This window comes from Phocaeicola sp. HCN-6420 (assembly GCF_037890145.1).
GTDB lineage: Bacteria > Bacteroidota > Bacteroidia > Bacteroidales > Bacteroidaceae > Phocaeicola.
Genome location: NZ_JBBKBJ010000004.1, coordinates 57672 through 115342, shown reverse-complemented (window position 1 = coordinate 115342; position 57671 = coordinate 57672). Strand labels below are relative to the sequence as shown.

The window sequence follows — 57671 nt, the reverse complement described above, 5'->3', positions numbered from 1 at the left end:
GGTGTCATTGCCTTCGGACTGAAAGGTACCCGTGAAGATGCTATCAAGTTCATGGATCAGCTGAAACTGGCTTGTATTGTTACACACGTTGCCGACGCACGTACATGTGTGCTTCATCCGGCAAGTCATACACACCGCCAGTTGACCGACGAGCAGTTGATAGAGGCTGGTGTAGCTCCCGATTTGATACGTCTGTCGGTAGGTATCGAAAATGTAGATGACATCATCGCAGATTTGAATCAAGCTATGCAATACATTTAATGTACATCAAGGTATACGTATAACCGATCAAAAGGTCGTTTCTGTATTTTTCAGACAATACGGAAACGGCCTTTTTTGATTATTGCTATCGCCTGAAGATTTATATGATGATTATAACTTCTTCTTGTTCTTCAACCCTCTGCATATTGCCTGCAAAAGAAGCTGACAGTTTGCCAAAAACGTCAGGACGTTTTTAGAAAATTTGTACAAATTCCAAAATGTTTTGTACAAAAACCGAGAACAACTCTATTACCTTACAGAAAAAATCAGAATGCATCTCCTCGGCTTTCCTGAGAAAGTTTATCCTGTGTCAAACCATTCATAATTACAGCATACACGAAACATCATGAAAGTTTGTTGCTTCTTGCTTCCAATTTGATAAGGTTTAATGACTGAGGATTGTAAGATATACTTCCTTTCATTACATTTGCCAGTGAATAATCAATTTTTATTTCATATGATAACTCCCAATGACTGGTACACTTCTCGAATAGCCGAAACGGCAAAAGAACTGACTAATATAAAGAAACGCATTCTCCATATCAGTTTACTACGCATCGTATTTTTTCTTGCCGGAATAACGGCCGTCATCGCATTATTTCATGCCGGAACAGGGGTACTGATTGGTGCGGTATGTTGTACATTTCTTCCTTTCCTGGCTCTTATAAAACTACACAACCGTTTCTTCGCACGAAAGGAATGGCTGGAAACTCAAGAGCAAATCAACCGCAATGAACTGAAAGGACTGGAAGGTGATTTTTCCGGCTTCGATGAGGGAAAAGAATTTGTCAACCCAGAACATCCATACTCATTCGACCTCGATTTGTTTGGACGAAATTCGTTGTTTCAGGCCATAAACCGTACATGTACGCACATCGGAAAACAAACTCTTGCCCGATGGATGCAGGAGCACTTGACTCAAAAAGAGTTGATAGAACTTCGCCAGCAGGGTGTAAGGGATATGAGCGAAAGAAACGAGTTTCGCGAAGAATTCCGTATCACGGGATTGGTTAATCACGGAAAGACATCCGACGTAGAGGAAATACGCCGATGGAGTGAAAGCCCCTCCAATTTGTTGCATGCCACATGGGTAAAGCTAACCTTATGGGGAGTTCCCCTCATCAACATCGCATTGCTTGCAGGAGGACTGACGGGTATTTGCTCTATAAGCTGGTTCGGATTAATGTTTATGCTATTTGTGATTATCAGCTTTGCCGTCATCAAAAAGGCGACTCTTGTACAGCAAACATATGGCGAGAAATTGAAAACTCTGAACAGTTATGCCAAACTGATTGCACTTGCCCGCCAACAAGTATGGAAATCTGCCGAAGTACAACAACTAATAGAGCGACTGAACATTGACGGACATTCGCCGGCCGAGGCTTTGATGCAACTATCCAAAGAACTCGACAGACTGGATCTGCGTAACAACCAGTTACTTTATGTCATACTGGAAGGTAGTATTTTCTTTCAGCTACGACAGGTAGTACGTATCGAGCGATGGAAAGAGCGATACGGTCATCATCTGATGCAATGGCTGGAAACCGTTGGAGAGCTTGATGCTCTTTGCTCGTTAGGGACTTTTGCCTATAATCATCCGGACTATAGCTATCCTTCTATTTCAGACAAGCCCTTCCAGTTTATAGCGACCGCTATGGGGCATCCGCTGATGCCTGCCGAACAATGTGTAAAGAACGATGCCCTGATACCGTCACGACCGTTTTTCCTAATTATAACCGGAGCTAATATGGCAGGAAAAAGTACATATCTGCGTACGATTGGGGTTAATTATTTACTTGCATGTATCGGCTGTCCGGTATGTTGCAAACAATTGACTCTATATCCTGCACAGTTAATTACCAGTCTGCGTACATCCGACTCGCTTACGGATAATGAATCGTATTTCTTCGCCGAGCTCAAGCGACTGAAACGTATCATCGATTTACTAAATGAAGGGCATGAGCTATTCATCATCCTGGATGAAATATTGAAAGGAACCAATTCGGCCGACAAGCAGAAAGGCTCGCTCGACTTGATACGCCAATTTATGCATCTGCAAACTAATGGTATTATTGCCACACACGATTTATTGTTGGGTACCCTTGCTGAACAGTTCCCTGACAAGATACGTAATTACTGCTTCGAGGCTGACATAAAGGAAAACGAACTTAGCTTTTCTTATAAATTACGGGAAGGCGTAGCACAAAATATGAATGCTTGCTTCCTTATGAGAAAAATGGGAATCATAATACAAGATGAATGAAACATGTGAAGGGCGTGAAGGGTAAAAACGAGTAATATTTTCAATGAAAAAGCCCAATAAAGTCTACAATCCCCCCCTTCGTATGGAAATAGTTTATAAATATATCCGTTTAAGACACAGAAAAGCCTCCTGCAAAACGATAAGGAGTGAAGACAATAAATGAAGCCATTACACATAAAAGCCCCTCAGAGAGCTAAAAAACAGTGAAATTTTATCATTCTTCAGGAAGTTATAGATATCCCGTATCATAAAAAAAGCCGAAGTCCAAATGAACTCCGGCTTTTAATATATATAGCGTTTACAGAATTATTCAGCTTTAGGGGCTTCCTCTGTAGTAGCTTCTGCAGTTGCTTCAGCAGCAGGTGCCTCAGTTGCAGCAGATTTTTTAGAACGACGAGTACGAGTAGCTTTCTTAGCAGCTGTCTTAGCCATATTCTCATTGTAGTCAACCAATTCGATGAAACACATTTCTGCGTTATCACCCAAACGGTTACCAGTCTTGATAATACGAGTGTAACCACCCGGACGATCTGCAACCTTTACAGAGATTTCTTTGAACAGTTCAGTTACAGCGAACTTATCTTGCAAGTTGCTAAATACAACACGACGAGAATTTGTAGTGTCTTCTTTAGACTTTGTAATCAGAGGCTCAACGAACTTTTTCAAAGCTTTAGCCTTCGCAACAGTCGTAGTGATTCTTTTGTGCTTGATCAAAGAAGATGCCATGTTTGACAACATTGCATTTCTGTGAGAAGCAGTACGACCTAAATGGTTGAATTTCTTATTATGTCTCATTTTTTATTCTTTATCTAATTTATACTTAGAAATATCTGTTCCAAACGACAGATTCAGACTCTCGAGCAAATCATCAAGCTCAGTGAGCGATTTCTTACCGAAGTTACGGAACTTCAACAGGTCTGTCTTGTTGAACTGAACCAAGTCGCCCAATGTTTCAACATCGGCAGCCTTCAAACAATTCAATGCACGAACTGACAAGTCCATATCAACCAATTTGGTCTTCAACAACTGACGCATGTGCAATACTTCTTCATCGAATTCTTCATTGCCATCTGAATCTGAAGTCTCAAGAGTAATCTTTTCATCAGAGAATAACATGAAGTGATAAATCAATATCTTAGCAGCCTCTTTCAGCGCTTCCTTCGGGTGAATGGAACCATCCGTTGTAATCTCCAGAACCAACTTTTCGTAGTCGGTCTTCTGTTCTACACGATAGTTTTCTACCGCATATTTGACATTACGAATCGGAGTGTAAATAGAGTCGATAGGAATTACATTCACATCGGTGCAGAATTCACGGTTTTCGTCAGCCGGAACATAACCACGACCTTTGTTGATTGTAAGATCTATCTGCATAGTTGCTTTTGAATCTAAATGGCAAATAACTAATTCAGGATTTAACACTTCAAATCCGGTCAAATACTTACCAATATCACCTGCCTTAAATTCAGTAGAATTCTCAACGGTAATGCTTACCTTTTCATTTTCGAATTCCTCAACTATTTGCTTGAATCGAACTTGCTTCAGATTCAAGATAATGTTAGTGACATCTTCTTTTACTCCAGGAACAGTTGCGAACTCGTGTTCAACACCTTCAATGTGAATAGTGTTGATAGCGTAACCTTCCAATGAAGAGAGAAGAATACGGCGTAAAGCATTACCTACGGTAATACCGAAACCGGGTTCAAGCGGACGGAATTCGAATTTTCCGAATTTGGAATCCGCTTCCAACATTAATACTTTATCAGGTTTTTGAAATGCTAATATCGCCATGAAATTAATTATTATTTAGAGTACAATTCAACGATTAAGTGTTCTTTTATGTTTTCAGGAATGTCTGCTCTTTCAGGCTTGTGCAACAACTTACCAGTCTTAGAGTTTTCATCCCATTCCAACCAAGGATATTTGCTGTGATTGAATCCAGCCAATGAGTTAGCAATAACTTCCAAAGACTTAGATTTTTCACGAACACCTACAAGCTGTCCAGGTTTTACAGAGAATGAAGGAATATTAACTACCTTACCATCTACTGTAATGTGCTTGTGACCAACCAACTGACGAGCAGCTGCACGAGTAGGAGCAATACCCAAACGGAACACAACGTTATCAAGACGACATTCAAGGTTCTGCAACAAGATTTCACCGGTAATACCGTTCATACTTGCAGCCTTTTCAAACATGTTACGGAACTGTTTTTCCAAAACTCCGTAAGTATATTTTGCTTTCTGCTTTTCAGCCAGCATGACACCGTATTCTGATGTTTTTCTACGGCGAGTGTTACCATGCTGTCCAGGAGGATAGTTTTTCTTAGACAAAACTTTATCTGCTCCAAAGATTGCTTCACCGAATTTACGTGCAATTCTAGTTTTTGGTCCAGTATATCTAGCCATTTTCTTATTTTAAATTTAATTGTTATTAATGAACTTAATTTGTTGCAGCCGCGATTACAGAAAGGAATTGCAATCCATTATTTAACAAAATCAAGTTACATCTAAATAGGTTATCTTTATTATACTCTTCTTCTCTTAGGAGGACGACAACCGTTGTGAGGCAATGGAGTTACATCGATAATTTCAGTAACTTCAATTCCAGCTCCGTGCACTGTTCTGATAGCAGACTCACGTCCGTTTCCAGGACCTTTAACGTAAGCTTTTACCTTTCTCAGGCCAAGATCGTACGCTACTTTAGCGCAATCTTGAGCAGCCATCTGTGCTGCATAAGGAGTGTTCTTCTTAGAACCTCTAAATCCCATCTTACCTGCTGAAGACCATGAAATAATCTGGCCTTCGCTGTTTGCCAAAGAAACGATAATGTTGTTGAATGATGAATGTACATGCAACTGTCCATTAGCATCAACTTTCACATTTCTTTTTTTAGCTGCGACTGTTTTTTTTGCCATATTAACAATTATTATTTAGTAGCTTTTTTCTTATTTGCAACAGTTTTCTTTCTTCCCTTACGTGTACGAGCATTGTTCTTTGTGCTCTGACCTCTTACGGGCAGACCTAAACGGTGACGAACACCACGATAGCAACCAATATCCATTAATCGCTTAATGTTCAACTGGATTTCTGAACGAAGATCACCTTCTACTTTATATTCAGCAGCGATAATTTCACGAATCTTAGCAGCCTGATCATCAGTCCAATCCTTAACCTTCAGGTCACGATCAACACCTGCCTTATCCAAAATCTTTGCTGAACTACTGCGTCCAATACCATATACGTATGTCAACGCAATCTCACCTCTCTTATTCTGAGGCAAATCTACACCAACTATTCTTATAGCCATATACTAAATTATTTTTTTTGCAAAAATAATAAATTATCCTTGACGTTGTTTATACTTAGGATTTTTCTTGTTAATAACATACAAACGGCCATTACGTCTAACGATCTTACATTCCGGCGTACGTTTCTTTAATGATGCTCTTACTTTCATATCTTATTTTCTTTTATTTATATCTAAAAACGATTCTTCCTTTAGATAAATCATAGGGTGACATCTCTACCCTCACTTTATCTCCCGGTAATATTTTAATGTAATGCATTCTCATCTTGCCGGAAATATGAGCGGTAATCTCATGTCCGTTTTCCAGCTCAACACGAAACATTGCATTTGACAATGCTTCTACGATTACTCCATCTTGTTCAATTGCGGATTGCTTTGCCATATTAAATTGCTTTATCTCCCAAAACTTGTTCTATAAATTCAAACGATGATAAAATATCTGCCTTATCTAAACCGATCGCAACTGTATGTTCAAAATGTGCGGCACATTTACGATCCCTGGTTCTTATCGTCCAACGATCACTTTCCATCACAATCTGACGATCACCTTGAGTTATCATAGGTTCAATGGCAATACACATACCTTTCTTTAGTAAGGCACCAGTACCTCTTTTCCCATAATTAGGAACTTGAGGCTGTTCGTGCATTTCCTTACCTATTCCATGACCTACAAACTCTCGGACAACTCCGTATGATCGGGCTTCACAATATTGCTGAATAGCATAACCAATATCACCCAAACGTTTTCCATGAACAGCATTTTCGATTCCCTTATACAATGCTTCTTTTGTAGTTTTTAAAAGCGCCCGAATTTCCGGATCGACTTCACCCACACAAAATGTATATGCTGAATCACCACAATAACCATTCATATAAGTTCCGCAGTCAACGGAAACGATATCTCCTTCTTTCAAAGGTGTATCATTAGGAATACCGTGCACGACTTGATCATTTACCGAAGTACATAAAGTTCCAGGGAATGGAGGTCCATATGGATTAGGGAATCCTTTAAATGTTGGAATTGCCCCATGATCTCTAATAAATTCCTCCGCAACTTTATCAAGTTGTTTTGTTGTTACTCCTGGCTTTATCAGTTTAGCCACTTCAGCCAGAGTCTTCCCCACAAGGAGATTACTCTGACGAAGCAACTCTATTTCATCATCTGTCTTAAGAAATATCATTCTGACTTCTTTTAATATGCAGCAACATTTCCAGAACGACCTTTAATTCTTCCTGAGCTGAGTAAGCCATCGTAATGACGCATTAACAAATGGCTTTCAACCTGCTGGAGGGTGTCAAGAACAACACCTACAAGAATCAACAAAGATGTTCCACCAAAGAACTGCGCAAATTCAGCCTGAACTCCAAATATGCCCGCAAATGCCGGTAAAATAGCAACGATAGCCAAGAAAAGAGAGCCAGGGAAAGTGATACGTGTCATAATCGTATCAATGTAATCGGCCGTACTCTTACCCGGTTTAATACCTGGAATGAAACCGTTATTACGTTTCATATCTTCAGCCATCTGAGTTGGATTAATCGTAATTGCCGTATAGAACCAGGTAAACACAATAATCAGAATTGCAAATACCAAATTATACCAAAAACTGGTATGGTCTACAAACGCACGAGCAATACCACTTGCCGAGGCAACATTTGAGAATCCGACAATTGTAATAGGAATGAACATAATTGCCTGAGCAAAAATGATCGGCATTACATTTGCAGCATTTACCTTCAAAGGAATATACTGTCTAGCACCACCATATTGTTTATTACCTACAATGCGTTTTGCATACTGTACAGGTATCTTACGAACTCCTTGTACCAAAAGGATAGCTGCAGCGATTACCAAAATCAACACTACAATTTCTAACAAGAACATAATGATACCACCAGCACCTGGAGACGCAAGACGAGAAACAAATTCACCACCGAAAGCTTGAGGAAGACGGGCAATAATACCAATCATAATAATCAGTGAAATACCATTACCGATACCTTTATCAGTAATTCTTTCTCCAAGCCAAAGGATAAACATACTTCCCGCAGCCAAAATGATGGTAGAAGTAATAATAAAGAAAGTCCAATCTAATGAAGCATTAAGAGCCGGACCTGCCTGCATTTTCAAGTTGATCAAATAAGAAGGAGCCTGGAATATCAAAATAAAGATAGTCAGAATACGAGTATACTGATTAATTTTTCGACGTCCACTCTCACCTTCACGCTGTAGTTTCTGGAAATAAGGAACTGCAATCGCCAACAACTGGATCACGATGGATGCAGAGATGTACGGCATGATTCCCAATGCAAAAATAGACGCATTAGAGAAAGCTCCACCAGAGAACATGTTCAACAAAGCAAGAAGACCTTCACTCGTTTGTTCATGCAACTTTGACAGCATATCAGGGTTGATACCTGGAAGAACCACATACGAACCAAATCTGTAGATTGCAATAAACAATATAGTAATGAGGATCCGCTGTCTCAGATCCTCAATATTCCATATGTTCTTTAATGTTTCAATAGATTTTCTCATTGAATCAGAGTTTTACTGCATTACCACCAACGGCTTCGATTGCAGCTACTGCACTCTTAGAAAAAGCATTTGCTTCTACATCGAGCTTAGTAGTTAAACTACCGTTACCAAGAACTTTCACTAACTGGCTAGAAGAAATAAAACCAGCTTCAATCAAGTCATTAACACCTACCTTAGACAGATTCTTAGCTTCAGCCAACTTCTGAATAGTGTCAAGGTTAATAGCCTTATATTCTACACGGTTGATATTCTTAAAACCAAATTTCGGAACACGACGCTGAAGAGGCATCTGACCACCTTCAAAACCGATCTTCTTAGAATAACCAGATCTTGACTTTGCTCCTTTATGTCCTCTTGTAGAAGTACCGCCTAAACCAGAACCAGCACCACGACCAATTCTCTTTCTAGTTTTGACTGAACCTTCTGCAGGACGTAAATTATTTAAATTCATATTGTAAAATCCTTTATTATTAACAATATATTACTTAACGATTGCAACCAGGTGTTTTACCTTTTCAATCATACCCAGAATTGAAGGAGTTTCTTCGTGTTCAACCACACGATTCATCTTACGAAGTCCCAGTGCATCCAATGTTCTCTTCTGATCTGCAGGAGCACCAATTCTACTTTTTACTTGTTTGATCTTAATAGTTGACATGTCTATCCTCCTTATCCTCTAAATACTTTTTCCATACTTACACCTCTGTTTTGAGCTACCATGCGAGCATCTCTCATTTCACCCAAAGCCAAGATTGTAGCTTTTACCAAGTTGTGCGGGTTAGAAGAACCTTTTGACTTAGCCAAAACGTCAGTAACACCAACACTTTCCAAAACGGCACGCATCGCACCTCCAGCTACTACTCCTGTACCGGTTGAAGCAGGTTTAATGAAAACTTCTGCACCACCGAATTTAGCAGACTGTTCGTGAGGAACAGTACCTTTCAATACAGGAACACGAGTCAGGTTCTTCTTTGCAGCTTCTACACCTTTAGCAATAGCAGCTGTAACTTCACCAGCTTTACCAAGTCCCCAACCGATGATACCATCTTCATTACCAACTACAACAATAGCAGAGAAACTGAAAGTTCTACCACCTTTTGTAACTTTAGTAACGCGGTTGATTGCAACCAGTCTATCTTTTAATTCTATATCGTTAGTGATCTTAACTCTATTATTAACTGCCATAATTCATTAAAATTTAAGTCCACCGTTACGAGCAGCATCAGCTACTTCTTTTACTCTCCCATGATACAAGTAACCATTACGGTCGAATACGACAGTCGTAATACCAGCTTCCTGAGCCTTCTTAGCGATCAATTCACCAACTTTAGCAGCCTGTTCTTTCTTAGGCATAGTTTCCATACCCAAAGAAGAAGCAGCAACCAATGTTTTACCGCTCAAATCGTCGATAACTTGGACATAGATCTGCTTGTTACTTCTAAACACACTCATACGCGGACGTTCAGCGGTACCTGAAATCTTGTTGCGTACTCTATATTTGATCTTGATTCGTCTTTCTATTTTTGTTGTCATAATTGTACGATTTTATGTGAATTACTTAGCGCCAGCTGACTTACCAGACTTTCTACGAATTTCTTCACCAACAAACTTAATACCTTTTCCTTTATAAGGTTCAGGCTTACGGAAAGAACGTATTTTTGAACAAACCTGACCGAGCAGCTGTTTGTCACAAGATTCCAATATGATAAGAGGGTTCTTATTTCTTTCAGATTTAGTTTCAACCTTGATTTCAGGAGGCAACTGCATAAAGATATTATGAGTATAACCTAAAGCGAAATCAATGATGTTACCATTATTAGATGCACGGTAACCAACACCGACAAGTTCCAACTCTTTCTTGTAACCTTCAGAAACACCCACAACCATATTATGTATCAAAGCGCGATACAAGCCATGGAAAGCGTGACGCTGTTTCAGGTTATCAAGCATAGCGTCTTCTTTTTCTTTCAACACCACATGTCCGTCTGCAATTTCTACTTCAATAGCAGGATCTACAAACTGACTCAACTCACCTTTCGGACCTTTAACGTTTACTACGTTATCCTTCAGAGTAACTGTTACTCCGGCAGGAATACTAACGGGCAATTTACCTATTCTTGACATAGCTTATCCTCCTACATTAATATACATAACAAAGAACTTCACCACCGATTTTCAAAGCAGCAGCTTCCTTGTCTGTCATCACACCTTTGGAAGTAGATATAATAGCAATACCTAATCCATTAATAACTCTCGGCATGTCTTTGTAGCCAGTATACTTACGCATACCCGGAGTAGATACTCTTTCAAGTTTCTTGATTGCGTTAACCTTGTTAACAGCATCATACTTCAAAGCAACTTTGATAGTACCTTGAGGACCATCTTCTACAAATTTGTAGTTCAGAATGTAACCTTTGTCAAACAGGATCTTAGTGATTTCCTTTTTCAAGTTTGAAGCAGGCACTTCTACAACTCTGTGCTTAGCACTAATTGCATTTCTCAATCTTGTGAGATAATCTGCGATTGGATCTGTCATAAAAAATAATTGTTAAATTAATCAGGACTACCCTGACAATATTTAATAATAAAAATATTTACCAGCTTGCTTTTTTAACGCCCGGGATTAAACCATTTGAAGCCATTTCACGGAACTGAATACGTGAAATACCAAACTGACGCATATATCCTTTAGGACGACCAGTCAGTTTGCAACGGTTGTGCAAGCGAATCGGATTGGCATTCTTAGGAAGAGCCTGCAATTTCTGAGCAGCTTCAAAAGCTTCAGCAGGATCACCTGTATTTACAATCTTCTTCAACGCAGCACGTTTCTCAGCATATTTGGCTACCAGTTTGGCTCTTCTGACTTCACGAGCCTTCATTGATTCTTTTGCCATATCTTATCAATCTTTTTTAGCGTTTTTAAACGGTAAACCGAATTCCTTCAACAAAGCATAACCTTCTTCATCTGTTTGAGCAGAGGTTACAAAGGTAATATTCATTCCGAGAATTTTAGTAATACTATCGATATTAATTTCAGGGAAAATAATTTGCTCCTGAATACCAAGAGTATAGTTACCTCTTCCGTCCAACTTGCTTTCGATACCTTTGAAGTCACGGATACGTGGCAAAGCTACGCGAACAAGTTTTTCAAGGAATTCATACATTCTTTCACGACGTAAAGTTACCATCACACCAATAGGCATTTTCTTACGCAACTTAAAGTTTGCGATATCTTTACGAGAAACAGTTGCAACAGCTTTCTGACCAGTAATTGCAGTCAATTCATTGATAGCAACATCGATGATCTTTTTATCAGCTACAGCCATACCTAAACCTTGATTGATAACAATCTTCTTAAGTTTAGGAATCTGCATAGATGAAGTATACTGGAACTGATTCTTCAATGCAGGAGCAATACGCTCTGCATATTCTTTCTTAAGGCTAGCAGTACTACTCATTATTTAATCTCCTCTCCTGATTTTTTAGCATAACGGACAAATGTTCTTCCATCAGAACTTTCTCTTCTACCAATACGTGTCGGTTTACCAGTCTTAGGGTCAACCGGATTCAGGTTAGAGATGTGAATAGGAGCTTCCTGCTTCACAATACCACCCTGAGGATTCTTAGCATTAGGCTTAGTGCTCTTTGATACCATATTGATACCTTCTACCAATGCACGTCCTTCTTTTACAAGAACTTTCAACACGCGGCCAGTTTTACCCTTGTCTTCACCAGAGTTTACGTAAACTGTATCGCCTTTTTTAATATGTAATTTACTCATTACTTAAATCTTTTACAAAATTAAAGTACTTCAGGTGCAAGTGACACAACCTTCATGTTTGCATTACGCAACTCTCTCGCTACCGGGCCAAAAATACGACTTCCTCTAATTTCACCTGCGTTATTCAACAGAACGCAAGCATTATCATCAAAACGAATATAAGAACCGTCAGCACGACGAATTTCTTTCTTTGTACGTACGATCAGGGCCTTAGATACTGCACCTTTTTTAATATCACTTGAGGGGATAACACTCTTTATTGAAACTACAATAACATCCCCAACAGAGGCATAACGTCTCTTTGTACCGCCTAAAACGCGGATACAAAGAGCTTCTTTAGCACCACTGTTGTCACATACTGTAAGTCTGGATTCTGCTTGTATCATAATTACTTAGCTCTTTCGATAATTTCAATCAATCTCCATCTCTTAGTTTTGCTCAACGGACGAGTTTCCATGATACGAACAGTATCGCCAATCTGGCATTCATTTTTTTCGTCATGAGCATGGTATTTTTTCGTCTTAGAAACGAACTTACCATAAATAGGGTGTTTTTCCTTAAACTTAGCAGCAACAGTAATGGTCTTATCCATTTTATTGCTAACCACAACACCAGTTCTTTCTTTTCTTAAATTTCTAGCTTCCATGAGGACCATTATTATTTGTTAAGTTCTCTCTGACGCAATTCTGCTTTCATACGCGCAATTGTTCTGCGTAATTTCTTGATCTGTGCAGGATTTTCCAGCGGAGAGATCGAATGATTTAAAACCATTTGATTGTAATTGGCAACTTCAGTTTGAATTCTTTCTGCCAATTCGTTGGTAGCTATTTCTCTAATTTCTGCAATCTTCATATCAATTAAGCATTTTGACTTGCGTCGTAATCACGTCTAACAATAAACTTAGTAGTAACAGGAAGTTTCTGTGCAGCAAGGCGCAAAGCTTCTTTTGCTACTTCAAAAGATACACCTTCAACTTCGATCAAAATACGACCCGGAGTTACAGGAGCTACAAAACCTTCCGGATTACCTTTACCTTTACCCATACGTACGTCAGCAGGTTTACGAGTAATAGGTTTATCCGGGAATATACGGATCCAAATCTGACCCTGACGCTGCATATATCTTGTTACAGCAATACGAGCTGCTTCAATCTGACGTCCAGTAATCCACTTAGTCTGCAATGACTTGATACCAAAAGTACCGAAAGCCAACTGGTGTCCTCTCTGGGCATTACCTTTAGCGCTACCTTTCTGCTGTCTTCTGAATTTTGTCTTTTTCGGTTGTAACATAATTCCTAAAATTCAAATTCGTTAGCGATTGTTGTTTTTCTTTCTGCGGAAGTTCTTTCCACCATTATTACCGTTTCCACCACGGTTGTTTTCTTTGCTCTGAGTAAAGTTAGGAGCCAACTCACGTTTACCGTAAACTTCACCACGGCAAATCCACACCTTAATACCCAGCAAACCAACCTTTGTCAAAGCTTCAGCATGACAATAGTCGATATCTGCACGGAAAGTGTGTAACGGAGTACGACCTTCCTTATACATTTCAGAACGTGCCATTTCAGCGCCATTCAAACGACCAGAAATCAGCACCTTGATACCTTCAGCTCCCATACGCATCGTATTGGCGATAGCCATTTTGATAGCACGACGATAAGCGATCTTGCCTTCAACCTGGCGAGCGATGTTATTAGCAACAATCACAGCGTCGAGTTCGGGTTTCTTCACTTCGAAGATATTAATCTGGATATCCTTATCAGTGATCTTCTTCAACTCTTCTTTCAACTTATCAACTTCCTGACCACCTTTACCAATGATAATACCTGGGCGAGCAGTACATACAGTAATTGTCACCAACTTCAGAGTACGTTCAATAACGATTCTTGAAACGCTGGCTTTTGCAAGTCTGGCATTCAGATATTTACGAATTTTGCTATCTTCTAACAAAGCGTCACCATAATTCTTGCCACCGTACCAGTTAGAATCCCATCCTCTGATAATTCCTAAACGGTTACTTATCGGATTAACTTTCTGTCCCATCTACTCTTAATTTTTATCATTAGTATTCTTAGAATCAACGAACAAAGTCACATGATTTGAACGTTTGCGAATTCTGTAACCTCTACCCTGCGGAGCCGGTCTCATTCTTTTCAGAGTTGCTCCCCCATCAACAAAAATCTTAGTTACAAAAAGTTCACCGTCTTCAGCTTTGCGTTCGTTTTTCTGTTCCCAGTTAGCAATAGCAGAGCGCAACAGTTTTTCCACTCTTGCAGAAGCTTCCTTAGAAGAAAACTTCAAAACACCAAGTGCTCTATTAACCTCCATACCGCGAATCATGTCAGCCACGAGACGCATCTTACGCGGAGAAGTAGGCACATTTTGCAATTTAGCAAAATACATGGTTTTAAGGGCTTCTTTTCTTTTTTCAGCCGATATTTTTTTTCTTGCTCCCATTATTTATTACTTTATTATTTCAAATAAGTGTCCTGTTATTTTTTCTTGTTACCAGCGTGACCACGGAATGTACGAGTTGGAGCAAATTCTCCCAACTTATGACCAACCATGTTTTCTGTAACGTAAACAGGAATAAATTTGTTTCCGTTATGAACTGCAATTGTATGCCCAACAAAATCAGGCGAAATCATTGAAGCTCTAGCCCATGTCTTAACAACTGACTTCTTGCCGCTTTCATTCATAGCCAGCACTTTATTTTCCAGTTTTACATTAATATATGGACCTTTTTTTAATGAACGACTCATAAATTACTCAATTAATCAGTTGTTATTACTTTCTTCTTTCAATAATATACTTAGAAGACTGTTTCTTAGGTGCTCTTGTCTTCAAGCCCTTAGCATACAAGCCTGTACGTGATCTTGGGTGACCTCCTGACTGACGTCCTTCACCACCACCCATCGGGTGATCAACAGGGTTCATAACAACACCACGGTTATGAGGACGACGTCCTAACCAGCGAGAACGACCAGCTTTACCTGAAGCCTCCAATGCGTGGTCAGAATTACCAACACTACCGATAGTCGCTTTACATGCACTTAAGATCTGTCTTACTTCACCAGAAGGCAACTTAATAACGCAGTACTTACCCTCACGAGAAGTTAACTGAGCAAAATTACCAGCCGATCTAACCAAAGCAGCACCTTGTCCCGGACGCAATTCAATATTATGAATTACAGTACCAACAGGAATATTCTCAAGAGGAAGTGCATTACCAATCTCAGGCGCTGCATTCGCTCCAGACATCAAAGTACTACCAACTTGCAATCCATTAGGAGCAATGATATATCTCTTTTCACCATCAGCATAATACAAAAGAGCGATACGAGCGGAACGGTTCGGATCGTATTCAATTGTCTTAACAACTGCTGGAACACCGTCTTTATTTCTCTTGAAATCGATAATACGGAATTTTCTCTTATGACCGCCACCAATATAGCGCATTGTCATTTTACCTACATGGTTACGACCACCTGTAGAACGCTTTCCATATACAAGAGATTTTTCTGGTACCGATGCAGTAATTTCTTCAAAAGTACCAATAATTTTGTGTCTCTGCCCCGGTGTTGTGGGCTTAAATTTACGTACTGCCATCTTTTATTTAAATATTGCTATAAAAATCAATAGTATCACCTTCTTTCAATGTAACGATAGCTTTTTTATAAGCATTTGTACGTCCATTGATAAGACCTGATTTAGTATAACGGCTTTTGTTCTTTCCTGCGTAACGTACAGTATTCACGTCAACAACAGTCACGTTATACATAGCTTCGATTTCGCTCTTAATTTCTAATTTGTTAGCTTCAGGACGAACAATAAATCCAAAGCGGTTGAACTTTTCAGATATTGCCGTCATCTTTTCTGTAACCAACGGTTTAATAATCATTCCCATATTACTTCAGCCTCCTTTAATTATTTAACTAAGGTTTCCTCGATAGCTTTCAATGCACTCTCTGTAACAACAAGAGTTTCTGCGTTCAATACTGAGTAAGTATTCAGCGCAGAAGCAATTGCAAGATTTGTACGCTCTAAGTTACGAGCAGACAAATATACGTTTTTATTTGCTTCCGGCAAAACCATAAGCAGCTTTTTACCAGCTACTTTAAGATTATTCACAACATTTACAAAATCTTTAGTTTTAGGAGCTTCAAAAGTGAAGTCTTCTACAACTACGATATTGTTAGCCTGAGCCTTATATGACAAAGCAGACTTACGAGCCAAAGCCTTAACTTTCTTGTTCAGTTTGAACCAGTAATCACGTGGTTTAGGACCAAACACACGAGCACCACCAACCAACAGCGGAGAGTTAATATCACCACGACGAGCGCCACCTCCACCTTTCTGACGGCCTAATTTACGAGTAGAACCACTGATTTCGCTTCTTTCTTTAGACTTGTGAGTTCCCTGGCGCTGATTAGCCATGTACTGCTTTACGTCCAGATAGATAGCGTGATCATTCGGAGTGATTCCGAAGATAGCTTCGTTCAAAGCCACCTTTCTTCCGGTGTCTTCACCCTTAATATTTAAAACGTTAACTTCCATTATTTCTCAATTATTACGATTGAACCTTTGCAACCCGGAACAGAACCCTTAATCAAAAGTAAGTTGTGTTCTGGAATTACCTTTAATACTTGTAAGTTGTGAGTAGTTACTCTGTCACCACCCATTTGACCACCCATACGCATTCCTTTGAATACTTTTGCAGGGTAAGAACAAGCACCGATAGAACCCGGCTTACGAGCACGGTTGTGCTGACCGTGAGTAGTCTGACCTACACCACCAAATCCGTGACGTTTAACAACACCCTGGAAACCTTTACCTTTAGAAGTACCGATTACGTCTACATAGTTAGCATCGTTAAACAATTCTACAGTGATAGTATCACCTAAATTCAATTCTTCTGAGAAATCTTTGAACTCGGCCAAGTGTCTCTTCGGAGTTACTCCAGCTTTCTTAAAGTGACCCATCAACGGTTTTGTAGTATGCTTTTCCTTTTTGTCCTGGAAACCTACCTGAACAGCTGCATAGCCATCTTTTTCTACACTCTTAATCTGAGTAACTACACAAGGACCAGCTTCGATAACAGTGCATGGTACATTCTTACCATCAGCACTGAAAACGGATGTCATTCCGATTTTCTTTCCTAATAATCCTGGCATTTCAGTTAATTTTTTTAATTATTAAACTTTAATTTCTACTTCTACCCCACTTGGCAATTCCAATTTCATCAAAGCGTCTACAGTCTTAGCTGTTGAGCTATAGATGTCGATCAGTCTCTTATAAGAAGACAATTCAAACTGTTCACGTGACTTCTTATTAACGAAAGTCGAACGGTTTACAGTAAAAACACGCTTGTGAGTTGGCAATGGAATAGGACCGCTAACAATAGCACCTGTAGCCTTCACAGTTCTTACAATCTTTTCAGCAGACTTGTCTACCAAGTTGTGATCGTAAGATTTCAGTTTAATTCTAATTTTCTGACTCATTAGTAATGATTAATTAATTATTTATATTTAAGATGAAGCATGAAGGCTAAGAGTCATTCGCTAGCCCTCATCAGCTTCAAGTTATTCAATATAATTATACCAAGTCTACGCGACCTTTAACTTCTTCCAATACAGTCTTAGCAATAGAGCTTGATACTTGCGCATGATGATCATACGACATTGAAGAAGTAGCACGACCTGAAGTAATAGTACGCAAGGCTGTTACATAACCAAACATTTCAGCCAGCGGAACCATTGCCTTAACAATACGTGCGCCAGAACGGCTTGTTTCCATTCCTTCTACCTGACCACGACGCTTGTTCAAGTCACCAATTACATCACCCATGTTTTCTTCCGGAGTAACAACTTCCAGTTTCATGATAGGTTCCATCAAAACAGGACCTGCTTTAACACAAGCATTCTTGTAAGCCTGAATAGCACAGATTTCGAAAGACAACTGGTCAGAGTCTACCGGGTGGAAAGAACCATCTTTCAAGACAACCTTCAATGAGTCGAGCGGGAAACCAGCCAAGACACCATTTTTCATGGCAGTCTGGAAACCTTTCTGTACAGAAGGAATAAATTCCTTAGGCACATTACCACCCTTCACCTCATCGATGAACTGCAGGCCACCCTGCTTCCAATCTTCGTCAACCGGACCTACAGTCACAATAATATCAGCAAACTTACCACGACCACCAGACTGCTTCTTATAAACTTCACGAAGTTCTACAGTCTTAGTAATAGCTTCCTTGTAATTAACCTGCGGACGACCCTGATTACATTCAACCTTGAATTCACGTTTCAGACGGTCGATAATGATATCCAAGTGAAGTTCACCCATACCAGAGATAATTGTCTGACCAGTCTGCTCATCAGTACGAACAGTAAATGTCGGGTCTTCTTCAGCCAACTTAGCCAAGCCATTAGACAGCTTGTCCAAGTCTTTCTGAGTCTTCGGTTCTACAGCAATACCGATAACCGGTTCTGGGAAATCCATAGACTCCAATACAATCGGAGCTGTTTCATCGCACAGTGTATCACCAGTACGAATATCCTTGAAACCTACACCAGCACCGATATCACCAGCGCTAATTACCTCTACAGGGTTCTGTTTGTTTGAGTGCATCTGGAACAAACGAGACACACGTTCTTTTTTACCTGAACGAGAGTTGTAGATATAAGAACCAGCTTCAACCTTACCAGAGTAAACACGGAAGAATGTCAAACGGCCAACATACGGGTCGGTTGCAATCTTAAATGCCAAAGCAGCAGTCTTTTCATCTTCGTCAGGTCTACGATCTTCTTCAGCTCCAGTAGTCGGATTTGTACCCACGATATTCGGAGTATCCAACGGAGAAGGCAAGAATGCACATACATAGTCCAGCAAAGTTTGCACACCTTTATTCTTAAATGAAGAACCGCACAACATCGGAACGATCTCCATCTTCAAAGTTCCGGCACGCAAAGCGCGCAAAACTTCCTCTTCCGTAATAGTAGAAGGATCATCAAAGTATTTTTCCATCAAAGATTCATCGAACTCAGCTACTTTTTCAAGCATTTTATCTCTCCATTCATTAGCTTCGTCAACCAAGTTTGCTGGGATATCTTCAACATCATAATCAGCACCCATTGTTTCATCGTGCCATAAGATCGCTTTCATCTTAATCAGATCCACTACACCCTTAAAGCTTTCTTCAGAACCAATAGGAATAACCACCGGACATGGATTAGCGCCCAAAACGTCCTTCATCTGACGCACTACTTCAAAGAAGTCAGCACCAGAACGGTCCATTTTGTTTACATAACCAATACGAGGAACATTATACTTATCTGCCTGACGCCATACCGTTTCAGACTGAGGTTCAACACCACCAACTGCACAGTAAGTTGCTACAGCGCCATCCAGTACACGAAGAGAACGTTCTACCTCAGCAGTAAAGTCTACGTGCCCCGGAGTATCAATCAAGTTGATTTTATATTTATTTCCTGCGTATTTCCAATAAGTAGTTGTAGCAGCAGAAGTGATAGTAATACCACGTTCCTGTTCCTGTTCCATCCAGTCCATTGTTGCAGCTCCATCGTGTACTTCACCAATTTTGTGAGTCAAACCAGTGTAGTACAGAATACGTTCAGAGGTAGTAGTCTTACCAGCATCGATGTGCGCCATGATCCCGATGTTACGAGTCAAATGCAAATCATGTTTAGCCATTTTAATTCCGTCTTAATTGATTATTACTATATTAGAATCTGAAGTGAGCAAATGCACGGTTAGCTTCAGCCATACGATGCATATCCTCTTTACGCTTGAAAGCGCCACCCTGCTCGTTATAAGCATCAAGAATTTCAGCAGCCAATTTATCAGCCATTGACTTACCGCCACGTTTACGAGCAAAAGCAATCAAGTTCTTCATAGAGATTGACTCTTTGCGGTCAGGACGAATTTCTGTAGGAACCTGGAAAGTTGCACCACCAATACGGCGAGATTTAACTTCCAGCTGCGGAGTTACATTATCTAGAGCTTTTTTCCAAACTTCCAAAGCTGAAGTTTCTTCACCCGGAAGTTTTGTCTCAACTGTTTTCAGTGCGTTATAGAAGATTTCGTAAGAAGTATTCTTCTTTCCATCATACATCAGGTGGTTTACGAATTTAGAAACCTTCTGATCATTAAATACCGGATCCGGCAGGATCACACGTTTTTTTGGTTTTGCTTTTCTCATTTTGTTTGATAATAATGTTTAGTTTGGGGCTGCATCTCTGTTTTCTTCAACGTCTCCTCCGAGACATTTACTCAACCTTAAAGCTTTTCCTACAAACCAAAACGAATTAATAAAAGTTCTTTTACTAAGGATTGTACTCAGCTACGAATTATTTTTTACCTTTTGCAGCAGGAGCCTGTCCCGGTTTCGGACGCTTAGCACCGTATTTAGAACGTCTCTGTGTACGACCTGCAACACCAGCTGTATCCAATGTACCACGAACGATGTGATAACGTACACCCGGAAGGTCTTTTACACGACCACCACGTACCAATACGATTGAGTGTTCCTGCAAGTTGTGGCCTTCACCCGGAATATAAGAGTTTACTTCCTTAGAGTTTGTCAGACGCACACGAGCTACTTTACGCATTGCTGAGTTCGGTTTCTTCGGAGTTGTAGTATAAACACGAACACAAACGCCACGTCTCTGAGGACATGAATCTAGTGCTGGTGATTTACTCTTGTCTACCAAAACCGCTCTTCCTTTTCTTACTAACTGTTGAATAGTAGGCATTTTGTTTTGATTTTAATTATTATATATATTGTTTATTGTTTTCCAATCCTTGTCGAAACTATACATTTCGGGCTGCAAAATTACAAATAACTTTTTAATAGACAAACTGTTTTAAAATAAAAAAAGCCCATTCCCTTGAAAAAAGCAGGAAATGGGCCTTAAAATGACTTTTTTATATTTTTTTAAGCTTCTCCTTTGAAATCACTCAATGGCGGAACGAATGTTTTACTACCATTATTTTGTTCTTCTGGCATACGTATCTGTCCAAAGTTGCGTTCATATTTTGCCACATTATCTTGTAAAGCAAACATTAAACGTTTAGCATGTTCTGGAGTCATCACAATACGTGACTGTACACCAGCCTTTGGCAATCCCGGCATAATACGCACAAAATCCAATATAAACTCAGAAGTAGAATGAGTAATTATAGCAAGATTAGCATAAGTACCTTGAGCGACCTCTTCCTTCAACTCTATCTGGAGCTGATTATTTTTGTTTTCGTTTTCCATAATGACTAAAATTTAATATTAAGTATTTACTTTTTTCTTATTAGCTCCACAAATGTAGGGAAAAAGTTGAATCATCCGTATTGTTAAGATAGAAAATTAAACGATGTATTCAATTTTTTTACCCCTACTCCACCTACAAGAAATAAGAAAACCACTTCGTCAAAGATAAAAACTTCGACAAAGTGGTTTTAATATAAATATAGACTATTGCAATTATTCTACTTCACTATAGTCAAGTACATTCTTTCGATTAGCCAAGATACGATCGTACTCTTCTTTTGAACCAACGATAATCTTTTCAAATTCACGCTGACCTGTACCAGCAGGAATCAAATGACCACAGATCACGTTTTCCTTCATACCTTCCAGCTTATCTACCTTACCATTAATAGCAGCTTCATTCAAGACCTTAGTTGTTTCCTGGAATGATGCAGCCGACATAAAGCTTGATGTCTGCAATGCAGCACGTGTGATACCTTGTAATATCTGAGTAGATGTTGCAGGTACTGCATCGCGTACTTCAACAGGCTTCAAGTCTCGACGTTTCAACATACTGTTTTCATCACGCAACTTACGAGCTGTAACAATCTGTCCTGGCTGCAAGTTCTGAGAGTCACCAGCATCAACAACAACTTTCTTACCCCAGATACGGTCATTTTCTTCATTGAATTCCAAACGGTCAACAACCTGCTGCTCCAAGAAGCGTGTATCACCCGGCTCATCAATCTGAACTTTACGCATCATCTGACGGACGATAATTTCAAAATGCTTATCGTTAATCTTAACACCCTGCAGACGGTATACATCCTGAATTTCGTTCACAATATATTCCTGAACTGCTGTAGGACCTTTAATAGCCAAGATATCAGCAGGAGTGATAGCACCATCCGACAGCGGAGTTCCGGCACGTACATAGTCGTTTTCCTGAACAAGGATCTGCTTTGACAGAGCTACAAGATACTTCTTCACATCACCAGTCTTAGACGTAACGATAATCTCACGGTTACCACGTTTAATCTTACCCATCGTAACCTCTCCATCAATTTCTGATACAACAGCAGGATTAGACGGATTACGCGCTTCGAACAACTCTGTTACACGAGGAAGACCACCGGTAATATCACCAGCCTTACCTACAGCACGCGGAATCTTAACCAAGATATCACCAGCCTTAACCACTTGTTTATCTTCTACAACAACGTGACCACCTACCGGTAAGTTATATGTACGGATAATTCCACCATTCTCATCTAAGATATGTAATGAAGGAATCTTTGTCTTATCCTTAGACTCTGTAATAATGATTTCACGCAAACCAGTTGCTTCATCGGACTCTACCTTATATGTTACATTTTCAATAACCGATTCAAAATCGATCTTACCAGCAGCTTCTGTAACAATAACGGCATTGAACGGGTCCCACTTAGCAATCAGCTTACCTTTCTCAACGACTTCACCATCTGATGCATACAGTTTAGAACCATAAGGAACGTTATGTGTTGACAAGATAATACCTGTATTAACATCCACGAAACGAACTTCAGCCAAACGGCCAACAACGATCTTAACTGCCTCACCTGTTTCTTCAACAGCGTCTACTGTACGCAATTCTTCAAACTCAAGACGTGCATCGTTCTTCGCAACAATACTTGCATTTGCAGCCATGTTACCGGCGATACCACCGGCGTGGAACGTACGCAATGTCAACTGAGTACCCGGTTCACCGATTGACTGAGCAGCGATAACACCAACAGCCTCGCCTTTCTGAACCATACGGCTCGTAGCAAGGTTACGTCCATAACACTTAGCACATACACCCTTCTTCGACTCACAAGTCAATACAGAACGGATTTCAACGCTTTCAATCGGAGAATCTTCAATTTCCTGTGCTATTGATTCTGTAATTTCTTCACCAGCAGCTACTATCAGCTTACCAGTTGTAGGATGTATTACATCATGTACAGAAACACGTCCCAAAATACGTTCATATAATGTTGCAATAACTTCATCGTTATTCTTCAATGCTGTACAAACCAGACCACGCAATGTTCCACAGTCTTCTTCATTAATGATTACGTCGTGAGAAACGTCAACCAAACGACGAGTCAAATATCCAGCATCGGCAGTCTTCAACGCAGTATCGGCAAGACCCTTACGAGCACCGTGAGTAGAAATAAAGTACTCCAACACAGACAGACCTTCCTTAAAGTTAGAAAGAATCGGGTTCTCAATGATCTGAGCACCTTCTGCACCTGCTTTCTGCGGTTTAGCCATCAAACCACGCATACCAGACAACTGACGAATCTGTTCCTTAGAACCACGGGCTCCAGAATCCAGCATCATAAACACTGAGTTGAATCCCTGATCGTCATTCTTAATTGTCTTATACAAGATATCAGACAAGTCACTGTTTACGTGTGTCCAAGTATCGATAACCTGGTTGTAACGTTCGTTGTCGGTGATGAAACCCATGTTATAGTTCATCATAATCTGCTCAACTTCTTCGTTACCACGTTTAACAAGTTCTTCTTTTTCCTTCGGAATAATGATATCACCTAAGTTAAATGACAAACCACCTTCAAATGCCTTCTTATAACCTAAGTTCTTAATACCATCCAAGAATTCACAAGCACGAGCTACACCGACAGTCTTGATAACATCGCTGATGATATCACGCAATGACTTCTTAGAAATAATAGTATTCAAATATCCACATTCATCAGGAACCAATTCATTAACGATAATACGTCCAACAGAAGTTTCTTTAATCATCTTCTTCACGATATTACCATTTTCATCAAGGTCATTGGTTACAACACTAATGATTGCATGAATATCTACCTTTCCTTCGTTGTAAGCAATCAATGCTTCTTCTGGTCCGTAGAAAATCAAACCCTCGCCTTTCGCACCTTTACGTAACTTGGTAATATAATACAAACCAAGAACCATATCCTGTGCAGGCACTGTAATAGGAGCACCATTGGCAGGGTTCAAAATATTATGTGACTGAAGCATCAACATCTGGGCTTCAAGAACTGCTTCATTACTCAAAGGCAAGTGTACCGCCATCTGGTCACCATCGAAGTCGGCATTGAACGCTGTACATGCCAATGGATGCAATTGGATAGCTTTACCTTCTATCATCTTAGGCTGGAAAGCCTGGATACCCAAACGGTGCAGAGTCGGCGCACGGTTCAGCAATACCGGATGTCCTTTCATTACATGTTCCAGAATATCCCAAATCACCGGTTCCTTACGGTCTACAATTTTCTTTGCAGACTTAACGGTCTTGACAATGCCACGTTCTATCAACTTACGAATGATAAACGGCTTGTACAATTCAGCAGCCATCAATTTAGGAATACCGCATTCACCCATTTTCAACTCAGGACCTACAACGATTACGGAACGTGCAGAGTAGTCAACACGTTTACCCAGCAAGTTCTGACGGAAACGTCCTTGCTTACCTTTCAAGCTATCAGAAAGAGATTTCAGAGGACGATTGGCATCTGTCTTCACTGCACTCGACTTACGAGAGTTGTCGAACAATGAATCAACAGCTTCCTGCAACATACGCTTTTCGTTACGTAAGATTACTTCAGGAGCTTTAATTTCAATCAAACGTTTCAGACGGTTATTACGAATAATAACACGACGATACAAATCATTCAAGTCGGAAGTTGCGAAGCGACCACCATCCAGCGGAACCAACGGACGTAATTCAGGCGGAATAACCGGAACAATACGTACAATCATCCATTCAGGTTTATTACGACCTCTTGAAGCACGGAATGATTCTACAACTTGCAGACGTTTCAATGCTTCATTCTTACGCTGCTGAGATGAGTCATTATTGGCTTTGTGACGCAATTCGTATGACAATGCATCCAAATCCAGACGTACCAACAAATCGTAGATAGCTTCAGCACCCATTTTAGCAATAAACTTATTCGGGTCGCTGTCTTCCAAATATTGATTATCCTTCGGAAGATTATCAATAATGTCAAGATACTCTTCCTCAGACAACAAGTCATATTGATTAATGCCATCTTCAGCCTTCACACCTGGCTGAATTACTACATAACGTTCATAATAAATGATAGCATCAAGTTTCTTTGTAGGCAATCCTAACAAATAGCCAATTTTATTAGGCAAAGAGCGGAAATACCAGATATGTGCAACAGGTACAACCAACTGAATGTGACCGCTACGCTCACGACGAACTTTCTTTTCTGTTACTTCAACGCCACATCGGTCACAAACGATGCCTTTATAACGAATACGTTTGTATTTACCACAATGACATTCGTAGTCTTTTACCGGACCAAAGATTCGTTCACAGAACAAACCATCACGTTCCGGCTTATAAGTACGGTAATTGATTGTTTCCGGTTTCAACACTTCACCGTAAGAGTTTTCCAAAATCTCTTCAGGAGAAGCCAGTCCGATTGTAATCTTTGAGAAATTACTTTTTATCTTAGTATCTTTTCTAAAAGCCATACTTTATGTTTTATAAAATGAAGAATTTAAAGATAAAGGAGGAGAAATCCATCTTCTCCCTCCTTTATTAATATATTATTCCAGTGTAATGCTCAAGCAAAGACCTCTCAACTCGTGCAGCAATACATTCAGAGATTCAGGGATACCCGGAGTAGGCATCGGCTCACCTTTTACGATAGCTTCGTATGCTTTTGAACGTCCAACTACGTCATCTGACTTAATTGTCAGAATTTCCTGAAGTACATGAGCCGCACCAAATGCTTCGATAGCCCAAACCTCCATTTCTCCAAAACGCTGACCACCGAACTGTGCCTTACCACCAAGTGGCTGCTGAGTAATCAGAGAGTACGGACCGATAGAACGTGCATGCATCTTATCTTCAACCATGTGACCCAACTTCAACATGTAAGTCACACCGACTGTTGCAGGCTGGTCAAACTGTTCACCCGTACCACCATCGTACAAGTAAGTCTTACAATAGCGTGGCAAACCAGCTTTATCTGTCCACTTATCCAAGTCGTCCAATGTAGCTCCATCAAAGATAGGAGTTGCAAACTTAACGCCCAGCTCCTTACCAGCACGTCCCAATACTGCTTCGAATATCTGACCGATGTTCATACGAGAAGGCACACCCAACGGATTCAATACAATATCAACCGGAGTACCATCTGCCAAGAATGGCATATCTTCCTGACGTACGACACGCGAAACGATACCCTTGTTACCGTGACGACCCGCCATCTTATCACCGACACCAATCTTACGCTTCTTAGCAATATAGACTTTAGCCATCTGAATAATACCAGAAGGAAGTTCATCACCAATAGTCAGAGCAAACTTCTTACGCTTCAACTCGGCATCAAGTTCCTTGTACTTTTTCAGATAATTCATGATTAAATCACGAATCATATCATTCTTATGAGCATCCGAAGTCCATTTGCTCAACTGAATGATTGTATAATCCAATGATTCCAAATCACGTTTTGTGAACTTAGCACCTTTAGCTATAACTTCTGTTCCCAGATAGTCTTTTACACCCTGAGAAACCTTATCGTTAGTCAGAACCAATAACTTCTCAACTAAGATTTCTTTCAGTGCTGCAGCTTTTTCTTCAAATTCTTCATTCAGTTTCGGCAGGATAGCCTTATCTGCATTCTTTTCACTACGAGTCTTTATAACACGTGAATACAACTTCTTATCGATTACAACACCGCGCAATGAAGGAGAAGCTTTCAAAGAAGCATCCTTCACGTCACCAGCCTTGTCACCAAAGATTGCACGCAACAATTTTTCCTCTGGAGAAGGATCAGATTCACCTTTCGGAGTAATCTTACCAATCAAAATATCACCCGGTTCAATGCGAGCACCAACACGGACAATACCATTTTCATCCAAGTCTTTTGTAGCTTCCTCGCTTACATTAGGTATATCAGAAGTCAACTCTTCCATACCGCGCTTGGTTTCACGTACTTCCAGAATATATTCATCAACGTGTACAGAAGTCAAGATATCTTCACGTACAACACGTTCATTCAATACAATAGCATCCTCGTAGTTATATCCTTTCCACGGCATGTATGCGACCAGCAGGTTCTTACCCAATGCCAATTCACCATTAGCAGTAGAATAACCTTCTGTCAAGATATCGCCTTTCTTTACACGCTGTCCCTTCGAACAAATCGGACGCAAGTCAATAGTCATGCTCTGGTTAGTCTTACGGAACTTAGGAATGCGATACTCTTTCAATGCCGGTTCAAAGCTTACAAACTCTTCATCATCGGTACGGTCATACAAAATACGTATTGTCGTTGCATCCACGAAATCAATTACACCATCACCTTCAGCTGCAATCTGTGTACGCGAATCTTCACACAATTGTTTTTCAATACCAGTACCAACAATAGGAGCTTCTGTCTTCAACAGAGGAACTGCCTGGCGCATCATGTTTGATCCCATCAACGCACGGTTAGCGTCATCATGTTCCAAGAACGGAATCAAAGATGCAGCGATAGAAGCAATCTGCTGTGGAGAAACATCCATCAACTCTACCTGATCAGGAGTAACGACAGGATAATCTGCATCACGACGAGCTTTTACTTTTTCACGGATAAATGTTCCGTCGTCATTCAATGGTGCATTACCCTGAGCGATAATCTTGTCTTCTTCTTCCTCTGCCGACAAATATTCTATACCTTCCGGTGACAAATCTACCACTCCATCTTTCACCTTACGGTAAGGAGTGACGATAAATCCAAGATCATTAATCTTTGCATATACACACAGAGAAGAGATCAAACCGATATTCGGACCTTCAGGAGTTTCAATCGGACACAAACGACCATAGTGAGTGTAGTGTACATCTCGTACCTCGAATCCGGCACGGTCACGTGACAAACCACCAGGACCCAACGCTGACAAACGACGCTTGTGAGTAATTTCTGCCAACGGGTTGGTCTGATCCATGAACTGTGACAAAGCATTTGTTCCAAAGAATGAGTTAATAACCGACGAAATAGTCTTAGCGTTAATCAAATCAATTGGAGTAAACACTTCATTGTCGCGGACATTCATACGTTCACGAATAGTACGTGACATACGAGCCAGACCGATAGCGAACTGGTTAGACAACTGTTCTCCTACGGTACGTACACGACGGTTGCTCAAATGGTCAATATCATCAACATCCGCTTTTGAGTTAATCAGCTCAATCAGATATTTGATGATTTCAATAATATCTTGTTTTGTCAACACCTTCACATCCATAGGAGTATCCAGATTCAACTTCTTGTTGATACGATAACGTCCTACTTCACCCAGGTCATAACGTTTTTCAGAGAAGAACAAGTTATTGATAACTTCACGTGCACTGGCATCATCGGCAGGATCAGCATTACGCAACTGACGATAAATGTACAATACAGCTTCTTTCTCCGAGTTAGACGGGTCTTTTTGTAAAGTATTGAAAATAATTGAATAATCAGAAGAATTAGCTTCTTCATTGTGAACGAGGATATTCTGAATACCTGATTCCAGGATCAAATCGATATGTTCCGGTTCAATTACAGTTTCACGGTCGATTACTACCTCGTTACGTTCGATAGAAACAACTTCACCAGTATCTTCATCAACGAAATCTTCAGTCCAAGTTTTCAGCACACGTGCAGCCAGCTTGCGACCGATAATTTTCTTCAAATTGGCCTTATTAACCTTAACGTCTTCAGCCAGATTAAATATTTCGAGGATATCCTTATCATTTTCAAAGCCTACAGCTCTCAGCAATGTAGTTACAGGCAACTTCTTCTTACGGTCAATGTAAGCATACATCACATTATTAATATCCGTAGCAAATTCTATCCAAGAACCCTTAAACGGAATAATACGAGCTGAATATAATTTAGTTCCATTCGCATGGATACTTTGTCCGAAGAATACACCCGGAGAACGATGCAACTGAGAAACAACTACACGTTCTGCTCCATTGATAACAAAAGTACCTTTCGGAGTCATATAAGGGATAGGACCCAGATATACATCCTGAATAACAGTATCAAAGTCTTCGTGATCGGGGTCTGTACAATAAAGCTTCAATTTAGCTTTCAAGGGAACACTATAAGTCAATCCACGTTCCAAACAATCATCAATAGAATAGTGAGGCGGATCGATATAGTAATCGAGGAACTCGAGCACGAAGTTGTTACGAGTATCTGCAATAGGGAAATTTTCTGCAAACACTTTATACAAGCCATCGTTCTTTCGTTTTTCAGGCGGAGTATCTAACTGTAAAAAGTCTTGAAATGACTTCAATTGCACTTCCAGGAAATCCGGATACTTCATCGGATTCTTAATAGAAGCAAAATTAATTCGTTGATTATTAGTATTTGAAGACATCTGTATGGAGTTAAAATGTTTAAATTCAGGTATAGAAACCTGTGTAACTTAATATAGACGCAAAAAGGTTAAGAATCCCCTTTACAGAGGACTCTTAACCGAACTACCTGATTTACAGGATAATCTTATTTAAGTTCAACTTCAGCTCCAGCTTCTTCCAAAGTTTTCTTCAAAGATTCAGCTTCGTCTTTAGCCAAGCCTTCTTTTACTGTGCTAGGAGCACCGTCAACCAAGTCTTTTGCTTCTTTCAAGCCAAGACCACAAGCTTCTTTAACGGCCTTAACAACCTGCAATTTAGCAGCACCTGCGCTCTTCAAAACTACATCGAATGAAGTTTTTTCTTCAGCAGCAGCTGCACCAGCAGCAGCAGGACCAGCAGCAACAGCTACAGCTGCAGCAGCAGGTTCAATACCATATTCTTCTTTAAGGATAGTTGCAAGTTCATTAACTTCTTTTACTGTCAAGTTAACTAATTGTTCTGCAAAAGCTTTCAAATCTGCCATTTTTGTATGAATTTAATTGTTTGTTACTATTTGATAATTAAAGTTGTTTTGGTTTAGTCTTAAACTTGGGAAACAATTATTCAGCACGTTCACCCAAAGTTTTAAGAACTCCGTGAATGGTGTTACCACCAGATTGAAGAGCAGAAATAACATTCTTCGCAGGAGACTGCAGCAATGCCACGATGTCTGCGATAACTTCGTTCTTGCTCTTGATTGTTGCCAAAGCTTCGAGCTGATCAGCACCTACATAGAATCCTTCTTCTGCATAAGCAGCCTTCAATGCAGGAACACCGTCTTTGTATTCTTTCAACAACTTAGCAGGAGCGTTCGCAGTTTCGCAGAACATTACTGAAGTTGTACCTTTCAAAGAATCAAACAATGGTGAATAATCAACATCCAAGCTCATTAAAGCCTTGTGAAGCAAAGAATTCTTCACAACTACCAGTTTGATACCAGCCTTAAAACATTTTCTACGCAATTCACTTGTTGAAGCTGCATCCATTGCAGTTGTATCAACCAAGTAGAAATGTCCGTATTGCTTTACGGTATCAGCCAACTGACCGATAATTACGCCTTTATCTTCCTTTCTCATGATTCCTCCTTAATTTTAGATTTCTTCTACAGATTTAGGGTCGATTTTAATACCCTTACTCATAGTACTTGAAAGATAAATACTCTTAATATAAGTACCCTTAGCTGTTGTCGGTTTCAGTTTGATGATAGTAGCGATAAATTCTTTCGCATTGTCACGGATCTGGTCAGCAGTGAAAGATACTTTACCGATTGAAGTATGAACGATACCGCTCTTATCAACTTTAAAGTCAATCTTACCTTGCTTAACTTCCTTTACAGCTTTAGCTACATCCATAGTTACAGTACCACTCTTCGGGTTCGGCATTAATCCACGAGGACCAAGAACACGACCCAGAGCACCGATCTTACCCATGATAGACGGCATAGTGATGATTACATCAATATCAGTCCATCCACCTTTGATCTTTTCAATATATTCATCAAGACCAACATAGTCAGCACCAGCTTCTTTTGCAGCAGCTTCAGCATCCGGTGTACACAGAACAAGCACGCGAACCTGCTTACCTGTACCATGAGGAAGAGATACAACACCTCTTACCATCTGGTTAGCCTTACGAGGGTCTACACCTAAACGTACGTCAATATCTAATGAAGCGTCAAACTTAGTAAAAGTAATATCCTTTACCAGCTGAGCAGCTTCTTTCAGTGAGTATGCTTTCCCTGCTTCAATTTTTTCTGCAGCCAACTTTTGATTTTTTGTCAGTTTACCCATTATTAATTGAAGTTAATTAGTTATTACCCGGGAAGTCACCTTTTACAGCGATACCCATACTTCTAGCTGTTCCTGCTACCATTGTCATAGCAGATTCGATAGTAAAGCAGTTCAAGTCAACCAATTTGTCTTGAGCGATAGCACGAATCTGATCCCAAGTCAGTTCTGCAACTTTCTTACGGTTAGGTTCAGCAGATCCACTCTTGATTTTAGCAGCCTCGAGCAACTGAATTGCTACAGGAGGAGTCTTAATTACGAAATCGAAAGACTTGTCTGTGTAGTAGGTAATGATTACAGGTAATACTTTACCTGCCTTGTCCTGGGTTCTGGCGTTGAATTGCTTGCAAAACTCCATGATATTAATACCCTTAGAACCTAAAGCAGGTCCAACGGGAGGTGATGGATTTGCAGCGCCTCCTTTAATCTGTAATTTGATTAGTCCAGCAACTTCTTTAGCCATTTTTTTAATTTTTAATATAAGTGATTAACGAATAGAATAACGACACGTAACAAAATGCATTATTCTTTTTCCACATCCGTAAAGCCTAACTCAAGCGGAGTTTTACGCCCGAATATTTTGACCATTACTTTCAGCTTGCGTTTTTCCGCACTCACTTCTTCAATGATACCACTGAATCCGCTGAACGGACCAACACTAACTTTCACTGTTTCTCCTACAGCATAAGGAATATTAGCATCCTCGCTTACTTCCTGAAGTTCATCTACCGTACCCAGTATACGATTCACTTCCGATTGTCTTAAGGGAACCGGATGTTCCTGTCCACCCAAGAAGCCGATTACATTCGTGATGTTTCTCAAATGATGAGCTACTTCACCAACCAGCGCAGCTTCTACCAAGACATAACCAGGGAGATAAGTTCTCTCTTTCACAATTTTTTTACCATTGCGAACCTGGTAAACTTTTTCGGTAGGAATCAATACCTGAGATACATATTCACCAAGATCGCTGTTTCTCATTTCAGCTTCAAGATACTCTTTAACCTTGGTTTCTTTACCACTCACGGCACGAAGTACGTACCATTTCTTTTCAATCTCAGACATTCTTATTACTGTTTATTAGTGCGGATAGATAACGTCTTCCATAATAAAGCGGAAGGCAGAATCCATAAGCCAAACAACGAGTGCAATGAGTAGGGAAGCATATAAAACAACCACTGCACTACTTGAAAGTTCTGAACGAGTAGGCCACGATACTTTATGGACTAGTTCGTCATAAGATTCTTTACAATAATTCGTTATCTTTTTAAACATATTCTTATCAATTTAGCACGGGAAGAGAGGCTCGAACTCCCGACACTCGGTTTTGGAGACCGATGCTCTACCAACTGAGCTATTCCCGTAAAAATAGTTCCCGAATTTGCTTCGGGAACTATAAGCTTTATTTCAATGACTTTTAGTATTAGTCAAGAAGTTCAGTAATCTGACCAGCACCTACTGTACGACCACCTTCACGGATAGCGAAACGCAGACCTACATTCAATGCAACCGGATAGATCAATTCAACAGTGATTGTTACGTTATCACCCGGCATTACCATGTCTGTTCCTTCCGGCAAAGTGATTTCACCTGTACAGTCCATAGTACGCAGATAGAACTGAGGACGATATTTGTTGTGGAACGGAGTGTGACGACCACCTTCTTCTTTCTTCAGGATATAAACCTCAGCTTTGAACTTAGAGTGAGCTTTAACCTGACCCGGGTGACACAGAATCATACCACGTTTGATTTCGTTCTTATCGATACCACGAAGCAACAAACCTACGTTATCACCAGCTTCACCCTGATCCAACAATTTACGGAACATTTCAACACCAGTTACAACTGATTTCTTGTCTTCACCAAGACCCAGGATTTCAACTTCGTCACCTACCTTGATTACACCAGCTTCGATACGACCAGTAGCAACAGTACCACGACCAGTGATTGAGAATACGTCTTCAACCGGCATCAAGAATGGTTTATCTACATCACGCGGAGGCAGAGGAATCCAAGTATCTACAGCGTCCATCAGTTCGATGATCTTATCTTCCCATTCTTTTACACCGTTCAAAGCGCCCAGTGCAGAACCACGGATGATAGGAGTATTGTCACCGTCGAAATCATAGAATGAAAGCAATTCACGCATTTCCATTTCAACCAGTTCCAACATTTCTTCATCGTCAACCATATCACACTTGTTCAAGAATACAACCAAGCGCGGTACGTTTACCTGACGAGCCAACAGGATGTGTTCACGAGTCTGAGGCATCGGACCATCAGTTGCAGCAACTACGATGATCGCACCATCCATCTGAGCAGCACCAGTAACCATGTTCTTTACATAGTCGGCGTGTCCCGGACAGTCTACGTGAGCATAGTGACGATTTGCAGTTTCATATTCTACGTGAGAAGTATTAATGGTAATACCACGTTCCTTTTCTTCCGGAGCGTTATCGATCTGATCGAAAGACTTGATTTCGTCAGCTTTAGTGAAACCTCTTTCTGCCAATACTTTAGTGATAGCAGCAGTCAAAGTTGTTTTACCGTGGTCAACGTGACCAATCGTACCAATGTTCACATGCGGTTTGGTGCGTTCAAATTTCTCTTTAGCCATAGCTTTACTATTTATTTTGATTAATAATCAGCTTTATTTACAAATCACGAGCTGTTACCGGGACTTGAACCCGGGACCTCTTCCTTACCAAGGAAGTGCTCTACCGCTGAGCTATAACAGCAAAGAAGAAAAAAGAAGAGCGGAAGACGGGACTCAAACCCGCGACCCTCAGCTTGGAAGGCTAATGCTCTATCGACTGAGCTACTTCCGCATTTTTTGTGGGCAAAGATGGATTCGAACCACCGAAGGCGTAAGCCAGCAGATTTACAGTCTGCCCCATTTGGCCACTCTGGTATTTGCCCAACTTCTTTCAAAGAACACCAGTTTCTAACCTGTGTTTTTCTTCCTTTTGAGCCTCTTGTCGGATTCGAACCAACGACCCCGAGATTACAAATCACGTGCTCTGGCCAACTGAGCTAAAGAGGCAAATTAACTTTACAGCCGCACAATCTCCGCGACTTAGCGGCTGCAAAGTTAGATATAATTTTCTAATCACAAAATATTTCTCGCGATTTTTTTATTTACCCTGCTGTTTTTCTTTCGATTTCAGCAGCTGTTTAGATAGTGCATCCATGCACACATCTATTGATTCTTCAAATGTATCACTTACCTTTTCAGCGTAAAACTCTGTATTCAGCGCCAAGACGCGTACACCAGCTTCCTTATTCATTGCTGTTTCAGGTTTTACTACTTTTAAAGACACCTCTACTTTCTTTATATTATCGCAAAACTTCTCGAGCTTCTCTGCTTTTTTCTGAATAAAAGCTTCCAATTTTTCAGATGCGTCGAAATGAATTGATTGAATTCTTACTTCCATAAATACCTCCTTTTTCTTTACGCTCTAGGATGAGCTTGTTCATAAACTTTTTTCAACTCTTCAAAAGTCGTATGAGTATAAACCTCCGTTGTTGTCAGGCTCTCATGCCCCAGCAACTCTTTCACCGCCTCCAGTTCTGCATGATTATTCAGCATCGAGGTTGCAAAAGTATGTCGCAAGACATGCGGACTTCTTTTTTTCAACGAAACGACCTTCGAAAGATTACGTTTCACTAAGAGATATACCAGATAGGGATACAACGCTTTTCCGTTCTTCCGCACGAAAAATGCCTCCCCACCATCTGGCAAAAAATCTTTTTTAGCAGAAAGATAAGCTTCTATATCCTCCTTCAGCTCATCACCGAAAGGAATCAAACGTTGCTTATTTCTTTTTCCCGTTACCTTTATCTGCTTAGCATACAAATCAACATCCGCATCCGTTAAGTTTATTAGTTCCGAACGTCGAATACCCGTTTCATAAAACATTTCCAATATCAAGCGATCGCGAACACCTTCAAACCCAGCATCAAACGCCGTATCATCCAGCAAACGAGCCATATCAGCATCTTTTACAAAAACAGGCAAAGGCTTCTTTTTCTTCGGACCCGTCACTTTCATCAACGGATCAACCGAAACAACGCCTTGACGCAGCAAATAACGATAAAAAGAACGAAGTGAACTTAATTTCCGATTTACAGTAGTTGCCGTACAGCCACCCTCCATCAATGAGAGAACCCACCCACGAACGATATCCGCATCAACTGCCGCAAAATCCAGATTTTCATCCACCGCCTTAAAATACTCTTCAAATTTCGAGAGATCCGTACCATAACTAACAATTGTATCGTCAGAATAGTTTTTCTCAAAACGAAGATATTTCAAAAAAGATTCTTTCAGCATAAAAAAAGCATCGCCTTAATTATTCAGCAACGAATTTATGAAAAAGAATTCAATAATTCAAAGTTTTTGCAGAATTATTATTCTTCTACCTGGTGCATTTTCTGAACGTAAATAGCACGTTCCATTTTCAGTCTTTTCAAAACAGACGGTTTGTCATACTGCTGTCTGCTTCTCAGTTCTTTTACAACACCTGTTTTTTCAAATTTTCTTTTGAATTTTTTCAGCGCTTTTTCAATGTTTTCGCCTTCTTTTACTGGTACTACAATCATGTTTTTAAAATTAAAGTATGTTGTTATTAAATTATTCGATAGTCGAATTGCGGCGCAAAATTACACATACTTTCTTTATTTACAAAACTTTCCAATAGATTTTATCGAAAATACCTTAGAAATCGTACCTTTGCTTTTTATAGTAAGTCTTTGACAAAACGTATTTTTATATGAAAGAAGAGATAAGAAAAAGAATCGCTTTACTGCGCACGTTCATGGTGCGACAAGGAGTATCGGCTTTTATTGTGCCGAGCACAGATCCGCACTCTGGAGAATATGTACCGGCTCACTGGGAATCACGTAAATGGATATCCGGATTTACAGGTTCGGCCGGAACAGTTGTCATCACGAGTCAAGAGGGAGGGCTCTGGACAGACTCAAGATATTTTTTGCAAGCAGCCGACCAGTTAGAAGAAACAGGCATCAAACTCTTCAAAGACAGGCTGCCCGAAACACCATCCATTGCAGAATGGTTAGGAAATGTCTTGCATAAAGGAGAAAAGGTGGGCATAGATGGTTGGGTTAATGCGACAGACGAGACCGAAACCCTCCGTGCATCACTCGTTTCTCAAGGCCTGGAACTTGTTTCCGTAGAGGATCCGTTCGAAACGTTATGGGAAGATCGTCCCTCCCTGCCGCTCAACGTACCGTTTATCCTGCCAGAAACATATGCCGGAGTGTCATGTTCCGCCAAGCTGACTCAAATCAGAGAAAACATCTTGCACAATCAAGCTGACGGCATCTTGATTTCCGCCCTCGATGAAATAGCCTGGACTTTAAACATGCGAGGCAACGATGTGCATTGCAATCCGGTCTTCATCAGCTACCTGCTTATCACTCGGTCTGACGCAACCTTATATATCCTGCCCGAGAAGCTCACCCCTGAAATCAGCTGTTATCTCCAACAAAACGGAGTGCGTACCAAGAACTACACAGAAATAGAGAATGATCTGCTACATTACTCAGGGAAATGCATACAACTCTCACCGGAAACGAACTATACGCTTTATTGCGCAGCAGCTTCTTCTGCACATGTCGATATTCTCCCCTCCCCCGTCCGCTTATTGAAAGCAATCAAAAATCCAACAGAAATAGCGGGATTTCATCAAGCCATGAAACGAGATGGCGTAGCAATGGTGCGCTTCCTGAAATGGCTGAAAGCGGCTGTCAAAGAAGGTAAGGAAACCGAACTTTCCGTCGACCGTAAATTATATGAGTTGCGAGCTGAGCAGGAGTATTTTCAGGGCATCAGTTTCGATACGATTGCCGGCTATCAGGCGCATGGAGCTATCGTACATTATGAAGCAACACCTGAAACAGATGTAACATTGCAACCCGAAGGATTCCTTCTGCTCGACAGTGGAGCACAATATCTGGACGGAACAACTGACATTACAAGAACCATCGCCTTAGGTAAAGTTTCCGAAGAACAAAAAACCGACTACACACTGGTTCTGAAAGGATTTATTGCCTTGTCAAGAGCCGAGTTTCCTCAAGGCACCTGCGGTACACAACTCGACGTGCTGGCACGACAGTTCATGTGGAAAGCAGGTATCAATTACGGACACGGTACCGGGCATGGTGTAGGACATTTCCTGAATGTTCACGAAGGGCCTCATCAGATTCGAATGAACCATGTACCGACTCCTTTGTGCCCCGGCATGACCATTACCAACGAACCGGGAATCTACAAATCCGGACGTTACGGCATCCGGACAGAAAACACAATGCTTGTAGTACCGTCCCGTGAAACAGAGTTCGGCGCCTTTTATAAATTTGAACCTCTCACCCTCTGCCCGATAGACAAAGAAGCCATTCGTACAGACATGCTGACACAAGAAGAAACGGCATGGCTCGACGACTATCACCGACATGTTTTTGAAGTACTGTCTCCTATGCTGACGGCTCCCGAGCAGGAATGGTTGAAAGATGCAACATCCAGCTTACGTAAATAATATAAAACAGCAAGATAATATGGCACTAATTAAATCAGTCAGAGGATTCACTCCTCAAATTGGCGAGAACTGTTATCTCGCCGACAATGCAACGATTATAGGCGATGTCGTCATGGGACGGGATTGCAGCATATGGTTCAATGCCGTATTACGCGGAGACGTGAACTCAATTCGTATCGGCGACCGCGTAAATATTCAGGACGGAACAGTCCTGCATACACTTTACGAGAAGTCGACCGTAGAAATCGGCAATGACGTTTCCATCGGACACAACGTCACTCTGCACGGAGCCTGCGTACACGACAATGCACTGATCGGGATGGGGTCTACCCTGCTCGACCATGCAGTTGTGGGTGAAGGAGCTATTGTAGCCGCCGGAGCACTGGTCTTAGCCAATACAGTCATCGAACCTCATACTCTTTGGGGCGGTGTTCCAGCCAAATTTATAAAGAAAGTAGATCCGCAGCAAAGTAAAGAACTGAACCAGAAGATAGCAAACGGCTATCTGATGTACGCATCCTGGTTTAAGGAAAATGAAGAACATACAGACAAGTTATAAAAAAACAAACGGAGGGTAATTAACATAAAAGTTATTTTACCCTCCGTTTGTTTTTACTTTACTGTTTCATATTTCATAAATCCCCCGTGAGCATTAAATAGCCACCGGGTACCGTCTATCAGCAACACATGATAACTTCCATCCTTCCTGTCCACATCCGTTATACCAACATCGGCCGCCGTATTCTTCCAATACGAGATAATGCCGGAAGGCAGCAATGGAAACATTGAATCCGGCCATATCTGTCCACCTCCGTTTATACGCAACCACTTATAATTACCATTAAACAAGAAACTGAATCCATTGGGTAAAGTAACAGAAACAAGCGGATGATTATAGTCATGATTCCACGATATGGTCAACTGATGTACTTCTGTAAAATAGTTTTCCAGAAAATCCTGAACCTTATCTATCTTTATGACAAAAGTTTTCTTCCCCTCATATGTGCAAAGTGCCTTATCGGGCTGCACCTGCAAGGTATAATAATCTTTTTTATCACGGACGACAGAAGTAATCCGTGCACCCGGTTCATATTTTCCGACTTCCTCCATTACCCTCTGAGGCAGCAGACTAAAGACCGTCTGCGGCAATGCAGGGAAAAGCATTTCATCACCTCTGCCAGCGGCAACCCGCTCAAACTCTCCGCTCACCGAAGTCCACTCCCCCTCTTTATTAAAGAGAAACAGATAAGTATCGTCGACCCATACCCGGTAAGCCGGCATAGAAGCATCCAAGACTTCCGAACCCAGAATTATCCGAGTAACTGTACCATCCGGAAATGCTTGCTGAATACAATCTTTCACTTTCTCAGGTAAATACTCTTCCCCGGTTTCAACACTATACTCATAGCCCAGACAACGATTTCCTTCATGCTGGAAGACCATTCTTCTGCCGTCACTCAGTTCAGCACTGACGCCTTCCTTTACTGCATAAACAGCAGAAACTGAAATTTCACCAAACTTTGCCTCCATAAAGTCGTACATCTCCCCCAAAAACTTACGAGCGAAAATCTGCATTCCCGCATCAGGGAAACTTACTTTTGTCCAGACACCATCCTTGGTAAAATTTACTTCTACATTATTCGACAGGACAACATGATATCCTGCATCCCCCTCGCTTACCCGTGAAATCCGTTCAATCATAGCTCCGGAAAAACGTCCCGATACAAACAACGATATATCGGAAGGAACCTCTTGCACAGATACAGTATCCTCCACATCATCGCCCGAACAGGAAGTTACCCACGGAAGCACTCCACCTAAAACGAGAGTCAAATAGCATAAACAGAACAGCTTCTTCATAAGCTCGCACAATTAAGTCGTTAAAGTTAAGCATTTTAGACGAGAAACCGCTAACTTTTTCTGTTAAAAAGCCGACATTTTTTAAAAGGCTCTCACCTCCTCACTAAAAGGCCATGAAAAGTGATTCTCTTTTTGTACAAAACATTTTAAACTTTGTACAAATTTCCCGATGTTTTGTACAAAACAATAGAAAGACTCCTGCAGAAAAATTATACAACACCTCGACATTTTTCCTCCATCTTCCCCATATCCTTTCGCAAACAGTTACAACAAATGCAATTCGCACGCAACACCAAAAGCCTGAGCCGAATTACTTACCTGTAGTTTTTGCAAGATATTTTGCCTGTGACGACTAACGGTATGTATACTGACAGACAGTTCATCGGCTATCTCCTTACTCGATTTTCCCTTTCCTATCAACAAGAGAATTTCTTTTTCCCGTTTCGAAAGCAAGTCCGAGCAATCGTACGTGTCGATATCCATACGGCTCCCGTCAGCAGAATTTACTATTCCGCTGCCCCGTAAAGGTCCGTCGGCCAAATTATAAAGGCATAAAGCCAGACAAATATTCCCGGAATCCTGTGCTATCACATAAAACATTCGATGCAAAACCAGGTAATACTTTCCCCCGCCATCGCGCATCCGGAGATACTCTTCCAGGTAATAATCACTACGCAGCTTTCCCGAAATATTTTTCAGAAAATGCAGGAAACGCAATTCACGGGTATGCTTTTTCAGCAAATCATCGGGATGAATCCGGCTAAATATATCTTCTTCCCAAATTGAATTGATGACATGATACGCTCCTTGCAAGGCTATCCCCAAAGACTCTCCCACTTTTCCATAATAGATATAGCTCCGGTTAGAGTCCATATCACTCAGGACAGCTATCGAGTTCTCGACTTCGGCATATGCCAAAGCTATTTGCTTATAGCGTGCCAAATACAGGTTCAGATCCGCTTCTGTGCCAAAATCTTGTGCAAGCAGTTCATTATTTAGTGTTGTCTTTATGTTCATAGCGCCAAAGGACAAAGAAAATTGGTTATTTATCAGTATTGATGCTTCCCGCAGGGACAGCTACTTTTGCAAAATAATAGAAAAAGTTTCACATTATAAATCTACAAGTTTATGAAAAAGCTCTTTTTAGCAGCTCTCACTTTTATAAGTACACAAGCCATGATGGCGCAGACGCTGGAAAAAATGCAATGGTTCAATGAACCGGAAAACTGGGAGATAACAGACAACACTTTAAGCATGTCTGTCACTCCGCATAGTGACTACTGGAGAATTTCTCACTACGGATTCACTGTAGATGATGCTCCTTTTTATTATACAACCTATGGAGGGGAATTTGAAGTGAAGGTAAAAATCACCGGCGACTATAAAGTTCGTTTCGACCAGGCGGGTCTGATGCTCCGTATCGACAAGGAAAACTACATTAAGACCGGTATTGAGTTCGTCGACGGAAAATTCAATCTGAGTACGGTTGTCACTCACCATACAAGCGACTGGAGTGTCATTACACTCGACAAGCCTGTGCCTTACATCTGGATAAAGGCTGTCAGACGACTGGATGCCGTAGAGGTATTCTATTCTTTTGACGACAAGACTTACGTGATGATGCGAAATGCGTGGTTGCAAGACAATACACCTGTTCAGGTTGGTCTGATGGGTGCTTGTCCCGACGGCGAAGGATTCAACGTGAAATTCGAGCACTTCAAAGTAACCCACCTTCCCGACCAGCGAAGAATGGAATGGCTGAAGAAAAATGCTGAATAAAAGGAATCCTGCCTTATCGCTTTAAATCAAAACAGGATTCTTATATTTATTCTTCGGGCGCAGGGCTGTCTTCCAACATAAGTCCTACGCCTTTTATCGTTTTCAACTGTACCGTACTGTCGGATGCCAGCAATTTTCGCAAGCGCGAAACGAATACATCCAGACTACGCGAAGCAAAATAATCGTCATCTGTATTCCATAAGCGATCTAAAATGGCCTCACGCCTGACAACTCTATTCTTGTTCTCACACAAAAGGCGCAGTAACGCAGCTTCACGTTCGGTAAGCGTCCGTTCTTCCCCGCCCGACTGTTTCAGCAAGGCATGTCCGGCTTCGAATATAAAGGACTGGCCAAAATGGAATTTATCTTCTTCGTTTGTCGACTTTATTCCTTTAGTCAGCTTCAGCAAAGCAAGAATATGCGCATTCAACTCCTCGGCAAGAAAAGGTTTCTTGATATAATTATTCACTCCCAGCTCATAACCTTTCACCACATCCTTGGGAGAAACACGACCGGAAGTAAACAGAATAGGTGTTACTTCATCCGTTTCACGAATACGTCTTACCATTTCGTATCCATCCATCACCGGCATTTCGATATCGGCAACAATCACATCGGGATGCGCTTCCTTCCATATTTTCAATCCGGTTTCCCCATTGTCGGCCGTCATCACCTCGTAACCACCTATCATATCCTCCAGTCCGCCACGTATGATGTAGCACAGATTGGCATCGTCTTCTACCAGCAATAATCGTATCATCGTTTCATTGTTATTATTCATTGTCAATCTTCGGGCAAGTCTTTCCAGTAATGTCTTCTTCAACTGGAAGATAGATAGTAAACTCGCTGTACTCTCCTTCGATACTTTCCAGCGTAACCCTGCCACCATGAGCTTCAGCTACCCGCAAAACATAATTCAGTCCCAGCCCGAAGCCAGCCGGACCTCCATACCGGCTTCTGCCCGATGCCGAGGCACGTTCGTACTTTTCGAATATCTTACTTTGGTCTTTCAGGGGAATTCCGAAGCCCGTATCGTGTACCTTTATATAATATTCGTTCGAAAACTTTCCCGACGAGAATGTAATTTCAACCTCCTCACCCGAATACTTCACGGAATTGTCAATCAGATTGCTGAGCGCTTCTTTCAAAAACTCTTCATCCGCATAAACGGTATCTGCCTGCAAATTCCATTTATAGACAATATGCTTCACTGCTTTTGCCTTATACTTCTCGGCAAGGTCTTCCAGCATCGGACGAAGGCTACACGTTTCTTTTTCTAACTTCAACTGGTGATTTTCCAGTTTGGAGAGGGTAAGCACCTTGTTTGTCAGCGAGAGTAAATGCTCTCCCTCTTCTCTCAATATCCGGAAATAACGGGCTTTCTTTTCCGGCTGGGCATCCAGCTTTCCGGTTTCAAGTATCTGTGTACCCATCAGAATGGAACTCAGCGGTGTCTTCATATCATGAATCATGGCATACGAGAAGTCTTCACGCAATTTGGCAATCTTGTTCTGACGGAGAATAATGCGTATCTGATAAATGATACAAGCTATAACCAAGACCATGATCAGCACGGTAGCAAGCAAAAGCAACGTCATCCGCTGGAAAATTACCCGATACGGATTGGTGATAACTCCTTGCAAAAAGCGAGTTCCGTCAAAACTGATCGGCAAGGGAGAAGTTCGTAATACGCCTTTGCCATGTATATCCAGTTGACTGGAGGCCTTCATTATACGGCCGGTTGAGTCGACAATACACGACGCAACAGCAGCAGGAAAGCCAATCGAATCGAGCATGTGCGCATAAATCGAATCCAAATCCATAAACGAAACATCACGATTAAAATCTTTCAGAGCAATTTCCTGAAACGAAACATGCATATAACTCATCAGCCATTGACCTGGAGTAGACATAGTTTCCATGTCTTTCTCAGCATCAAAGTTGACGTTCATTGTAACCGTGGAGTCTTTCTTTGTCTTAGACACGCGCAGGAAAACCTCCTGTAAGGCTGCTTCGGGAAACAGTTCCTCCCCTTTCATCTGAATACTTTCCTTGGTCAGCTTATATGTGTTGACAAGCCATACGTATTGCAGCTCAACAATAGCAATAAGTCCCACCACAGCAATCCAACGGATATGTTTTATCTCCATAAGTCGTGTATTAACGTAACATTAACCTGCCCTTAACCCAGAAAATCGGTCGGGCCCTTTACTTTCGCACTGTCAAAGATATAGAAAATAACCCAATGCAATTTGATATGAAAATCTATTTTTTAATGAGTATCTTCTTGCTGGCAGGAGGCTCAGGCAGCCTGACGGCACAAACCGTTTCGGGTAAGGTTGTCGACACAGAACAGCAGCCAGTAGACGGTGCAACAATCATTCTCCAGACTTCCGACTCAGTTTTCGTGGATGCAACAATTTCGAATGCCGACGGAAACTTTGTGTTCAATCATCAGCCGGAAGCTTATCGGCTCATCTTTCAGCATCTATTATATCATACAATAGAGAAAAAAGGCAAAGAAAAAGATGCAGGTATCACGGTACTACAGGCTAAAGACTATGCGCTGGATGAAGTTGTTGTACGAGGGGAACGACCGCTGGTCAAGGTAGAAGGCAGCCGCTTGACTTACGATATGCCTCAACTCACTGCCAATAAGCTGGTGACGAGTGTGTACGATGCTTTAAAACAACTGCCGGGAATAATGGAACAAAATGGTGTGTTGACGCTGGCGGGAGCCGGAATTATTAATATTATCTTGAACGGAAAGCCTACATCTATGAACTACGAACAGCTCGTTACATTATTAAAGAGTATGCCAGCATCACGTGTGGAACGGGCGGAAGTGATGTATAATACTCCCCCGCAATATCATGTGCGCGGTGCAGCAATCAATGTAATACTAAAAGGTTATAAGCCGGGAGAAGGAGGATTACAGGGAGAGATAAGCGGCAATTATGTACAGGCAGATAAAGCTGGAGAAGAAGGCGGCGTGACATTTGCTTATTTATCTCCCAAACTGGATATAGACTTTATGTACAATCTCAACAATCGCTACAACCGTCAAGGTTATGAACTGATTACCCGTCACACTTTGAACCATGAAATACATAACATCAGCCAGTCTACTAACGGAGAAAATCGGCAACTGGTACATACATTCCGGTTTGGAGGGAACTATAAGCTTAATGAACAGAGCCAATTGGGGCTGAGTTATACTTCCAGTCTTAATCCCGATAAACGACAATCGGTTACCTCTTCGGATAATCATTCGACTACCTTCAACCATGCCCCTGCCGAAGAACAGATGCATAACGTGGCTTTGAACTATACTTCCGGCTTCGGTCTGACAGGAGGTATCGATTACACGTATTTCAGGAATAAAGAGGAACAGTCTTTCCGCAGCATAGAAACCAACGGACAGGAAACGACCTTTCTCAGCAACACGGCTCAATATATAAACCGATGGAAAGTATATGTCGACCAAAGCCATACACTTTCCAATGCGTGGATACTGAATTATGGAACATCCTTTGCATATGTAAACAACCGTAATTCGCAAAGATATAATCTTGCTGCGATGAGTGGAATGAACAAAGAAAGCCGAGTCGACGAATATACTTGTAATCTTTATACCGGTTTCGAAAAGAGCTTTGGCACTCAATGGAGTCTGAATGCATCTGCTTCCATTGAATATTATCAAATGATGAGCTATAAAAAATGGGCAATCTACCCGACCTTGAACTTAAGTTATGTTCTTTCATCCGCACACCTTTTCCAGTTTGAGCTCAGCTCGAACAAGACTTATCCCGACTACTGGACGTTAAGCGGATCGACCAGTTACCTTAACAACTATCAGGAATCGACAGGGAATGCATCACTCAAGCCTTATACCGATTACTCCGCCGCTTTAATATACATCCTGAAGAGCAAGTATATTTTCCAACTCAGCTATGATTATATCAAAGATTACTTCATGCAAATGATATACCTCGATTCCAGCCGACTGAAAGCTGTATATAATTATCAGAACTGGGACTATTCAAAAGAGTTTGCCTTTACTTCCGTTATCCCGTTCAAGGCTAAAAAATGGTGGAATAGTCAGCTGATGATATGTCTGTCTTCACTTCATCAACAGGCAAGCAACTATTATGATGCTCCTTTCGACCGTAGGATATGGAATATAGCAGGAAGCTGGACTAATACGTTTACACTCTGTAAGCGCCCCAACATCAAGATGGAAATTAGTGCGACCGGTACATCCAAATCCATACAAGGAAGTTATACCATAGAGCCTGCCGCATTCATCCATACAGCCATTCGCTATACCTTTGCAGGAGATAAAGCTATGATTCAGATCAAAGGAAATGATTTATTCAATGGAGGCAACCACCTGACAACGAAAGTCCGTAATGGAAATCAGTATCTGGATATGCATCTGAGCAATTATATGCGTAACTACACCGTATCTTTCAGCTACAAATTTGGAGGATTTAAGAAAAAGGAAGTGAAGGATGTAGACCTTTCTCGTTTCAAGCACTAAAAGATTTATTTGACGAACAGAGAAAGTCCTCTAATCTTTCCAAGTTATAGGCAAGCACTGCAATAACAATCAAAAAAAAAATTATCTAAAGGGATAAAAGAAAAACAGGCATACCCGTGAATCCTTCACCAGCATGCCTGTTTCTCTCATTATTATAAAGAAACTGTATTCATTATCTTTTCCAGCGCCCCCGCATTATTACGTACATAACCGCCGGCATTCTTTCCTGCTTCCTGCAGACAAGCCTCATCCGAAAGGAACTTGTCCATCAAGCGATCAAAGTCTTCTTTGCCCTGAATTTCGAATCCTCCCCGACAAGCCTTCAACCCTTGTGCCTCGAGGAACTTATAATTGTTCGGTCCAAAGATGACAGGAATACCATACACAGCCGCTTCGAGCGTATTGTGGATGCTGACACCGAAGCCACCTCCTACATACGAAATCTCTCCATAACGGTATATTGATGATAATAATCCAAAGCAATCTATAATCAGACAGTCGGCCTGTTTAACATTTTCTTCGGTTGCTTGGGTATAACGTACTACCGGACGCTTCAGCTTTCCGATGATTTCCTGTAAATGACTCTCGTCTATCACATGAGGAGCAATGATAAGTTTCATTTCCGGATGCTCATTAAAATAAGGGATGAAGATATCTTCATCCGGTGCCCATGAACTTCCGGCAACAAATGTCTTATGATTTCCACCCTTAAAGCTTTCCACCAGCGGTAATTCCTTGGCCTGACTACATATTTCCAGTACCCGATCAAAACGAGTATCTCCCACAACTGTGGTACGAGTAACGCCGATACTTTTCAGCAGACGGACAGATTCTTCATTCTGTACAAAAAGATGGTCGAAACATTTCAATACATTTTTGTAACTTCCCCCGTACCAACGGAAAAAAATCTGCTTCGGACGGAAAATAGAAGATACGCTATATACCGGAATATTACGGCGCTTCAGCTCACTTAAATAATTACACCAAAATTCATATTTGATGAAAAAAGCCATATAAGGATGAGCCAAATCGATAAACTTTTTCACATTCCGAGGAGAATCAAGCGGCAGATAACATACCACATCCGCACCTTTATAATCCTTACGTACCTCATATCCCGAAGGAGAGAAGAACGTTTGCAGAATCTTATACTGCGGATATTGCTGACGAATCCGTTCAATCAGCGGACGCCCCTGCTCAAACTCGCCCAATGAAGCTGCATGAAACCACAAATATTTAGCCTGCGGATCAATATGTTGCTTCAAGACAGCGAAAGACTCTTTTTCACCTTTCACCATCTTGGCTACTTTCTTATTAAAAAGTGCAGCCAGACGGACTGCACTTATATATAGGCCAATAACGAAATTATAAATCATTTCTGTTTCTTATTTGAGTACCTCTACTGCACGGCGCATACGTCTTACAGTTTCTTCCTTACCTAATACAGCCGAGATATCAAACATATGAGGACCTTTTCCTTCGCCCACCAGCGTAAGGCGGAAAGCATTCATAATATTTCCCATGTGATAGCCGTGGTCTTCTATCCACTTCATAACCACTTCTTCCTGATGAGCCAGAGAGAAATCATCGAGTGATTCAAGCAAATCGGCCAGTTCTGTCATACGAACGGCAGAATCTTCCTTCCAGCGTTTCTTTACAGTCTTCTCATCATATTCTGTAGGAGCGACAAAGAAGAACTTGCAAGTATCCCACAATTCCTTAATGAAGCTGACACGGCCTTTCATCAAACCAACTACAGTTACAACTGTTTCCATTGGAGCTTCGATGCCATGTTCTTTCAGGATAGGCATAAACAAACCAGCAATTTCCTCATCACTCTTCATCAAGATATATTCATGGTTAAACCATTTTCCTTTTTCATAATCGAACTTAGCTCCCGCTTTGCTACAACGATGCAGGTCGAACAACTTAACCAATTCATCCAGTGACATAATTTCCTGATCATTTCCCGGATTCCATCCCAGCAAAGCCAAGAAGTTGATGACAGCTTCAGGCAAATATCCAGACTCACGATAGCCAGAAGAAACTTCTCCTGTCTTCGGATCATGCCATTCCAACGGGAATACCGGGAAGCCAAGACGATCGCCATCACGCTTACTTAACTTACCGTTTCCATCCGGTTTCAGCAACAACGGCAGATGAGCAAATTCAGGCATTGTGTCTTCCCAGCCGAATGCACGATACAATAATACATGCAACGGAGCAGAAGGCAACCATTCTTCACCACGAATTACATGAGAAACCTCCATCAAATGGTCATCTACGATGTTAGCCAAATGATAGGTGGGCAGTTCGTCGGCCGACTTATACAACACTTTATCATCCAGAATAGAAGAGTTAATTACGACCTCTCCACGAATGATGTCGTGTACATGTACATCCTCATTCGGTTCTATTTTGAAACGCACTACATACTGTGTACCTTCGGCAATCAGTTTATCAACTTCCTCCTTCGACATCGTGAGTGAGTTACGCATTGAATTACGTGTAGAAGCATCATACTGAAAGTTAGGAACCTCCTTACGCTTAGCTTCCAGTTCCTCCGGGGTATCGAAAGCGATATAAGCCTTACCGTTATCAAGCAAGACCTTTACATATTTCTTATAAATGTCACGACGTTCTGACTGGCGGTACGGGCCATAATTTCCGCCGAAGCTTACGCCTTCGTCAAACTTAATGCCCAACCATTTGAAGGATTCGATAATATATTCCTCTGCCCCTGGAACAAAACGGTTGGAATCAGTATCTTCGATACGGAAAATCAAATCTCCGCCGTGCTGACGCGCAAACAGATAATTATACAAGGCAGTGCGCACACCACCGATATGCAATGCACCTGTCGGACTCGGTGCAAAACGAACTCTTACTTTTCTTTCTGCCATAGTGGTCTTTATCTAAAAATACGCCACAAAATTAAGCTAAATTTCCCGTTTTTTTCTTATTTTGCACGCAAAATATCCTAACACATGAAAAGTTTCCAGACAGAAAGACAGTTTTCATACAAGAAACTATTGTATAAATGCGCCATTTTCTTGGCAGCAGTTGCCGTAATCGTTTATTTTTTGCCGAGAGAAGGTACCTTCAACTATCAATTTGACATCAACAAACCATGGAAATATGGTTTGCTACAAGCCTCCTTCGACTTTCCTATCTATAAGGGAGATGAGGAAGTACGTCGGGAACAAGACAGTATCATGACTAACTATCATCCCTATTTTGTCTTATCAGAAAGTACAGGCGAAAAGGCAATCAGCCAGTTCAAGAATGATTACAATAAAAAACTGCGAAGATTCATTCCTGACCCAACCTATTCGCATCACATAGAACGCATACTGAAAAATATCTACGAAAAAGGTATTGTTCCTGTAGACCAGCTGGCAAATTTACGGAAAGACAGCATGCGAAGTATTCATATAATCAACAAAAACACCTCTATTCTGCAAAGTACCAGCGAAATATACACGACAAAACGTGCTTATGAAGAGCTGATTTACTCGGATACGCTGCATTATAGCAAAACATTACTGCAACGCTGTAACCTGAATGAATATCTCACGCCCAACCTGATATATGATTCAGAGAAATCGGAAACCGCAAAGAAAGATATTCTTTCGGGGGTATCCTGGGCTAAAGGCTTTGTCATGAACGGACAGAAAATCATAGACCGAGGTGAAATTATCGACCAGCGTACATTTGACATCTTGAAATCCCTTCAGAAAGAATGGGATAAAAGAGGAGAAACCATGACAGAAAAGCGCCTGACCCTGCTGGGACAAATTTTATTCGTAGCCATACTTATAGGGTGTTTCATGACATATCTTGCTCTGTTCCGTTACGATTATTATCAAAAGAAAGGCAGTCTGGGACTGCTATTCTTCCTCATTATCTTTTTCCCTGTCCTGTCGGCCATCATGGTATCTCATGCTTTCATGAGCGTATACATCGTACCATTTACCATGCTCCCGATGATTATCCGCATTTTCCTCGACTCACGTACGGCGTTCATGGCACATATAGTGTCCATCCTGTTATGTTCTATCTGTCTGCGTACGCCACATGAGTTTATTTTACTACAGACCATAGCTGGGATGGCCAGCATTTATAGTCTGCGCGAACTGTCGCAACGTTCACAATTGCTGCGCAGCGCACTCATTGTCTTCGTTGCATATTCCGTACTATACTTCGCGCTCGACTTGATTCATATAAACGATATCGCACAACTTAATACATATATGTATGTAAATTTCATCATCAATGGTATTTTGTTGCTATTCACTTATCCCTTATTGTTCATTCTGGAAAAAACTTTCGGCTTTACATCAAACGTCACGCTGGTAGAGCTTTCCAATATAAACAACAAGCTGATGCGCGAAATGTCGGAAGTTGCACCAGGAACCTTCCAGCATTCTCTTCAACTTGCCAATTTAACTGCTGCCGCAGCCAACCGTATCAATGCCAACAGTCAGCTGGTACGTACCGGAGCCATGTATCACGATATCGGAAAGATGCTGAATCCTGCGTTCTTTACAGAGAACCAGACGGGAGTCAATCCTCACGACCAACTAAACTACAAGCAGAGCGCACAGATTGTAATCAATCATGTAACAGATGGAATAAAGCTCGCCGAAAAGAATGATTTGCCGCAGGTTATTAAAGACTTTATTCGTACACATCATGGAAAAGGACTCACAAAATATTTCTATATATCATACCAGAACGAACATCCTGATGAAGATGTAGACAAGAAAGCATTCCGCTACCCGGGTCCCAATCCGTTTACCAAAGAACAGGCTATCCTGATGATGGCAGACTCTGTAGAAGCAGCGTCAAGAAGCTTGAAAGAATATACAGAAGAAAGCATTTCAGGCCTGGTAGACAAGATTATCGACACCCAAGTGCAAGAAGGTTATTTCAAGGAATGTCCGATAACGTTCAAAGACATAGCCACCGTGAAAAGCGTATTCAAGGAAAAACTGAAAACGATGTATCATACACGTATCAGTTATCCTGAATTGAAAAAATAAAGCTGCTGCATAAAAAAGACAAAGGAAAGAACAATTTTTATCATCTGTACAACAGATTCCTTCATAATTTTGAGAAAGAATCTAAACTTATACAGATATGAAAAATACTTTATCCAAAGGTAGTGCCAGAATCATTCTGGCTTATGCCATGTACGCTTGCATGGCAATACCGGCATCTTCCCAGCAGACTTTCAATCCAAAGGATTACCAATATACAGCAAAGGAATGGAAAGCGATTGTAAGGAAAAGCCCTGATGCGTTCTTCAAGACCGACGAAGCCAAACGAATAGCAGAAAATGTACTGGCTTATCAGAGAGAAACCGGCGGATGGCCCAAGAACATTCCCATTCACCGACCGCTGGGTGGAGAACTAAGCATCGTCTTAGGAGACAAGAACCGCCTCAACGACTCTACGACCGACAATGATGCAACGATTCTGGAGCTGACTTATCTTGCCAGACTGTACCAGCAGAATCCCGACAAACAATATAAGGATGCCTTTTTGAAAGGAGTAGAATTTATTCTGGCCGGACAGTATGAGAACGGAGGATGGCCGCAGTTCTGGCCCGAAAACAGAGGTTATCAGGTATACATTACTTACAACGATAATGCAATGGTGCAGACCTTGGAAATAATACGTAAGCTTCGTGATGGAATTGCACCTTTTAACGACTTGGTAGACGACAGCATGAAAGCCAGACTGGCTCAAGCTTTCGATAAGGGAATAGAATGCATACTGAATACCCAGATTAAGGTAAACGACCAGCCCACCATATGGTGTCAGCAACACGATAACATAACACTGAAACCCGCTCCCGCCCGCAGTTTCGAACTACCCTCATTCTGCACGTCGGAAAGTTGCTCCATCATTCGCCTGTTAATGGAGTTACCCAATCCCAATGAACGAGTTAAAGCTTCTATAAACGGAGCCATGACATGGCTCGATGCACACAAAATACATGGCATACGCATTGAACAATTCACGAATGCAGAAGGGAAACCAGACAAAAGGGTTGTAAAAGATCCGCAAGCATCCCCCATATGGGCACGCTTTTATGACCTGGAAAAGGCAGAACCTCTATTTTGTGACCGCGACGGCATTCCTCGCAAGAACTTATCCGAGATAGGATACGAGCGCCGAAACGGTTACAGTTGGTACAATCAAGCTCCCGAATCACTTTATAAGCCCTACGAACAATGGAAAGAAAAATACATGTAATATAACTAACTTAAAGGCAAAGAAAATGTAACTCCGGCAGGTTTATAGCGAAACCTCTCCACATTCTCAGATTTTTTGTACAAAAGATTTTAGATTTTGTACAAATTTTCAAAAAACGTCGAGAGAAATTTCCACAAACCTGCCGACGTTTTCATAAAAATGAGCCGACATTATTTTTTCACGTCGTTTTACCTGACAATCAGCGCAGTGCGTTTCTTCGCCGACTAAGGTATAAGGAAATTATTTTTTATCTTCTTCATCCAGACTTTCGAGCAAACCTTTGCAGGCATCTTCCAGAATATCGAGAACATTCTCAAAGCCTTGGGCACCGCCATAGTAAGGATCGGGGACATAGTCCGCTACCTTCGTCCTGCAGTAATCAGTCATTCTGCCGATTTTCTTTTCCGTTTCCACATCGGGAGCCTTTTCTTTCAAGGCATCAATATTGCGGTCGTCCATACCCAAAATCAGATCGAAATCATAAAAGTCATCGGTACATACCGGACGCGAACGATGCGTTATATTATACCCACGGCGAATAGCATGTGCCCGCATCCGGTCGTCGGCAAGTTCTCCCCGGTGATAACTGCTTATACCTGCCGAATCGACCTCTATCTCCTTTTCCAGTCCTGCACGTTTGATATAAGTGCGCATAATCTCCTCAGCCGATGAGGAACGGCAAATATTGCCTAAGCAGACAAACAAGATTCTTTTCATAGTCCTATCTTCAAATATTCCTTAAACTTATCTACACTGGTATTCATAATCAGGCTTTCCGGGAAATCAGTTTCAGCAACCAGCTCCAGCGCATAATCGTAAGTAGCAATATCAAATGAAATGTGAGCGTCACTTCCCAAAATGACCGGCACATCATAGCGGCGGCACAGCCTCAGTATCTCCAGATTATTGGCACGGGCATCCAACTTCCCCCGGCAAGGCTTCAACGATGAATTGTTTATTTCCAGCAACGTATGATGTTCCTTGGCCGCAAGCACTATCGGCTCAAAATTAAGCTTTGCCGTCCCGTCACCCGGATGACTGATAATATGTATGTAAGGATTGGAAATGACCTGCACCATTCCGTGAGTATTTTCTTCAGGAGTACCTTGTCTATAACAAAGTGAATGAATGCCTGCTATACGCAAATCCAGCATCTTCAGGTAAAACTCGTCCAGATCAAGATTTCCTTCTCCACTCAGGATATTGATTTCTGCCCCCAACAGCAGTTCTATGCCGTACATCTGTCGCGGAACGACATGCAGGTTACGGAAATAAATCGGGTCGCATGTACCCGGTATACTCGGAGAATGTTCTGTTATCCCCAACAATTTCAGCCCTTTATCTGCAGCAGCCTGAGCCATTTCCTGCAACGAGCTGAATGCATGACCGCTTGCTACGGTATGCGTATGAACGTCCAGTTCTATTTTCATACAAATATCTTTTACATTGGATCGACATCATAATAAACCAGCAGCGAACGGAAACGCTCATCTTCTATAATTGCCCGTTGTACTTGCTGGAGATACTCTCGCACTTTCGACATCGAAGCCTGTTGTTCTATTTTTACTATTATCTTTTTTATAAACAAAGTCTGTATACGTGATACCGGCGGACGGTCTGGTCCCAACACCCGGCTTCCCAATCCGTTTCGCAGATACCCTGCCATCAGATCGGCCGCCTGTTCGAGCACCTCCTCTTTTCTATGCTTCAAATAAACATATATCAACCGGTAGAAAGGCGGGTACTTGAACAAACTTCTCTCCTCAATCTGCATCCGATACAAGCCTCCATAATCGTTTGCCACAACTTGATGAATCAGAGGCAAGTCGGGAGATTTTGTCTGCAACACCACAAGCCCCTGCTTGTTTTTCCTTCCGGCACGTCCTGCTACCTGCGCCATCAGTTGAAACGCCCGCTCGTATGAACGAAAGTCCGGATAGTTCAGCATCGAATCAGCATTCAGGATTCCCACCACACTGACGCGGTCGAAATCGAGTCCCTTCGAAACCATCTGCGTTCCTATCAGGATGTCTGTTTTACCCTCTTCGAAATCGGCGATAATCCGCTCGTATGCTGTACGGGTACGGGTCGTATCCAAATCCATACGTGCAACACGTGCTTCCGGAAAGATTTGTTTAATATCATCTTCTATCTTCTCGGTGCCAAAACCCCGGTTCATCAATTCTACTCCTCCACAGGCAGGACAAGACTTGGGTACCTGATAAGTATAACCACAATAATGGCAAGTAAGCTGATTCAATCCTTTGTGATAGGTAAGACTGACATCGCAGTTCTTGCATTTGGGCACCCATCCGCAAGTACGACATTCTATCATGGGAGCAAATCCTCTGCGGTTCTGGAAGAGTATCACCTGCTCGTTCTGCTCGAGCGCTTCGCGTATCTTCTGAAGGAGCAACGGGGAGAACTGTGCAGTCATACGTTTTTTTCGGGCAAGCTCCTTGATGTCTACCACCTCGATATGAGGCAACTGAATATGCTGATGCCGTTCCGTAAGCTGTACCCAGCCATATTTCCCGTTTACAGCATTATAATAAGTTTCTATACTTGGAGTGGCCGTACCCAGTAGAGTCTTTGCACCAAACATAGATGCCAGCATGATGGCAGCACTGCGTGCATGATAACGTGGAGCCGGTTCTTGTTGTTTATAGGTATTTTCATGTTCCTCGTCGACTATGACCAGGCCCAGTCGGCGAAACGGCAGGAAGACCGAAGAACGTACCCCCAGTATCACATCGTAATCATGTTCGGTTAGTTGTTTACGCCATATCTCCACCCGCTCGGCATCCGGAAACTTTGAATGATAAATTCCCAGCCGGTTACCAAATACTCTGCGTAAACGTTCAGTAATCTGAGTAGTCAGGGCAATTTCCGGCAAGAGATATAACACTTGCTTGCCTGCTTGAATTGCCTGCTGTATAAGGTGAATGTAAATTTCTGTCTTACCGCTTGCCGTTACTCCATGAAGCAGACAAACATTCTTTTGATGGAAGTGTGCCAGAATCTCTTGATAGGCTTGCTGTTGTGCTGCGCTTAAAGGATTCAATTCTGCAGTTTCGACAGGTCCTTGAGGTAAGCGCCCAACCTCGGAAGTGTAGGTTTCGAAAATATGTTTTTCTACCAGTCCGTTGAAGATAGAGGTCGTTGCAGATGCGGCATCCAATAAGGTTTTACGTGAAACTTCCTTTATGGCTTTCTGTTCGCCGGTCCATCCGGAAAGTTCAATGTATTTCATTAGCAAAGCCAGTTGCTTGGGGGCACGCGACAGGACATCAAACTGACAACGTACGGCATCTTCCGTCTGCATAGCCTCTGCCAGACGTACCCGAATTTCGACCCGTGGCTTATAACTGCGCTTTAATTCTTCTTTGACCCTGATGGCCTCTTTTTCTAACAAAGACTTAATGACAGGCAACAGATTCTTTATGCCACTTGCCTTTTCCAGTTGTGTAATGCACTGCTCCGAATCATCAGACAGTAAATCGAGGACACGTTGTTCTTTTTCAGGAAGTGGTTTGTCTGCCTCAAATTCAGGATTCGGTACAACAAGCGTTTCGCTTTCCAGCTTCATCCCCGAAGGAAGAGCTGCTTTGTATACATCCCCCAGCGTGCACAGATAATAATCTGCCAGCCATTTCCAGAAATCATACTGACGTTTCAACAAGACAGGTGATGTATCAAGTACTTCTACGAGATCTTTCGTTTCATAAGTTTCGGGAGCATTCTGATGCACACAGGTAACAATTGCCGTATAATACTTTTTACTTCCGAAAGGAACTACAATCCGACAACCCGCTTTTACCTTATCCTCCAGGTCTGCCGGAACAGAATAGGTATATTGTCCGGCAACGGGTAAAGGCAATATGACATCCACATACTTTTTCATGGTGGCAAAGTTACAAAAAACAGAGCTATCCCATTGGAACGTCGGGCAAACTTTTATAGTTTTGTAAAGAAACTCTTAAACCATTATCAACATGAAAATATATAAGATAGGTATTATCGGCTGCGGCGGCATCGCAAAGAAGATGGCAGCTACACTGGGAAAAATGAAAGAGGTAGAATGTTATGCTGTAGCTTCACGCAGTCTGGAAAAAGCACGGACTTTTGCCGATGCATGGGGATTTGAAAAAGCATATGGTTCTTACGAGGAATTAGCTGATGATCCTAAGGTAGATTTGATTTATATTGCAACTCCACATGCCATGCACTATGAAAATGCGCACATGTGCATTGAAAAAGGAAAGCCTGTGCTATGCGAAAAAGCATTTACAGCCAATGCTCGCCAAGCAGAGTCACTCCTTGCGTTTGCCAAAGAGAAAAAGGTATTTATTACCGAAGCTATCTGGACCCGATACATGCCACTATCTCTAACCATACAAGAGTTGTTGAAAAAAGGTGTAATTGGTACTCCTTATACATTATCGGCCAATCTCAGCTACCCGATAAGTGACAAGGAAAGAATTATCCGTCCGGAACTGGCCGGAGGAGCTTTACTTGACATAGGAGTTTATACATTGAACTTTGCTGCAATGGCATTCGGTGATGAAATAGCCGAAATTCACTCAGCCTGCCAAAAGACAGCAACAGGTGTAGACGCACAAGAAAGTATCACGCTCTTTTATAAAGATGGAAAGATGGCTACCTTACAGGCGAGCATCTATGCACAAAGTGACAGAATGGGAGTAATTTCGGGTGATAAAGGACATCTGATTGTGGAGAATATCAATTGCCCGGAGGCTGTCCGCCTGGTTGATAAGGATTATCAGACGGTAGCTGTCTATAAAGCACCGGAACATATTACCGGATATGAATACCAAGTATATGCCTCCATTGAAGCCATAGAAAAAGGATGGCTGGAATCTCCATACATGCCTCATGCCGAAACATTACGGATAATGAAGCAAATGGACGGTTTGAGAAAAGAATGGGGAGTGATTTATCCTTGTGATTAATCTGCTGCATAGCAAAAATAAAAAGGAGATGCCTGACAGACATCTCCTTTCTCGTATTGATTTATT

The 57671-nt window shown here is 41.4% G+C and carries 64 protein-coding genes and 5 tRNA genes (1 of these 69 only partly in view); 9 read left to right on the top strand and 60 right to left on the bottom strand.

What is annotated here, in order from left to right; all coding sequences use genetic code 11:
* Together WKT12_RS04260 and WKT12_RS04255 are read left to right on the top strand one after the other, a co-directional pair.
* Positions 1-261 carry the 3' portion of an O-acetylhomoserine aminocarboxypropyltransferase/cysteine synthase family protein gene (locus WKT12_RS04260; protein ID WP_021969821.1) on the top strand. It extends 1023 nt beyond the left edge of the window, so 261 of the gene's 1284 nt are visible here — the last part of the coding sequence; the start codon falls outside the window, past its left edge; the stop codon is at positions 259-261.
* Between the two features lie 457 nt (positions 262-718).
* Positions 719-2524, top strand: a complete 1806-nt coding sequence (locus tag WKT12_RS04255) for a MutS family DNA mismatch repair protein (protein WP_340318878.1) — start codon at positions 719-721, stop codon at positions 2522-2524.
* A gap of 306 nt (positions 2525-2830) precedes the next feature.
* Here WKT12_RS04255 and rplQ read toward each other — a convergent pair whose 3' ends face one another.
* The 51 genes from rplQ to rpsU form a co-directional block, all read right to left on the bottom strand.
* Positions 2831-3319, bottom strand: a complete 489-nt coding sequence (gene rplQ / locus WKT12_RS04250; RefSeq protein ID WP_340318877.1) for a 50S ribosomal protein L17 — start codon at positions 3317-3319, stop codon at positions 2831-2833.
* 3 nt (positions 3320-3322) lie between these two features.
* Positions 3323-4315, bottom strand: a complete 993-nt coding sequence (locus WKT12_RS04245) for a DNA-directed RNA polymerase subunit alpha (protein WP_294595362.1) — start codon at positions 4313-4315, stop codon at positions 3323-3325.
* Between the two features lie 11 nt (positions 4316-4326).
* Positions 4327-4932 carry a 30S ribosomal protein S4 gene (gene rpsD / locus WKT12_RS04240; RefSeq protein ID WP_340318876.1) on the bottom strand — a complete coding sequence of 202 codons (606 nt, stop codon included), beginning with the start codon at positions 4930-4932 and terminating at the stop codon, positions 4327-4329.
* Between the two features lie 119 nt (positions 4933-5051).
* A complete protein-coding gene (gene rpsK, locus WKT12_RS04235) occupies positions 5052-5441 on the bottom strand; it encodes a 30S ribosomal protein S11 (protein WP_007567382.1) in 390 nt (129 codons plus the stop codon).
* Positions 5442-5452: 11 nt separating this feature from the next.
* Positions 5453-5833 carry a 30S ribosomal protein S13 gene (gene rpsM, locus WKT12_RS04230; protein WP_340318875.1) on the bottom strand — a complete coding sequence of 127 codons (381 nt, stop codon included), beginning with the start codon at positions 5831-5833 and terminating at the stop codon, positions 5453-5455.
* Positions 5834-5866: 33 nt separating this feature from the next.
* Positions 5867-5983 carry a type B 50S ribosomal protein L36 gene (gene ykgO / locus WKT12_RS04225; protein WP_002558051.1) on the bottom strand — a complete coding sequence of 39 codons (117 nt, stop codon included), beginning with the start codon at positions 5981-5983 and terminating at the stop codon, positions 5867-5869.
* Positions 5984-5996: 13 nt separating this feature from the next.
* Positions 5997-6215 carry a translation initiation factor IF-1 gene (gene infA / locus WKT12_RS04220; protein ID WP_002558052.1) on the bottom strand — a complete coding sequence of 73 codons (219 nt, stop codon included), beginning with the start codon at positions 6213-6215 and terminating at the stop codon, positions 5997-5999.
* Position 6216: 1 nt separating this feature from the next.
* The gene (gene map / locus WKT12_RS04215) at positions 6217-7014 is read right to left on the bottom strand and encodes a type I methionyl aminopeptidase (RefSeq protein ID WP_340318873.1); all 798 of its coding nucleotides are present in this window, start codon (positions 7012-7014) and stop codon (positions 6217-6219) included.
* 11 nt (positions 7015-7025) lie between these two features.
* Positions 7026-8372, bottom strand: a complete 1347-nt coding sequence (gene secY / locus WKT12_RS04210) for a preprotein translocase subunit SecY (protein ID WP_340318872.1) — start codon at positions 8370-8372, stop codon at positions 7026-7028.
* Positions 8373-8376: 4 nt separating this feature from the next.
* Positions 8377-8823: a 50S ribosomal protein L15 gene (rplO, locus tag WKT12_RS04205; protein WP_294595371.1), complete on the bottom strand. Its 447-nt coding sequence runs from the start codon at positions 8821-8823 to the stop codon at positions 8377-8379.
* A gap of 30 nt (positions 8824-8853) precedes the next feature.
* Entirely contained in the window at positions 8854-9030 is a 177-nt protein-coding gene (gene rpmD / locus WKT12_RS04200) for a 50S ribosomal protein L30 (RefSeq protein ID WP_294595373.1), read from the bottom strand.
* Between the two features lie 11 nt (positions 9031-9041).
* Positions 9042-9557, bottom strand: coding sequence for a 30S ribosomal protein S5 (gene rpsE, locus WKT12_RS04195; RefSeq protein WP_005844884.1), 516 nt, complete (start codon positions 9555-9557; stop codon positions 9042-9044).
* 6 nt (positions 9558-9563) lie between these two features.
* Entirely contained in the window at positions 9564-9905 is a 342-nt protein-coding gene (gene rplR, locus WKT12_RS04190; RefSeq protein ID WP_340318871.1) for a 50S ribosomal protein L18, read from the bottom strand.
* Between the two features lie 21 nt (positions 9906-9926).
* Positions 9927-10496, bottom strand: a complete 570-nt coding sequence (gene rplF, locus WKT12_RS04185; RefSeq protein WP_340318870.1) for a 50S ribosomal protein L6 — start codon at positions 10494-10496, stop codon at positions 9927-9929.
* A gap of 16 nt (positions 10497-10512) precedes the next feature.
* Positions 10513-10908, bottom strand: coding sequence for a 30S ribosomal protein S8 (gene rpsH, locus WKT12_RS04180; protein ID WP_022125491.1), 396 nt, complete (start codon positions 10906-10908; stop codon positions 10513-10515).
* 58 nt (positions 10909-10966) lie between these two features.
* Positions 10967-11266 (bottom strand): 30S ribosomal protein S14, encoded by a 300-nt coding sequence (rpsN, locus tag WKT12_RS04175; RefSeq protein WP_181213966.1) that lies wholly within the window; start codon positions 11264-11266, stop codon positions 10967-10969.
* Positions 11267-11272: 6 nt separating this feature from the next.
* A complete protein-coding gene (gene rplE / locus WKT12_RS04170; RefSeq protein ID WP_340318869.1) occupies positions 11273-11830 on the bottom strand; it encodes a 50S ribosomal protein L5 in 558 nt (185 codons plus the stop codon).
* Positions 11830-12153: a 50S ribosomal protein L24 gene (gene rplX, locus WKT12_RS04165; protein WP_072529637.1), complete on the bottom strand. Its 324-nt coding sequence runs from the start codon at positions 12151-12153 to the stop codon at positions 11830-11832. Before rplX ends, rplE begins: the two co-directional genes overlap by 1 nt.
* Before the next feature lie 20 nt (positions 12154-12173).
* On the bottom strand, positions 12174-12539 hold the full coding sequence (gene rplN, locus WKT12_RS04160; RefSeq protein ID WP_007559377.1) for a 50S ribosomal protein L14: 366 nt from the start codon (positions 12537-12539) through the stop codon (positions 12174-12176).
* 2 nt (positions 12540-12541) lie between these two features.
* On the bottom strand, positions 12542-12799 hold the full coding sequence (gene rpsQ, locus WKT12_RS04155) for a 30S ribosomal protein S17 (protein WP_040312450.1): 258 nt from the start codon (positions 12797-12799) through the stop codon (positions 12542-12544).
* An 11-nt stretch (positions 12800-12810) separates the two neighbouring features.
* Positions 12811-13005 carry a 50S ribosomal protein L29 gene (rpmC, locus tag WKT12_RS04150; protein ID WP_007559379.1) on the bottom strand — a complete coding sequence of 65 codons (195 nt, stop codon included), beginning with the start codon at positions 13003-13005 and terminating at the stop codon, positions 12811-12813.
* A gap of 5 nt (positions 13006-13010) precedes the next feature.
* Positions 13011-13442, bottom strand: coding sequence for a 50S ribosomal protein L16 (rplP, locus tag WKT12_RS04145; protein WP_013617999.1), 432 nt, complete (start codon positions 13440-13442; stop codon positions 13011-13013).
* Positions 13443-13463: 21 nt separating this feature from the next.
* On the bottom strand, positions 13464-14195 hold the full coding sequence (gene rpsC / locus WKT12_RS04140; protein ID WP_007567354.1) for a 30S ribosomal protein S3: 732 nt from the start codon (positions 14193-14195) through the stop codon (positions 13464-13466).
* A gap of 6 nt (positions 14196-14201) precedes the next feature.
* Positions 14202-14609 carry a 50S ribosomal protein L22 gene (rplV, locus tag WKT12_RS04135; RefSeq protein WP_007567352.1) on the bottom strand — a complete coding sequence of 136 codons (408 nt, stop codon included), beginning with the start codon at positions 14607-14609 and terminating at the stop codon, positions 14202-14204.
* Positions 14610-14644: 35 nt separating this feature from the next.
* Positions 14645-14914, bottom strand: a complete 270-nt coding sequence (rpsS, locus tag WKT12_RS04130) for a 30S ribosomal protein S19 (protein ID WP_007559385.1) — start codon at positions 14912-14914, stop codon at positions 14645-14647.
* A 25-nt stretch (positions 14915-14939) separates the two neighbouring features.
* On the bottom strand, positions 14940-15761 hold the full coding sequence (gene rplB / locus WKT12_RS04125) for a 50S ribosomal protein L2 (protein WP_340318868.1): 822 nt from the start codon (positions 15759-15761) through the stop codon (positions 14940-14942).
* A 7-nt stretch (positions 15762-15768) separates the two neighbouring features.
* Positions 15769-16059 carry a 50S ribosomal protein L23 gene (gene rplW, locus WKT12_RS04120; protein ID WP_294598150.1) on the bottom strand — a complete coding sequence of 97 codons (291 nt, stop codon included), beginning with the start codon at positions 16057-16059 and terminating at the stop codon, positions 15769-15771.
* Between the two features lie 20 nt (positions 16060-16079).
* A complete protein-coding gene (rplD, locus tag WKT12_RS04115) occupies positions 16080-16709 on the bottom strand; it encodes a 50S ribosomal protein L4 (protein ID WP_294598148.1) in 630 nt (209 codons plus the stop codon).
* A complete protein-coding gene (rplC, locus tag WKT12_RS04110; protein WP_303176333.1) occupies positions 16709-17326 on the bottom strand; it encodes a 50S ribosomal protein L3 in 618 nt (205 codons plus the stop codon). Before rplC ends, rplD begins: the two co-directional genes overlap by 1 nt.
* Positions 17327-17347: 21 nt before the next feature.
* Complete coding sequence (gene rpsJ / locus WKT12_RS04105) at positions 17348-17653, bottom strand: 30S ribosomal protein S10 (RefSeq protein WP_007567343.1); 306 nt, start codon at positions 17651-17653, stop codon at positions 17348-17350.
* Positions 17654-17747: 94 nt separating this feature from the next.
* Positions 17748-19865, bottom strand: coding sequence for an elongation factor G (gene fusA, locus WKT12_RS04100; protein ID WP_340318867.1), 2118 nt, complete (start codon positions 19863-19865; stop codon positions 17748-17750).
* 31 nt (positions 19866-19896) lie between these two features.
* Positions 19897-20373 (bottom strand): 30S ribosomal protein S7, encoded by a 477-nt coding sequence (gene rpsG, locus WKT12_RS04095; RefSeq protein WP_007559393.1) that lies wholly within the window; start codon positions 20371-20373, stop codon positions 19897-19899.
* Between the two features lie 148 nt (positions 20374-20521).
* Positions 20522-20926 (bottom strand): 30S ribosomal protein S12, encoded by a 405-nt coding sequence (rpsL, locus tag WKT12_RS04090; protein WP_340318866.1) that lies wholly within the window; start codon positions 20924-20926, stop codon positions 20522-20524.
* A gap of 182 nt (positions 20927-21108) precedes the next feature.
* On the bottom strand, positions 21109-21435 hold the full coding sequence (locus WKT12_RS04085; protein WP_021971559.1) for a DUF3467 domain-containing protein: 327 nt from the start codon (positions 21433-21435) through the stop codon (positions 21109-21111).
* A gap of 213 nt (positions 21436-21648) precedes the next feature.
* Positions 21649-25935 carry a DNA-directed RNA polymerase subunit beta' gene (gene rpoC / locus WKT12_RS04080; RefSeq protein ID WP_340318865.1) on the bottom strand — a complete coding sequence of 1429 codons (4287 nt, stop codon included), beginning with the start codon at positions 25933-25935 and terminating at the stop codon, positions 21649-21651.
* 75 nt (positions 25936-26010) lie between these two features.
* The gene (gene rpoB, locus WKT12_RS04075; protein ID WP_340318864.1) at positions 26011-29823 is read right to left on the bottom strand and encodes a DNA-directed RNA polymerase subunit beta; all 3813 of its coding nucleotides are present in this window, start codon (positions 29821-29823) and stop codon (positions 26011-26013) included.
* A gap of 125 nt (positions 29824-29948) precedes the next feature.
* Positions 29949-30326: a 50S ribosomal protein L7/L12 gene (gene rplL / locus WKT12_RS04070; protein ID WP_007564160.1), complete on the bottom strand. Its 378-nt coding sequence runs from the start codon at positions 30324-30326 to the stop codon at positions 29949-29951.
* Positions 30327-30402: 76 nt separating this feature from the next.
* Positions 30403-30918 (bottom strand): 50S ribosomal protein L10, encoded by a 516-nt coding sequence (rplJ, locus tag WKT12_RS04065; RefSeq protein ID WP_340318863.1) that lies wholly within the window; start codon positions 30916-30918, stop codon positions 30403-30405.
* Between the two features lie 15 nt (positions 30919-30933).
* Positions 30934-31632, bottom strand: coding sequence for a 50S ribosomal protein L1 (rplA, locus tag WKT12_RS04060; protein ID WP_340318862.1), 699 nt, complete (start codon positions 31630-31632; stop codon positions 30934-30936).
* Positions 31633-31648: 16 nt separating this feature from the next.
* A complete protein-coding gene (gene rplK, locus WKT12_RS04055; RefSeq protein WP_008140170.1) occupies positions 31649-32092 on the bottom strand; it encodes a 50S ribosomal protein L11 in 444 nt (147 codons plus the stop codon).
* A gap of 59 nt (positions 32093-32151) precedes the next feature.
* Positions 32152-32694 carry a transcription termination/antitermination protein NusG gene (nusG, locus tag WKT12_RS04050; protein ID WP_340318861.1) on the bottom strand — a complete coding sequence of 181 codons (543 nt, stop codon included), beginning with the start codon at positions 32692-32694 and terminating at the stop codon, positions 32152-32154.
* Between the two features lie 15 nt (positions 32695-32709).
* Positions 32710-32904: a preprotein translocase subunit SecE gene (gene secE / locus WKT12_RS04045; protein ID WP_340318860.1), complete on the bottom strand. Its 195-nt coding sequence runs from the start codon at positions 32902-32904 to the stop codon at positions 32710-32712.
* Between the two features lie 16 nt (positions 32905-32920).
* Positions 32921-32993: transfer RNA gene (locus WKT12_RS04040), tRNA-Trp, on the bottom strand.
* A 59-nt stretch (positions 32994-33052) separates the two neighbouring features.
* Complete coding sequence (tuf, locus tag WKT12_RS04035; protein WP_340318859.1) at positions 33053-34246, bottom strand: elongation factor Tu; 1194 nt, start codon at positions 34244-34246, stop codon at positions 33053-33055.
* Positions 34247-34295: 49 nt separating this feature from the next.
* A tRNA-Thr gene (locus WKT12_RS04030) sits at positions 34296-34367 on the bottom strand.
* A 17-nt stretch (positions 34368-34384) separates the two neighbouring features.
* Positions 34385-34457 (bottom strand) — tRNA-Gly (locus tag WKT12_RS04025).
* A gap of 8 nt (positions 34458-34465) precedes the next feature.
* Positions 34466-34548, bottom strand: a tRNA-Tyr gene (locus WKT12_RS04020).
* Positions 34549-34598: 50 nt separating this feature from the next.
* Positions 34599-34672: transfer RNA gene (locus WKT12_RS04015), tRNA-Thr, on the bottom strand.
* Between the two features lie 91 nt (positions 34673-34763).
* Positions 34764-35063, bottom strand: coding sequence for a ribosome hibernation-promoting factor, HPF/YfiA family (gene hpf, locus WKT12_RS04010; RefSeq protein WP_021970400.1), 300 nt, complete (start codon positions 35061-35063; stop codon positions 34764-34766).
* Positions 35064-35080: 17 nt separating this feature from the next.
* Positions 35081-35962, bottom strand: a complete 882-nt coding sequence (locus WKT12_RS04005; protein ID WP_340318858.1) for a tyrosine-type recombinase/integrase — start codon at positions 35960-35962, stop codon at positions 35081-35083.
* Between the two features lie 77 nt (positions 35963-36039).
* A complete protein-coding gene (gene rpsU / locus WKT12_RS04000; protein ID WP_021970402.1) occupies positions 36040-36231 on the bottom strand; it encodes a 30S ribosomal protein S21 in 192 nt (63 codons plus the stop codon).
* A 170-nt stretch (positions 36232-36401) separates the two neighbouring features.
* Between rpsU and WKT12_RS03995 the strand changes: the two genes are divergently transcribed.
* Both WKT12_RS03995 and WKT12_RS03990 read left to right on the top strand, forming a co-directional pair.
* Positions 36402-38186, top strand: coding sequence for an aminopeptidase P family protein (locus WKT12_RS03995; RefSeq protein ID WP_340318857.1), 1785 nt, complete (start codon positions 36402-36404; stop codon positions 38184-38186).
* Positions 38187-38205: 19 nt separating this feature from the next.
* Positions 38206-38745 (top strand): gamma carbonic anhydrase family protein, encoded by a 540-nt coding sequence (locus WKT12_RS03990; RefSeq protein ID WP_340318856.1) that lies wholly within the window; start codon positions 38206-38208, stop codon positions 38743-38745.
* Between the two features lie 53 nt (positions 38746-38798).
* On the opposite strand, the gene WKT12_RS03985 is transcribed toward WKT12_RS03990, so the two are convergent.
* Positions 38799-40046, bottom strand: a complete 1248-nt coding sequence (locus WKT12_RS03985; RefSeq protein ID WP_340318855.1) for a PepSY-like domain-containing protein — start codon at positions 40044-40046, stop codon at positions 38799-38801.
* A 264-nt stretch (positions 40047-40310) separates the two neighbouring features.
* On the bottom strand, positions 40311-41063 hold the full coding sequence (locus WKT12_RS03980) for a response regulator transcription factor (protein ID WP_340318854.1): 753 nt from the start codon (positions 41061-41063) through the stop codon (positions 40311-40313).
* A 111-nt stretch (positions 41064-41174) separates the two neighbouring features.
* On the opposite strand from WKT12_RS03980, the gene WKT12_RS03975 reads away from it, so the two are divergent.
* Positions 41175-41825 (top strand): DUF1349 domain-containing protein, encoded by a 651-nt coding sequence (locus WKT12_RS03975; protein ID WP_021970407.1) that lies wholly within the window; start codon positions 41175-41177, stop codon positions 41823-41825.
* 46 nt (positions 41826-41871) lie between these two features.
* Here WKT12_RS03975 and WKT12_RS03970 read toward each other — a convergent pair whose 3' ends face one another.
* Positions 41872-42585 carry a response regulator transcription factor gene (locus tag WKT12_RS03970; RefSeq protein ID WP_021970408.1) on the bottom strand — a complete coding sequence of 238 codons (714 nt, stop codon included), beginning with the start codon at positions 42583-42585 and terminating at the stop codon, positions 41872-41874.
* Positions 42586-42598: 13 nt separating this feature from the next.
* Positions 42599-43975, bottom strand: a complete 1377-nt coding sequence (locus tag WKT12_RS03965) for a sensor histidine kinase (protein WP_340318853.1) — start codon at positions 43973-43975, stop codon at positions 42599-42601.
* Positions 43976-44082: 107 nt separating this feature from the next.
* Between WKT12_RS03965 and WKT12_RS03960 the strand changes: the two genes are divergently transcribed.
* Positions 44083-46368 (top strand): outer membrane beta-barrel family protein, encoded by a 2286-nt coding sequence (locus WKT12_RS03960; protein WP_340318852.1) that lies wholly within the window; start codon positions 44083-44085, stop codon positions 46366-46368.
* A 152-nt stretch (positions 46369-46520) separates the two neighbouring features.
* Here the strand turns inward: WKT12_RS03960 and WKT12_RS03955 are convergent, their stop codons facing one another.
* Positions 46521-47744 carry a 3-deoxy-D-manno-octulosonic acid transferase gene (locus tag WKT12_RS03955; protein ID WP_340318851.1) on the bottom strand — a complete coding sequence of 408 codons (1224 nt, stop codon included), beginning with the start codon at positions 47742-47744 and terminating at the stop codon, positions 46521-46523.
* Positions 47745-47753: 9 nt separating this feature from the next.
* Positions 47754-49271, bottom strand: coding sequence for a glutamate--tRNA ligase (gene gltX / locus WKT12_RS03950; protein WP_021969909.1), 1518 nt, complete (start codon positions 49269-49271; stop codon positions 47754-47756).
* A gap of 84 nt (positions 49272-49355) precedes the next feature.
* Between gltX and WKT12_RS03945 the strand changes: the two genes are divergently transcribed.
* Positions 49356-51413, top strand: a complete 2058-nt coding sequence (locus WKT12_RS03945) for an HD family phosphohydrolase (RefSeq protein WP_340318850.1) — start codon at positions 49356-49358, stop codon at positions 51411-51413.
* A gap of 97 nt (positions 51414-51510) precedes the next feature.
* A complete protein-coding gene (pelA, locus tag WKT12_RS03940; protein ID WP_340318849.1) occupies positions 51511-52632 on the top strand; it encodes a pectate lyase in 1122 nt (373 codons plus the stop codon).
* Positions 52633-52872: 240 nt separating this feature from the next.
* Here pelA and WKT12_RS03935 read toward each other — a convergent pair whose 3' ends face one another.
* Genes WKT12_RS03935 through priA form a run of 3 tightly spaced genes read right to left on the bottom strand, consistent with a single transcriptional unit; the run spans position 52873 to position 56536 of the window.
* Positions 52873-53349 carry a low molecular weight protein-tyrosine-phosphatase gene (locus WKT12_RS03935; protein ID WP_021969912.1) on the bottom strand — a complete coding sequence of 159 codons (477 nt, stop codon included), beginning with the start codon at positions 53347-53349 and terminating at the stop codon, positions 52873-52875.
* Positions 53346-54062 carry a phosphatase gene (locus WKT12_RS03930; RefSeq protein ID WP_021969913.1) on the bottom strand — a complete coding sequence of 239 codons (717 nt, stop codon included), beginning with the start codon at positions 54060-54062 and terminating at the stop codon, positions 53346-53348. The genes WKT12_RS03935 and WKT12_RS03930 overlap by 4 nt, the downstream gene beginning before the upstream one ends.
* 11 nt (positions 54063-54073) lie before the next feature.
* Positions 54074-56536: a replication restart helicase PriA gene (priA, locus tag WKT12_RS03925; RefSeq protein ID WP_340318848.1), complete on the bottom strand. Its 2463-nt coding sequence runs from the start codon at positions 56534-56536 to the stop codon at positions 54074-54076.
* Between the two features lie 91 nt (positions 56537-56627).
* Between priA and WKT12_RS03920 the strand changes: the two genes are divergently transcribed.
* Positions 56628-57605, top strand: a complete 978-nt coding sequence (locus WKT12_RS03920) for a Gfo/Idh/MocA family protein (RefSeq protein WP_340318847.1) — start codon at positions 56628-56630, stop codon at positions 57603-57605.
* Positions 57606-57671 lie beyond the last annotated feature (66 nt).

Bases quoted from the DNA above. Each gene is read 5' to 3' on its own strand.
- WKT12_RS04255 (WP_340318878.1), top strand. From the start codon at position 719: ATGATAACTCCCAATGACTGGTACACTTCTCGAATAGCCGAAACGGCA.
- rplQ (WP_340318877.1), bottom strand. From the start codon at position 3,319: ATGAGACATAATAAGAAATTCAACCATTTAGGTCGTACTGCTTCTCAC.
- WKT12_RS04245 (WP_294595362.1), bottom strand. From the start codon at position 4,315: ATGGCGATATTAGCATTTCAAAAACCTGATAAAGTATTAATGTTGGAA.
- rpsD (WP_340318876.1), bottom strand. From the start codon at position 4,932: ATGGCTAGATATACTGGACCAAAAACTAGAATTGCACGTAAATTCGGT.
- rpsK (WP_007567382.1), bottom strand. From the start codon at position 5,441: ATGGCAAAAAAAACAGTCGCAGCTAAAAAAAGAAATGTGAAAGTTGAT.
- rpsM (WP_340318875.1), bottom strand. From the start codon at position 5,833: ATGGCTATAAGAATAGTTGGTGTAGATTTGCCTCAGAATAAGAGAGGT.
- ykgO (WP_002558051.1), bottom strand. From the start codon at position 5,983: ATGAAAGTAAGAGCATCATTAAAGAAACGTACGCCGGAATGTAAGATC.
- infA (WP_002558052.1), bottom strand. From the start codon at position 6,215: ATGGCAAAGCAATCCGCAATTGAACAAGATGGAGTAATCGTAGAAGCA.
- map (WP_340318873.1), bottom strand. From the start codon at position 7,014: ATGATATTTCTTAAGACAGATGATGAAATAGAGTTGCTTCGTCAGAGT.
- secY (WP_340318872.1), bottom strand. From the start codon at position 8,372: ATGAGAAAATCTATTGAAACATTAAAGAACATATGGAATATTGAGGAT.
- rplO (WP_294595371.1), bottom strand. From the start codon at position 8,823: ATGAATTTAAATAATTTACGTCCTGCAGAAGGTTCAGTCAAAACTAGA.
- rpmD (WP_294595373.1), bottom strand. From the start codon at position 9,030: ATGTCAACTATTAAGATCAAACAAGTAAAAAGTAGAATTGGTGCTCCT.
- rpsE (WP_005844884.1), bottom strand. From the start codon at position 9,557: ATGGCAGTTAATAATAGAGTTAAGATCACTAACGATATAGAATTAAAA.
- rplR (WP_340318871.1), bottom strand. From the start codon at position 9,905: ATGACAACAAAAATAGAAAGACGAATCAAGATCAAATATAGAGTACGC.
- rplF (WP_340318870.1), bottom strand. From the start codon at position 10,496: ATGTCAAGAATAGGTAAATTGCCCGTTAGTATTCCTGCCGGAGTAACA.
- rpsH (WP_022125491.1), bottom strand. From the start codon at position 10,908: ATGACAGATCCAATCGCAGATTATCTCACAAGATTGAGAAATGCAATT.
- rpsN (WP_181213966.1), bottom strand. From the start codon at position 11,266: ATGGCAAAAGAATCAATGAAGGCTCGTGAAGTCAGAAGAGCCAAACTG.
- rplE (WP_340318869.1), bottom strand. From the start codon at position 11,830: ATGAGTAGTACTGCTAGCCTTAAGAAAGAATATGCAGAGCGTATTGCT.
- rplX (WP_072529637.1), bottom strand. From the start codon at position 12,153: ATGAGTAAATTACATATTAAAAAAGGCGATACAGTTTACGTAAACTCT.
- rplN (WP_007559377.1), bottom strand. From the start codon at position 12,539: ATGATACAAGCAGAATCCAGACTTACAGTATGTGACAACAGTGGTGCT.
- rpsQ (WP_040312450.1), bottom strand. From the start codon at position 12,799: ATGGAAGCTAGAAATTTAAGAAAAGAAAGAACTGGTGTTGTGGTTAGC.
- rpmC (WP_007559379.1), bottom strand. From the start codon at position 13,005: ATGAAGATTGCAGAAATTAGAGAAATAGCTACCAACGAATTGGCAGAA.
- rplP (WP_013617999.1), bottom strand. From the start codon at position 13,442: ATGTTACAACCGAAAAAGACAAAATTCAGAAGACAGCAGAAAGGTAGC.
- rpsC (WP_007567354.1), bottom strand. From the start codon at position 14,195: ATGGGACAGAAAGTTAATCCGATAAGTAACCGTTTAGGAATTATCAGA.
- rplV (WP_007567352.1), bottom strand. From the start codon at position 14,609: ATGGGAGCAAGAAAAAAAATATCGGCTGAAAAAAGAAAAGAAGCCCTT.
- rpsS (WP_007559385.1), bottom strand. From the start codon at position 14,914: ATGAGTCGTTCATTAAAAAAAGGTCCATATATTAATGTAAAACTGGAA.
- rplB (WP_340318868.1), bottom strand. From the start codon at position 15,761: ATGGCAGTACGTAAATTTAAGCCCACAACACCGGGGCAGAGACACAAA.
- rplW (WP_294598150.1), bottom strand. From the start codon at position 16,059: ATGGGAATGATTATTAAACCGTTGGTTACAGAAAAGATGACGGCAATA.
- rplD (WP_294598148.1), bottom strand. From the start codon at position 16,709: ATGGAAGTTAACGTTTTAAATATTAAGGGTGAAGACACCGGAAGAAAG.
- rplC (WP_303176333.1), bottom strand. From the start codon at position 17,326: ATGCCAGGATTATTAGGAAAGAAAATCGGAATGACATCCGTTTTCAGT.
- rpsJ (WP_007567343.1), bottom strand. From the start codon at position 17,653: ATGAGTCAGAAAATTAGAATTAAACTGAAATCTTACGATCACAACTTG.
- fusA (WP_340318867.1), bottom strand. From the start codon at position 19,865: ATGGCTAAACATGATTTGCATTTGACTCGTAACATCGGGATCATGGCG.
- rpsG (WP_007559393.1), bottom strand. From the start codon at position 20,373: ATGAGAAAAGCAAAACCAAAAAAACGTGTGATCCTGCCGGATCCGGTA.
- rpsL (WP_340318866.1), bottom strand. From the start codon at position 20,926: ATGCCTACTATTCAACAGTTAGTAAGAAAAGGAAGAGCGGTTTTGGTA.
- WKT12_RS04085 (WP_021971559.1), bottom strand. From the start codon at position 21,435: ATGGAAAACGAAAACAAAAATAATCAGCTCCAGATAGAGTTGAAGGAA.
- rpoC (WP_340318865.1), bottom strand. From the start codon at position 25,935: ATGGCTTTTAGAAAAGATACTAAGATAAAAAGTAATTTCTCAAAGATT.
- rpoB (WP_340318864.1), bottom strand. From the start codon at position 29,823: ATGTCTTCAAATACTAATAATCAACGAATTAATTTTGCTTCTATTAAG.
- rplL (WP_007564160.1), bottom strand. From the start codon at position 30,326: ATGGCAGATTTGAAAGCTTTTGCAGAACAATTAGTTAACTTGACAGTA.
- rplJ (WP_340318863.1), bottom strand. From the start codon at position 30,918: ATGAGAAAGGAAGATAAAGGCGTAATTATCGGTCAGTTGGCTGATACC.
- rplA (WP_340318862.1), bottom strand. From the start codon at position 31,632: ATGGGTAAACTGACAAAAAATCAAAAGTTGGCTGCAGAAAAAATTGAA.
- rplK (WP_008140170.1), bottom strand. From the start codon at position 32,092: ATGGCTAAAGAAGTTGCTGGACTAATCAAATTACAGATTAAAGGAGGC.
- nusG (WP_340318861.1), bottom strand. From the start codon at position 32,694: ATGTCTGAGATTGAAAAGAAATGGTACGTACTTCGTGCCGTGAGTGGT.
- secE (WP_340318860.1), bottom strand. From the start codon at position 32,904: ATGTTTAAAAAGATAACGAATTATTGTAAAGAATCTTATGACGAACTA.
- tuf (WP_340318859.1), bottom strand. From the start codon at position 34,246: ATGGCTAAAGAGAAATTTGAACGCACCAAACCGCATGTGAACATTGGT.
- hpf (WP_021970400.1), bottom strand. From the start codon at position 35,063: ATGGAAGTAAGAATTCAATCAATTCATTTCGACGCATCTGAAAAATTG.
- WKT12_RS04005 (WP_340318858.1), bottom strand. From the start codon at position 35,962: ATGCTGAAAGAATCTTTTTTGAAATATCTTCGTTTTGAGAAAAACTAT.
- rpsU (WP_021970402.1), bottom strand. From the start codon at position 36,231: ATGATTGTAGTACCAGTAAAAGAAGGCGAAAACATTGAAAAAGCGCTG.
- WKT12_RS03995 (WP_340318857.1), top strand. From the start codon at position 36,402: ATGAAAGAAGAGATAAGAAAAAGAATCGCTTTACTGCGCACGTTCATG.
- WKT12_RS03990 (WP_340318856.1), top strand. From the start codon at position 38,206: ATGGCACTAATTAAATCAGTCAGAGGATTCACTCCTCAAATTGGCGAG.
- WKT12_RS03985 (WP_340318855.1), bottom strand. From the start codon at position 40,046: ATGAAGAAGCTGTTCTGTTTATGCTATTTGACTCTCGTTTTAGGTGGA.
- WKT12_RS03980 (WP_340318854.1), bottom strand. From the start codon at position 41,063: ATGAACATAAAGACAACACTAAATAATGAACTGCTTGCACAAGATTTT.
- WKT12_RS03975 (WP_021970407.1), top strand. From the start codon at position 41,175: ATGAAAAAGCTCTTTTTAGCAGCTCTCACTTTTATAAGTACACAAGCC.
- WKT12_RS03970 (WP_021970408.1), bottom strand. From the start codon at position 42,585: ATGATACGATTATTGCTGGTAGAAGACGATGCCAATCTGTGCTACATC.
- WKT12_RS03965 (WP_340318853.1), bottom strand. From the start codon at position 43,975: ATGGAGATAAAACATATCCGTTGGATTGCTGTGGTGGGACTTATTGCT.
- WKT12_RS03960 (WP_340318852.1), top strand. From the start codon at position 44,083: ATGAAAATCTATTTTTTAATGAGTATCTTCTTGCTGGCAGGAGGCTCA.
- WKT12_RS03955 (WP_340318851.1), bottom strand. From the start codon at position 47,744: ATGATTTATAATTTCGTTATTGGCCTATATATAAGTGCAGTCCGTCTG.
- gltX (WP_021969909.1), bottom strand. From the start codon at position 49,271: ATGGCAGAAAGAAAAGTAAGAGTTCGTTTTGCACCGAGTCCGACAGGT.
- WKT12_RS03945 (WP_340318850.1), top strand. From the start codon at position 49,356: ATGAAAAGTTTCCAGACAGAAAGACAGTTTTCATACAAGAAACTATTG.
- pelA (WP_340318849.1), top strand. From the start codon at position 51,511: ATGAAAAATACTTTATCCAAAGGTAGTGCCAGAATCATTCTGGCTTAT.
- WKT12_RS03935 (WP_021969912.1), bottom strand. From the start codon at position 53,349: ATGAAAAGAATCTTGTTTGTCTGCTTAGGCAATATTTGCCGTTCCTCA.
- WKT12_RS03930 (WP_021969913.1), bottom strand. From the start codon at position 54,062: ATGAAAATAGAACTGGACGTTCATACGCATACCGTAGCAAGCGGTCAT.
- priA (WP_340318848.1), bottom strand. From the start codon at position 56,536: ATGAAAAAGTATGTGGATGTCATATTGCCTTTACCCGTTGCCGGACAA.
- WKT12_RS03920 (WP_340318847.1), top strand. From the start codon at position 56,628: ATGAAAATATATAAGATAGGTATTATCGGCTGCGGCGGCATCGCAAAG.